50 protein-coding genes (1 of these 50 only partly in view) are annotated in these 49,471 nt (G+C 60.8%); 31 read left to right on the top strand and 19 right to left on the bottom strand.

From position 1 onward, the window contains the following. Positions 1 to 110: 110 nt before the first annotated feature. The 4 genes from trkA to def all read right to left on the bottom strand — a co-directional run bounded on the left by trkA (position 111) and on the right by def (position 4,343). On the bottom strand, positions 111 to 1,484 hold the full coding sequence (gene trkA, locus ACP7A2_RS10175) for a Trk system potassium transporter TrkA (protein WP_348054742.1): 1,374 nt from the start codon (positions 1,482 to 1,484) through the stop codon (positions 111 to 113). Positions 1,485 to 1,506: 22 nt separating this feature from the next. Beyond that, the gene (rsmB, locus tag ACP7A2_RS10170; protein ID WP_426134091.1) at positions 1,507 to 2,817 is read right to left on the bottom strand and encodes a 16S rRNA (cytosine(967)-C(5))-methyltransferase RsmB; all 1,311 of its coding nucleotides are present in this window, start codon (positions 2,815 to 2,817) and stop codon (positions 1,507 to 1,509) included. After that, on the bottom strand, positions 2,814 to 3,767 hold the full coding sequence (gene fmt / locus ACP7A2_RS10165; RefSeq protein WP_426134090.1) for a methionyl-tRNA formyltransferase: 954 nt from the start codon (positions 3,765 to 3,767) through the stop codon (positions 2,814 to 2,816). Before fmt ends, rsmB begins: the two co-directional genes overlap by 4 nt. Before the next feature lie 69 nt (positions 3,768 to 3,836). Beyond that, positions 3,837 to 4,343 carry a peptide deformylase gene (def, locus tag ACP7A2_RS10160; protein WP_122249636.1) on the bottom strand — a complete coding sequence of 169 codons (507 nt, stop codon included), beginning with the start codon at positions 4,341 to 4,343 and terminating at the stop codon, positions 3,837 to 3,839. Positions 4,344 to 4,478: 135 nt separating this feature from the next. Between def and ACP7A2_RS10155 the strand changes: the two genes are divergently transcribed. From ACP7A2_RS10155 to ACP7A2_RS10145, 3 genes are all read left to right on the top strand, one after another. Then, the gene (locus ACP7A2_RS10155; protein WP_426134089.1) at positions 4,479 to 5,249 is read left to right on the top strand and encodes a peptidoglycan-binding protein; all 771 of its coding nucleotides are present in this window, start codon (positions 4,479 to 4,481) and stop codon (positions 5,247 to 5,249) included. 63 nt (positions 5,250 to 5,312) lie between these two features. Further along, entirely contained in the window at positions 5,313 to 6,407 is a 1,095-nt protein-coding gene (dprA, locus tag ACP7A2_RS10150; RefSeq protein WP_426134088.1) for a DNA-processing protein DprA, read from the top strand. A 54-nt stretch (positions 6,408 to 6,461) separates the two neighbouring features. Beyond that, on the top strand, positions 6,462 to 7,019 hold the full coding sequence (locus ACP7A2_RS10145; RefSeq protein WP_426134087.1) for an L-threonylcarbamoyladenylate synthase: 558 nt from the start codon (positions 6,462 to 6,464) through the stop codon (positions 7,017 to 7,019). A 114-nt stretch (positions 7,020 to 7,133) separates the two neighbouring features. Here the strand turns inward: ACP7A2_RS10145 and ACP7A2_RS10140 are convergent, their stop codons facing one another. Continuing rightward, positions 7,134 to 8,111, bottom strand: a complete 978-nt coding sequence (locus ACP7A2_RS10140; RefSeq protein WP_426134086.1) for an NADPH:quinone reductase — start codon at positions 8,109 to 8,111, stop codon at positions 7,134 to 7,136. 159 nt (positions 8,112 to 8,270) lie between these two features. Between ACP7A2_RS10140 and hemF the strand changes: the two genes are divergently transcribed. Further along, positions 8,271 to 9,203: an oxygen-dependent coproporphyrinogen oxidase gene (gene hemF, locus ACP7A2_RS10135; protein ID WP_426134085.1), complete on the top strand. Its 933-nt coding sequence runs from the start codon at positions 8,271 to 8,273 to the stop codon at positions 9,201 to 9,203. Then, positions 9,203 to 10,027, top strand: coding sequence for a shikimate dehydrogenase (aroE, locus tag ACP7A2_RS10130; RefSeq protein WP_426134084.1), 825 nt, complete (start codon positions 9,203 to 9,205; stop codon positions 10,025 to 10,027). The genes hemF and aroE overlap by 1 nt, the downstream gene beginning before the upstream one ends. A 107-nt stretch (positions 10,028 to 10,134) precedes the next feature. On the opposite strand, the gene ACP7A2_RS10125 is transcribed toward aroE, so the two are convergent. From ACP7A2_RS10125 to betC, 3 genes are all read right to left on the bottom strand, one after another. Then, positions 10,135 to 11,703, bottom strand: a complete 1,569-nt coding sequence (locus tag ACP7A2_RS10125; RefSeq protein WP_426134083.1) for a SulP family inorganic anion transporter — start codon at positions 11,701 to 11,703, stop codon at positions 10,135 to 10,137. A 188-nt stretch (positions 11,704 to 11,891) separates the two neighbouring features. Next, complete coding sequence (gene choX, locus ACP7A2_RS10120; protein WP_348054732.1) at positions 11,892 to 12,806, bottom strand: choline ABC transporter substrate-binding protein; 915 nt, start codon at positions 12,804 to 12,806, stop codon at positions 11,892 to 11,894. A 19-nt stretch (positions 12,807 to 12,825) separates the two neighbouring features. After that, positions 12,826 to 14,337 carry a choline-sulfatase gene (betC, locus tag ACP7A2_RS10115; RefSeq protein WP_426134082.1) on the bottom strand — a complete coding sequence of 504 codons (1,512 nt, stop codon included), beginning with the start codon at positions 14,335 to 14,337 and terminating at the stop codon, positions 12,826 to 12,828. Between the two features lie 103 nt (positions 14,338 to 14,440). Here betC and ACP7A2_RS10110 point away from each other — a divergent pair, with 103 nt between their 5' ends. From ACP7A2_RS10110 to ACP7A2_RS10085, 6 genes are all read left to right on the top strand, one after another. Then, positions 14,441 to 15,391: a choline sulfate utilization transcriptional regulator gene (locus ACP7A2_RS10110; RefSeq protein ID WP_426134081.1), complete on the top strand. Its 951-nt coding sequence runs from the start codon at positions 14,441 to 14,443 to the stop codon at positions 15,389 to 15,391. A gap of 31 nt (positions 15,392 to 15,422) precedes the next feature. Then, positions 15,423 to 15,767 (top strand): DOPA 4,5-dioxygenase family protein, encoded by a 345-nt coding sequence (locus ACP7A2_RS10105; protein ID WP_426134080.1) that lies wholly within the window; start codon positions 15,423 to 15,425, stop codon positions 15,765 to 15,767. A gap of 239 nt (positions 15,768 to 16,006) precedes the next feature. Beyond that, positions 16,007 to 16,966, top strand: a complete 960-nt coding sequence (locus ACP7A2_RS10100; RefSeq protein WP_426134079.1) for a 2-dehydro-3-deoxygalactonokinase — start codon at positions 16,007 to 16,009, stop codon at positions 16,964 to 16,966. A gap of 1 nt (position 16,967) precedes the next feature. After that, complete coding sequence (locus ACP7A2_RS10095; RefSeq protein WP_426134078.1) at positions 16,968 to 17,588, top strand: 2-dehydro-3-deoxy-6-phosphogalactonate aldolase; 621 nt, start codon at positions 16,968 to 16,970, stop codon at positions 17,586 to 17,588. Between the two features lie 48 nt (positions 17,589 to 17,636). After that, positions 17,637 to 18,785 carry a galactonate dehydratase gene (dgoD, locus tag ACP7A2_RS10090; protein WP_348054726.1) on the top strand — a complete coding sequence of 383 codons (1,149 nt, stop codon included), beginning with the start codon at positions 17,637 to 17,639 and terminating at the stop codon, positions 18,783 to 18,785. A 178-nt stretch (positions 18,786 to 18,963) separates the two neighbouring features. Beyond that, the gene (locus ACP7A2_RS10085; protein ID WP_375065887.1) at positions 18,964 to 20,268 is read left to right on the top strand and encodes an MFS transporter; all 1,305 of its coding nucleotides are present in this window, start codon (positions 18,964 to 18,966) and stop codon (positions 20,266 to 20,268) included. A 282-nt stretch (positions 20,269 to 20,550) separates the two neighbouring features. Here the strand turns inward: ACP7A2_RS10085 and ACP7A2_RS10080 are convergent, their stop codons facing one another. From ACP7A2_RS10080 to trpB, 3 genes are all read right to left on the bottom strand, one after another. Beyond that, the gene (locus tag ACP7A2_RS10080; protein ID WP_348054724.1) at positions 20,551 to 20,997 is read right to left on the bottom strand and encodes an anti-virulence regulator CigR family protein; all 447 of its coding nucleotides are present in this window, start codon (positions 20,995 to 20,997) and stop codon (positions 20,551 to 20,553) included. A 138-nt stretch (positions 20,998 to 21,135) separates the two neighbouring features. Beyond that, positions 21,136 to 21,945 (bottom strand): tryptophan synthase subunit alpha, encoded by an 810-nt coding sequence (trpA, locus tag ACP7A2_RS10075; protein WP_426134077.1) that lies wholly within the window; start codon positions 21,943 to 21,945, stop codon positions 21,136 to 21,138. Beyond that, positions 21,945 to 23,186, bottom strand: a complete 1,242-nt coding sequence (gene trpB / locus ACP7A2_RS10070) for a tryptophan synthase subunit beta (RefSeq protein ID WP_426134076.1) — start codon at positions 23,184 to 23,186, stop codon at positions 21,945 to 21,947. Before trpB ends, trpA begins: the two co-directional genes overlap by 1 nt. 110 nt (positions 23,187 to 23,296) lie before the next feature. Between trpB and ACP7A2_RS10065 the strand changes: the two genes are divergently transcribed. After that, positions 23,297 to 24,193, top strand: coding sequence for a LysR family transcriptional regulator (locus ACP7A2_RS10065; protein WP_426134075.1), 897 nt, complete (start codon positions 23,297 to 23,299; stop codon positions 24,191 to 24,193). On the opposite strand, the gene ACP7A2_RS10060 is transcribed toward ACP7A2_RS10065, so the two are convergent. Further along, positions 24,190 to 24,516 (bottom strand): DUF883 family protein, encoded by a 327-nt coding sequence (locus tag ACP7A2_RS10060; protein WP_348054720.1) that lies wholly within the window; start codon positions 24,514 to 24,516, stop codon positions 24,190 to 24,192. The genes ACP7A2_RS10065 and ACP7A2_RS10060 overlap by 4 nt on opposite strands. A 154-nt stretch (positions 24,517 to 24,670) precedes the next feature. Here ACP7A2_RS10060 and ACP7A2_RS10055 point away from each other — a divergent pair, with 154 nt between their 5' ends. Together ACP7A2_RS10055 and ACP7A2_RS10050 are read left to right on the top strand one after the other, a co-directional pair. Next, entirely contained in the window at positions 24,671 to 24,883 is a 213-nt protein-coding gene (locus ACP7A2_RS10055; protein ID WP_348054719.1) for a dodecin, read from the top strand. A gap of 113 nt (positions 24,884 to 24,996) precedes the next feature. Next, positions 24,997 to 25,221: a DUF1161 domain-containing protein gene (locus tag ACP7A2_RS10050; RefSeq protein WP_426134074.1), complete on the top strand. Its 225-nt coding sequence runs from the start codon at positions 24,997 to 24,999 to the stop codon at positions 25,219 to 25,221. Positions 25,222 to 25,280: 59 nt separating this feature from the next. Here ACP7A2_RS10050 and ACP7A2_RS10045 read toward each other — a convergent pair whose 3' ends face one another. Next, complete coding sequence (locus ACP7A2_RS10045; RefSeq protein ID WP_426134073.1) at positions 25,281 to 26,282, bottom strand: LLM class flavin-dependent oxidoreductase; 1,002 nt, start codon at positions 26,280 to 26,282, stop codon at positions 25,281 to 25,283. Positions 26,283 to 26,499: 217 nt separating this feature from the next. On the opposite strand from ACP7A2_RS10045, the gene ACP7A2_RS10040 reads away from it, so the two are divergent. Together ACP7A2_RS10040 and ACP7A2_RS10035 are read left to right on the top strand one after the other, a co-directional pair. Then, the gene (locus ACP7A2_RS10040) at positions 26,500 to 26,931 is read left to right on the top strand and encodes an OsmC family protein (protein ID WP_348054716.1); all 432 of its coding nucleotides are present in this window, start codon (positions 26,500 to 26,502) and stop codon (positions 26,929 to 26,931) included. A gap of 171 nt (positions 26,932 to 27,102) precedes the next feature. Continuing rightward, entirely contained in the window at positions 27,103 to 27,342 is a 240-nt protein-coding gene (locus tag ACP7A2_RS10035) for a DUF1161 domain-containing protein (protein WP_348054715.1), read from the top strand. Here the strand turns inward: ACP7A2_RS10035 and ACP7A2_RS10030 are convergent, their stop codons facing one another. Then, entirely contained in the window at positions 27,343 to 27,765 is a 423-nt protein-coding gene (locus ACP7A2_RS10030; protein ID WP_426134072.1) for a hypothetical protein, read from the bottom strand. It lies immediately after the preceding gene. 142 nt (positions 27,766 to 27,907) lie between these two features. Here ACP7A2_RS10030 and ACP7A2_RS10025 point away from each other — a divergent pair, with 142 nt between their 5' ends. Further along, positions 27,908 to 28,951: an aminopeptidase gene (locus tag ACP7A2_RS10025; RefSeq protein WP_426134071.1), complete on the top strand. Its 1,044-nt coding sequence runs from the start codon at positions 27,908 to 27,910 to the stop codon at positions 28,949 to 28,951. 95 nt (positions 28,952 to 29,046) lie between these two features. Here the strand turns inward: ACP7A2_RS10025 and ACP7A2_RS10020 are convergent, their stop codons facing one another. Beyond that, positions 29,047 to 29,706 carry an HAD family hydrolase gene (locus tag ACP7A2_RS10020; RefSeq protein WP_426134070.1) on the bottom strand — a complete coding sequence of 220 codons (660 nt, stop codon included), beginning with the start codon at positions 29,704 to 29,706 and terminating at the stop codon, positions 29,047 to 29,049. Continuing rightward, complete coding sequence (locus ACP7A2_RS10015) at positions 29,703 to 30,245, bottom strand: gamma carbonic anhydrase family protein (protein WP_348054711.1); 543 nt, start codon at positions 30,243 to 30,245, stop codon at positions 29,703 to 29,705. The genes ACP7A2_RS10020 and ACP7A2_RS10015 overlap by 4 nt, the downstream gene beginning before the upstream one ends. Before the next feature lie 102 nt (positions 30,246 to 30,347). On the opposite strand from ACP7A2_RS10015, the gene prlC reads away from it, so the two are divergent. The 3 genes from prlC (at position 30,348) to ACP7A2_RS10000 (ending at position 34,790) form a co-directional block, all read left to right on the top strand. Continuing rightward, a complete protein-coding gene (prlC, locus tag ACP7A2_RS10010; protein ID WP_426134069.1) occupies positions 30,348 to 32,399 on the top strand; it encodes an oligopeptidase A in 2,052 nt (683 codons plus the stop codon). Beyond that, positions 32,396 to 32,668 carry a YheV family putative zinc ribbon protein gene (locus ACP7A2_RS10005; protein ID WP_348054709.1) on the top strand — a complete coding sequence of 91 codons (273 nt, stop codon included), beginning with the start codon at positions 32,396 to 32,398 and terminating at the stop codon, positions 32,666 to 32,668. Before prlC ends, ACP7A2_RS10005 begins: the two co-directional genes overlap by 4 nt. Positions 32,669 to 32,792: 124 nt before the next feature. Continuing rightward, the gene (locus ACP7A2_RS10000) at positions 32,793 to 34,790 is read left to right on the top strand and encodes a M3 family metallopeptidase (protein WP_426134068.1); all 1,998 of its coding nucleotides are present in this window, start codon (positions 32,793 to 32,795) and stop codon (positions 34,788 to 34,790) included. On the opposite strand, the gene ACP7A2_RS09995 is transcribed toward ACP7A2_RS10000, so the two are convergent. Next, entirely contained in the window at positions 34,777 to 35,445 is a 669-nt protein-coding gene (locus ACP7A2_RS09995; protein ID WP_426134067.1) for a dual specificity protein phosphatase family protein, read from the bottom strand. The genes ACP7A2_RS10000 and ACP7A2_RS09995 overlap by 14 nt on opposite strands. A 270-nt stretch (positions 35,446 to 35,715) precedes the next feature. On the opposite strand from ACP7A2_RS09995, the gene ACP7A2_RS09990 reads away from it, so the two are divergent. The 6 genes from ACP7A2_RS09990 (at position 35,716) to ACP7A2_RS09965 (ending at position 43,294) form a co-directional block, all read left to right on the top strand. After that, positions 35,716 to 36,468 (top strand): gluconate 2-dehydrogenase subunit 3 family protein, encoded by a 753-nt coding sequence (locus tag ACP7A2_RS09990; protein WP_426134066.1) that lies wholly within the window; start codon positions 35,716 to 35,718, stop codon positions 36,466 to 36,468. A 2-nt stretch (positions 36,469 to 36,470) separates the two neighbouring features. Beyond that, positions 36,471 to 38,255, top strand: a complete 1,785-nt coding sequence (locus tag ACP7A2_RS09985) for a GMC family oxidoreductase (RefSeq protein ID WP_348054705.1) — start codon at positions 36,471 to 36,473, stop codon at positions 38,253 to 38,255. Positions 38,256 to 38,267: 12 nt separating this feature from the next. Beyond that, the gene (locus ACP7A2_RS09980) at positions 38,268 to 39,566 is read left to right on the top strand and encodes a cytochrome c (RefSeq protein WP_348054704.1); all 1,299 of its coding nucleotides are present in this window, start codon (positions 38,268 to 38,270) and stop codon (positions 39,564 to 39,566) included. 81 nt (positions 39,567 to 39,647) lie between these two features. After that, positions 39,648 to 40,706, top strand: a complete 1,059-nt coding sequence (locus ACP7A2_RS09975) for a PA0069 family radical SAM protein (RefSeq protein ID WP_426134065.1) — start codon at positions 39,648 to 39,650, stop codon at positions 40,704 to 40,706. A 229-nt stretch (positions 40,707 to 40,935) separates the two neighbouring features. Further along, complete coding sequence (locus ACP7A2_RS09970; protein ID WP_426134063.1) at positions 40,936 to 41,667, top strand: carbonic anhydrase; 732 nt, start codon at positions 40,936 to 40,938, stop codon at positions 41,665 to 41,667. Between the two features lie 85 nt (positions 41,668 to 41,752). Then, complete coding sequence (locus ACP7A2_RS09965) at positions 41,753 to 43,294, top strand: SulP family inorganic anion transporter (protein ID WP_426134062.1); 1,542 nt, start codon at positions 41,753 to 41,755, stop codon at positions 43,292 to 43,294. A gap of 135 nt (positions 43,295 to 43,429) precedes the next feature. Here ACP7A2_RS09965 and ACP7A2_RS09960 read toward each other — a convergent pair whose 3' ends face one another. Continuing rightward, positions 43,430 to 44,077, bottom strand: coding sequence for a hypothetical protein (locus ACP7A2_RS09960; RefSeq protein WP_348054700.1), 648 nt, complete (start codon positions 44,075 to 44,077; stop codon positions 43,430 to 43,432). 369 nt (positions 44,078 to 44,446) lie between these two features. Here ACP7A2_RS09960 and coxB point away from each other — a divergent pair, with 369 nt between their 5' ends. The 4 genes from coxB (at position 44,447) to ACP7A2_RS09940 (ending at position 48,838) form a co-directional block, all read left to right on the top strand. After that, positions 44,447 to 45,574 carry a cytochrome c oxidase subunit II gene (coxB, locus tag ACP7A2_RS09955; RefSeq protein WP_426134061.1) on the top strand — a complete coding sequence of 376 codons (1,128 nt, stop codon included), beginning with the start codon at positions 44,447 to 44,449 and terminating at the stop codon, positions 45,572 to 45,574. Positions 45,575 to 45,632: 58 nt separating this feature from the next. Next, on the top strand, positions 45,633 to 47,219 hold the full coding sequence (gene ctaD, locus ACP7A2_RS09950) for a cytochrome c oxidase subunit I (RefSeq protein WP_348054698.1): 1,587 nt from the start codon (positions 45,633 to 45,635) through the stop codon (positions 47,217 to 47,219). A 144-nt stretch (positions 47,220 to 47,363) separates the two neighbouring features. Beyond that, positions 47,364 to 47,915 carry a cytochrome c oxidase assembly protein gene (locus ACP7A2_RS09945; protein WP_426134060.1) on the top strand — a complete coding sequence of 184 codons (552 nt, stop codon included), beginning with the start codon at positions 47,364 to 47,366 and terminating at the stop codon, positions 47,913 to 47,915. 35 nt (positions 47,916 to 47,950) lie between these two features. Further along, on the top strand, positions 47,951 to 48,838 hold the full coding sequence (locus ACP7A2_RS09940; RefSeq protein WP_426134059.1) for a cytochrome c oxidase subunit 3: 888 nt from the start codon (positions 47,951 to 47,953) through the stop codon (positions 48,836 to 48,838). Positions 48,839 to 48,844: 6 nt separating this feature from the next. On the opposite strand, the gene ACP7A2_RS09935 is transcribed toward ACP7A2_RS09940, so the two are convergent. Beyond that, positions 48,845 to 49,048, bottom strand: coding sequence for a twin transmembrane helix small protein (locus ACP7A2_RS09935; protein ID WP_016978774.1), 204 nt, complete (start codon positions 49,046 to 49,048; stop codon positions 48,845 to 48,847). Between the two features lie 44 nt (positions 49,049 to 49,092). On the opposite strand from ACP7A2_RS09935, the gene ACP7A2_RS09930 reads away from it, so the two are divergent. Next, a protein-coding gene (locus tag ACP7A2_RS09930) for an SURF1 family protein (RefSeq protein ID WP_426134058.1) crosses the window boundary here: on the top strand, positions 49,093 to 49,471 show its 5' portion. Its footprint extends 386 nt past the window's final position; the window shows 379 of its 765 coding nt (coding positions 1-379); the start codon lies at positions 49,093 to 49,095; its stop codon lies beyond the right edge, outside the window.

Below are 49,471 nucleotides of genomic sequence, written 5' to 3'. Positions count from 1 at the left end.
GTTATTTTTATTCGCTTCATCGGGGGAACCCCGGCCCCCCCATTAACTGGCGTACCAAGGGTGGGTGCGGGCTTGCCCGCGATGACGGCAGCAGGCTCACCGAATGTTCATCAGAAAAAACTCAGCCCCACGTGGAACAATTTCTCCACATCGCGAATGTGTTTTTTATCCACAAGAAACAGAATCACATGGTCACCCGTGGCGATCATCGTGTCGTCGTGGGCGATGATCACCTCTTCGTCACGAATGATCGCGCCGATGGTGGTGCCCGGCGGTAAGCCGATATCGCGGATGGCCTTGCCGATCACCTTGCTCGACTTCGAGTCACCGTGGGCAATCGCCTCGATGGCCTCCGCCGCGCCCCTGCGCAGGGAGTGCACGCTGACGATATCGCCGCGTCGCACGTGGGCGAGCAAGGTGCCGATGGTCGCCAGTTGCGGGCTGATGGCGATGTCGATATCGCCACCCTGAATCAGGTCCACATACGCCGGGTTGTTGATGATGGTCATCACCTTCTTCGCCCCCAGCCGCTTGGCCAGCAACGAGGACATGATGTTGGCTTCGTCATCGTTGGTCAGCGCCAGGAAGATGTCGGCGTCGGCGATGTTTTCTTCCATCAACAGGTCGCGGTCCGAGGCGCTGCCCTGGAGTACGACGGTGCTGTCGAGCGTGTCGGAAAGATGTCGGCAACGCGCCGGATTCATCTCGATGATCTTCACCTGGTAGCGGCTTTCGATAGCCTCGGCCAAGCGCTCGCCGATCTGCCCACCGCCGGCAATCACGATGCGTTTGTACGTTTCATCCAGCCGGCGCATTTCGCTCATGACGGCGCGAATATTCGCTTTGGCGGCGATGAAAAACACTTCGTCGTCGGCCTCGATCACCGTGTCGCCCTGGGGCAAAATCGGTCGGTCGCGACGGAAAATAGCGGCCACGCGGGTTTCCACATTCGGCATGTGCTCGCGCAGCTGGCGCAGTTGCTGGCCCACCAATGGGCCGCCGTAGTAAGCCTTCACCGCCACCAGTTGCGCCTTGCCTCCGGCAAAGTCGATTACCTGCAAGGCACCGGGAATTTCGATCAGGCGCTTGATGTAGTGAGTAACGACCTGCTCCGGGCTGATCAGCACGTCCACCGGAATCGCATCGTTGTTGAAAAGTCCTGCACGGGTCAGGTAAGCCGCCTCACGGACTCGGGCGATTTTGGTCGGCGTGTGGAACAGGGTATGGGCGACCTGGCACGCGACCATGTTGGTCTCGTCGCTGTTGGTCACCGCCACCAGCATGTCGGCATCGTCGGCGCCAGCCTGGCGCAGCACCGTCGGAAACGACGCGCGGCCCTGCACCGTGCGGATGTCCAGGCGGTCGCCCAGGTTGCGCAGGCGCTCGCTATCGGTGTCGACCACGGTGATGTCGTTGGCTTCGCTGGCCAAATGTTCGGCCAGCGTGCCGCCGACCTGCCCTGCCCCAAGGATGATAATTTTCATCCGCTCACTCCCTTAAAACCGTTCAGCCGCGCGCGGCGGCGATTTTGATCAGTTTGGCGTAGTAGAAGCCATCGTGGCCGCCTTGCTGTGCAAGCAATTGGCGACCGTGGGGCTGCTTGATGCCGGCCGCTGTGGCCAGGTCCAGTTCGCGCGCGCCGCTGGTGCGGGCGAGGAACGCTTGAATGACCTCGGTGTTCTCGGTCGGCAACGTGGAGCAGGTCGCGTAGAGCAGGATGCCGCCCACTGCCAGGGTTGGCCACAGGGCGTCGAGCAGCTCACCCTGCAGCACGGCGAGCGCGGCGATGTCGTCGGGTTGGCGAGTCAGCTTGATGTCCGGGTGACGGCGGATCACGCCGGTGGCCGAACACGGCGCATCCAGCAGAATGCGCTGGAACGGTTTGCCGTCCCACCAGGTGGCAGTGTCGCGACCATCGGCAGCGATCAGCTCGGCGCTCAGGCCCAAGCGTGCGAGGTTTTCCCGAACGCGCACCAGGCGCTTGGCTTCCAGGTCGACCGCGACTACACCCGCCAGGTCTTTTTCCACCTCAAGGAGGTGACACGTCTTACCGCCCGGCGCACAGCAGGCGTCGAGCACGCGCTGGCCGGGAGCCAGGTCGAGCAGGTCGGCGGCCAGTTGCGCGGCTTCGTCCTGCACGCTGATCCAGCCTTCGGCAAAGCCCGGCAAGCTGCGCACATCGCTCGCGGCTTCCAGCACGATACCGTCGATGCTGTACACGCAGGGCGTGGCGTTGATGCCCGCATCGGCCAGCAATTGCAGGTAGGCGTCACGGCTGTGATGGCGACGGTTCACCCGCAGGATCATCGGCGGGTGCGCATTGTTCGCCGCGCAAATCGCTTCCCATTGCTCAGGCCAGAAGGCTTTCAAGGATTTTTGCAGCCAGCGTGGGTGGGCGGTGCGCACCACCGGGTCATGTTCCAGCTCGGCCAGCAGCGCTTCACTTTCACGTTGCGCGCGGCGCAGCACGGCGTTGAGCAAGGCCTTGGCCCAGGGCTTTTTCAGCTTTTCAGCGCAGCCGACCGTCTCGCCGATGGCGGCGTGAGCCGGCACGCGGGTGTAGAGCAACTGATAGAGCCCGACCAGCAGCAACGCTTCAACATCGGCATCCGCCGCCTTGAACGGCTTTTGCAGCAGCTTGGCCGCCAGCGCCGACAGACGCGGCTGCCAGCGGGCGGTGCCGAAGGCCAGGTCTTGAGTGAAACCACGGTCGCGGTCTTCAACCTTATCCAGTTGCGTCGGCAGCGAGCTGTTCAGCGAAGCCTTGCCGTTAAGTACAGCAGCGAGAGCCTTGGCGGCGGCCAAGCGCGGGTTCATTGAGCGACCGCCCCGAGAACCGTACCCAAGGCAAATTTCTCACGACGGCTGTTGAAAAAATCGCTGAAATTAAGCGCTTTGCCCCCGGGCAATTGCAGGCGCGTCAGACACAGTGCCTGCTCACCGCAGGCGACCAACAGGCCGTCTTTGCTGGCGCCGATAATTTCACCGGGCGCGCCTTTGCCGTCAGCCAGGGTCGCGGCCAATACTTTCAAGGCTTCGCCGTTGAGCGTGCTATGGCAGATCGGCCACGGGTTGAACGCGCGCACCAGGCGCTCAAGCTCTACGGCCGGGCGGTTCCAGTCGATACGTGCTTCATCTTTATTCAGCTTGTGAGCGTAGGTGGCGAGGCTGTCATCTTGCACTTCGCCTTCCAGAGTGCCCGCAGCGAGGCCGGCAATGGCCTGGATCACAGCAGGCGGGCCGAGTTCGGCGAGGCGGTCGTGCAGGCTGCCGCCGGTGTCTTGGGCAGTGATCGGCGTGGTGACTTTCAGCAACATCGGGCCGGTGTCCAGACCCGCCTCCATGCGCATTACGGTCACGCCACTTTCGCTGTCGCCCGCTTCCACGGCGCGCTGGATCGGCGCCGCACCGCGCCAGCGCGGCAGCAGCGAGGCGTGGCTGTTGATGCACCCGAGGCGCGGAATATCCAGCACCACTTGCGGCAGGATCAAGCCGTACGCGACCACAACCAGCAAGTCCGGCTTGAGCGCGGCCAGTTCGGCCTGAGCGTCGGCATTGCGCAGGGTCGGCGGTTGCAGCACGGGAAGGTTGTGCTCCAGCGCCAACTGCTTGACCGCGCTCGGCATCAGTTTTTGCCCGCGACCGGCCGGGCGATCCGGCTGGGTGTACACCGCAACGATGTCATAAGGGCTTAAGAGCAGCGCCTTAAGGTGTTCGGCGGCAAATTCGGGGGTGCCGGCAAAAACAATGCGCAGTGGCTCGGTCATGGGAGGTCTCGGTTAAAAACAGTCACAAAAGAAAAAGGCTTGCCGCAGCAAGCCTTTGGAAGGAGGGCATCAAGCTTGCTGGCGATGCTTTTTTTCCAGCTTCTTCTTGATCCGGTCGCGTTTAAGCGTGGACAGGTAATCAACAAACAGCTTGCCGTTGAGGTGGTCGCATTCGTGCTGGATGCACACCGCCAGCAGGCCTTCGGCGACCAGTTCGTATGGCTTGCCGTCACGGTCAAGCGCCTTGATCTTAACGCGTACCGGGCGTTCGACGTTCTCGTAGAACTCCGGCACCGACAGGCAGCCTTCCTGGTATTCGCCCATCTCTTCGGTCAGCGGTTCGAACTCGGGGTTGATAAACACCCGGGGTTCGCTGCGATCTTCCGACAGGTCCATGACCACGACGCGCTGATGCACGTTGACCTGGGTCGCGGCGAGGCCGATGCCCGGGGCTTCATACATTGTTTCAAACATGTCATCGACCAACTGACGAACCTTGTCGTCCACTACGGCCACCGGTTTGGCGATCGTGCGCAGGCGCGAGTCGGGGAATTCGAGGATGTTCAAAATAGCCATAAGCGTAATTGCTGCACATGTGAGGTAGAGGCAAATCGGCGTTGGGATGGACCCACACAGCCGGTGTGAAACAAGCGAAAGCCGCGAAGGCTCTGGCATTTCACGCGAACGCACATAATAAAGGAGATTCACCCCATGAGGAAATCGCTACTCGTCTTGCTGTTATGGCCCACGTTCGCCATGGCCCTGCTGCCCCAGGCCGGGGAGCGTCTGAATCAACCCACACAGCAGGCTATCCAACGTTTTTTACTGCACAACCGCATTCTTGATAATCCACAGGATCTGGACCGTGCGCCCTACATTGTTGCGGCCGAGATGGGGCGAGTGCTGGCGGCCCATGGCGACCGCGTGCATGCGCGGGGCAATCTCGACCCGTCCCAGCCCAGTTACGGCATATTTCGCCGAGGCAAGGCCTACACCGACCCTCAAACCCAGGAATTGCTGGGCATCAACGCCGATGACATTGGTACTGCGCGCTTTGTCATGGCCGGTGACCTCACCACCCTGGCGGTGCTGCGGGTAACCCAGGAGGTGCGCCCCGGCGATCGTCTGCTGCGCGCCGAAACGGCGGTCGAGCTTGCCAGCCCGCAAGCCCCGACGCGTCTTGTCGAGGGGCACATCATCGACATCCCCAAGGGTGTGGCCCACATCGGCGTGCTCGACGCCGTGACCCTGAATAAAGGCCGCCGCGATGGCCTGGTTGAAGGCCAGTTGCTCAACGTGATCAAAACCGGCGCCTCCGTTCGAGACCCGCTTACCAACGCCCCCACCAAACTCCCCGACGAACGCGCCGGCACCCTGATGGTGTTCCGCACCTATGAAAAGCTCAGTTACGCCGTGGTGCTCAGCGCCTCGCGCTCATTGGCAGTGATGGACCGTTTTGAGACTGCCAAAAAAACGCAATAAGTAGCCTGCTAAATAAGTTACCAACAGAGTTATCCACAGCTTGTTGCGGTCAAGGACGATCAAATGTATCCGATAAACAGCAGTGAAATTTCGCCGTCAGAACTGGAAGCTCGACTACGCTTGCACAGGCTGCCGGAACTGGGTCCCAAGCGCTTTCGTGTATTGATAGAGGCGTTCGGTTGCGCCTCAAAGGCTATCAGCGCCCCTGCAAGTGCCTGGCGCTCACTCGGGTTGCCCGCCATCAGTGCCGATGCCCGACGCAGCCCGCAAATCCGCGATGGCGCCAGCCAGGCTTTAGCGTGGTTGCAGCGTCCGGACCAGCATTTGCTGATGTGGGACTCGCCTGACTACCCGGCCTTGCTTGCCCAGATCGATGACGCCCCGCCGTTATTATTCGTCGCCGGCGACCCCAAAATTCTGGAAAAACCGCAGTTGGCCATGGTCGGCAGTCGCCGCGCTTCGCGCCCTGGCATGGACACCGCCGCGGCCTTTTCCCGTAGCCTGGCAAGCGCCGGTTTTGTCATCACCAGTGGCCTCGCATTGGGCATTGATGGCGCGGCGCATCAGGCGGCACTTGACGTGGGCGGGCACACAATTGGCGTGCTTGGCACCGGGCTCGAAAACTTTTATCCACAGCGCCACCGCAAGCTTGCAGCCGCGATGATTGCCCAGGGCAGCGCCGTGGTTTCCGAGTTCCCGCTGGACGCCGCCCCCCAGCCTAGCAACTTTCCTCGACGCAACCGAATCATCAGCGGCCTGTCCCTGGGCGTACTGGTGGTCGAGGCCGGCGTGGCCAGCGGCTCACTGATCACCGCCAAGCTTGCGGCAGAGCAAGGCCGCGAGGTGTATGCAATGCCCGGCTCGATTCATCATCCCGGCGCCAAGGGCTGTCACCAGTTGATCCGCGAGGGCGCGACGCTGGTGGAAACCATCGAACACATCCTCGAAGGTTTGCGCGGGTGGCAGGTGTTGTCGCGCCCGGCGCCGATGCCGGTCACCCACCCGCTGGTGGCGTTGCTGCACGCGGCGCCCCACTCCAGTGAGGCGCTGGCGATATCCAGTGGCCGGCCGTTGTCCCAGGTGCTGGCGACCTTGACCGAGTTGGAACTCGAGGGCCAGGTCATCTGCGAAAGCGGACGTTGGTTCGCACGCCTCTAGGTTTTGTAACGAAGATCGGTAAACTGCGCAGAGCTTTAGTCCGGAGAACAAGCAATGGTCAACAGGTGGCGTGTGCTGGAAGCCGCACGAGAAATTCGCGCAGGCGCGGTGATTGCCTATCCGACCGAGGCGGTCTGGGGCCTGGGCTGCGACCCGTGGAATGAAGACGCGGTGGACCGGCTGCTGGCGATCAAGAATCGCTCGGTGGATAAGGGCCTGATCCTGGTGGCGGACAACATCCGTCAGTTCGATTTCCTGTTCGAAGATTTACCGGACACCTGGATCGAACGCATGGCCAGCACCTGGCCAGGCCCCAACACCTGGCTGGTGCCACATCAGGGCTTGCTGCCGGAATGGGTGACGGGTGTGCACGACACGGTGGCGCTGCGCGTCAGCGATCATCCGCTGGTGCGGGATCTGTGCTCGCTGGTCGGGCCGTTGATTTCCACCTCGGCCAACCCGCAAGGTCGCCCGTCAGCGCGCACGCGGCTTCGCGTGGAGCAGTACTTCCGTGGCCAAGTGGACCTGGTGTTGGGTGGCGCCCTCGGTGGCCGCAAGAACCCGAGCCTGATTCGCGATTTGGCGACAGGTGAGGTCGTGCGGCCTTCGTGACACCTAGGCGCGGCCATCGCGGGCAAGCCCGGCTCCCACATTTGGAATGCATTTCCCTGTGGGAGCCGGGCTTGCCCGCGATGAGGCCTTTGGTATCTCTAAAGATCTACCGTCTTACGGCAACAGAATGGTTGAGCCCGTCGTCCGTCGCCCCGACAATTCCGTTTGCGCCTTCGCTGCATCCGCCAGCGAATACCGCTGGTTGATATCAATGCGCACCTTGCCGCTCTTGATCATCGAAAACAGGTCATCCGCCATGGTCTGCAAGTCTTTCGGGTTGCTGGCATAAGTCGCCAATGTCGGCCGGGTGACATACAGCGAGCCCTTGGCCGACAGAATCCCCAGGTTCACCCCATCAACTGCGCCCGACGCATTACCAAAACTCACCACCAGACCACGTGGCGCCACGCTGTCCAGCGAGGTCAGCCAAGTGTCCTTGCCTACGCCGTCGTAGACCACCGGGACTTTTTTGCCGTCGGTCAATTCCAGCACGCGCTGTGCGACGTTTTCCTTGCTGTAGTCGATGGTTTCCCACGCGCCGAGGGATTTGGCCAGGGCGGCTTTTTCCGGCGAACTCACGGTACCGATCAGCTTTACGCCCAACGCCTTGGCCCACTGGCAGGCCAGAGAGCCCACGCCACCGGCGGCCGCATGAAACAGAATGGTTTCGCCACCTTTCAATTCATAGGTCTGGCGCAGCAGGTATTGCACAGTCAGGCCCTTGAGCATGGCGCCGGCGGCTTGTTCGAAGCTGATGTCGTCTGGCAGGTGCACCAGGTTGGCGGCGGGCAGCACATGCAGCTCGCTGTAGGCGCCGAGCGGGCCGCTGCCGTAGGCCACGCGGTCGCCGACCTTAAATTGAGTGACTTCGCTGCCGACGGCGTCGACCACACCGGCGCCCTCGGCACCCAGCCCTGATGGCAAGGCCGGTGGCGCATACAGGCCGCTGCGGAAATAGGTGTCGATGAAGTTCAGGCCGATGGCCTCGTTGCGTACTCGAACCTGCTGCGGGCCAGGCTCCGCTGGCGTGTAGTCCACATACTCAAGTACTTCGGGGCCGCCATGGGCACTGAACTGGATACGTTTGGCCATCTGCACTTCTCCTGAGGTCGAATCGCGTAGCCCTCTATCGGACTCCTAAGCTTGATCTTCGTCAACTGCGGCGGCAGGGGGTGCAGTGTTATCCTGTGCGCCCATTTGCCGCCGACGCCTGATGGCCTCGCGTAGCTTTGCCCGATTCAAGGTGATGCCATGACTACCCGCACCGAGGCTGTAAAGGCCTACCTGCTCGACCTGCAAGACCGCATTTGCAGCGCCCTGGAAACCTTCGAGACGGACACTCGCTTTATCGAAGACGCCTGGAGCCGGCCTGCCGGCGGCGGCGGTCGCACCCGTGTGATTGAAAACGGTTCGGTGATCGAAAAAGGCGGCGTTAACTTTTCCCACGTGTTTGGCAGCAACCTCCCACCGTCCGCCAGTGCGCATCGCCCTGAGTTGGCCGGTCGTGGTTTTGAAGCCCTCGGCGTGTCGCTGGTGATTCACCCGCACAACCCGCATGTGCCGACGTCCCACGCCAATGTGCGATTTTTCATCGCTGAAAAAGAAGGCGAAGAGGCGGTGTGGTGGTTTGGCGGCGGCTTCGATCTCACGCCTTATTACGGCAACGAGGAAGACTGCATTCACTGGCACCGCGTGGCCGAGAGAGCCTGTGCGCCGTTCGGCCCGGACGTGTATTCACGCTACAAAGCCTGGTGCGACACCTACTTTCACATCAAGCACCGCAACGAACCGCGCGGTATTGGCGGCCTGTTTTTCGATGATTTGAACGAGTGGGGCTTCGACACCAGCTTCGCCTTCATCCGCGCCATCGGCGATGCCTACATCGACGCCTACCTGCCGATCCTGCAGCGCCGCAAAGCCATGGCTTACACCGAGCAGCAGCGCCAGTTCCAGGAATTCCGCCGTGGCCGCTACGTCGAGTTCAACCTCGTGTATGACCGTGGCACCCTGTTCGGCCTGCAATCGGGCGGGCGTACCGAGTCCATCCTGATGTCGCTGCCGCCACAGGTGCGCTGGAGCTACGACTGGAAGGCCGAGGCCGACAGTGAAGAAGCGCGCCTCACCGACTATTTCCTGCAAGACCGTGACTGGCTTGGCGTCGCCCCACCACAGGCGGCTGACTGATGGACCGTTATGTGGTGTTCGGCAACCCCATCGGCCACAGCAAGTCGCCGCTGATTCACCGTATGTTCGCCGAGCAGACCGGCGAGCAATTGGACTACAGCACCCTGCTTGCACCGCTGGAGGATTTCACCGGCTGTGCCCGTGAGTTTTTTCAGCAAGGCCGTGGCGCCAACGTCACCGTGCCGTTCAAGGAAGACGCCTACCGGTTGGCAGACACACTCACCGAGCGCGCCCAGCGCGCGGGCGCAGTGAACACCCTGAGCAAGCGGGCGGACGGCAGCCTGCTCGGCGATAACACCGACGGCGCGGGCTTGGTGCGCGACCTGACGGTAAACGCCGGGTTGAGCCTGCAAGGCAAACGCATCCTGTTGTTGGGCGCCGGTGGCGCCGTGCGTGGGGCGTTGGAGCCCTTGTTGGCGCAGAAGCCAGCCTCGCTGATCATCGCCAACCGCACCGTGGAAAAGGCCGAATTGCTCGCCGAGCTGTTCGACGACCTGGGCCCGGTGTCTGCCAGCGGTTTCGACTGGTTGCGTGAGCCGGTGGACGTGATCATCAACGCCACGTCCGCCAGCCTGTCAGGCGATGTACCGCCGATTGCGGGCAGTCTGATCGAACCAGGCAAGACGTTTTGCTACGACATGATGTACGCCAAGGCGCCGACAGCGTTTTGCCGCTGGGCATCCGAGCAGGGTGCAGCGGTGGCGATGGATGGCCTGGGCATGCTGGTTGAGCAGGCGGCGGAAGCGTTCTTCCTGTGGCGCGGTGTGCGCCCGGACTCAGCGCCGGTGTTGGCCGAACTGCGCCGCCAGTTGGCCGACAACTGATTTGAGCCCAGTGAAGATCCAATGTGGGAGCTGGCTTGCCTGCGATGGCGGTTTATTTGCCAGGCCGCTATCGCAGGCCAGCCCGCTCCCACAGTGTTCAACCGCAGTCAGTCTTCAAAATGGACAGGGCATTTTTCGGCGCCTTCCAGCTTTTTCAGCTCTTCAACAACGTGCGGCCGCGCCTGACGCAACGTCAGGCTTCGCCCCAACCCGCGCAACCGCCGCGCTTCCTGGTGCAGCATCTCCACCCCCGAATAGTCGATAAAGTTGATCTGCTGCGCCTCGATTACCACTCTCTCGCCCTGCAGGCTTTGCAGGCGCACTTGCAGGTAATGGCTGGCGCCAAAAAAGATCGAGCCGCCGACCCGCAACACATCCTCATCGCCGTCGCGCCATTGCTGAACCCGTGGCTGCGAGGTGCGCTTGAGGTAGAAAAACAGCGACGCCAACACCCCGGCATAAATTGCGGTTTGCAGCTCCAGCAGCAAGGTGGCGACGCAGGTCAGGCTCATCACCACAAACTCAGCGCGACTCACGCGCAACAGTGCGCGAATGCCGCGATGATCCACCAGCCCCCAGCAAATCAGCAGGATGCTCGCGGCCATGCTCGGGATCGGAATGTGCGCGATCAGCGCCGCGCCAAACAGCGCAAACAGCGCCACCCACACCGCGGAAAACACCCCCGCCAGTGGCGAGCAAGCGCCTGCCTCGTAACTCAGGCCAGAGCGCGTAAATGAACCCGCCGACAGGTACCCGGAGAAAAATCCGCCGACGATATTGGATAAGCCCTGCGCACGAACTTCCTGATTCGCGTCCAGCAACTGCTGCGAGCGGGCCGACAGCGAGCGCGCAATCGACAGGCTGGTCACTAGGCCCAACATGCCCACCGCCACGGCGCTGGGCAGCAGCCGCAGAATCATGTCCAAGTCCATCGGCAACGGGCTGAACGGCGGCAGCTTGCCCACGAACGAACTCACCAGCGCTACATGCCCGAACATCGCCGGCCACAGCCACGCCGCCAGGCTGCCCAACGCCAGGGCGATCAGCAGCGTCGGCCAGCGCGGCACCCAGTATTTGAGCAATGCGCCCACCAACAGCGTGCCCACGCCAAGGGCGAGCGAGGCGTGGTCCCACTCCCCTGCGTGTTCCACCAGTGCCAACAAGCTTTTGATCGCCGTGGCTTGGCTCGGCATATCCAGCCCCAGCAGGTTCGGCAGTTGCCCCAAGGCAATCACCACGGCAGCGCCCAGGGTGAAACCCAGCACCACCGAATGGGAGACAAAATTCACCAGCGCGCCGAAGCGCAGCATGCCCAGCAACCACTGGAACACCCCGGCGAGGAATGTCAGCAGCAGGATCAGCATGATGTAGTCCTGAGACCCTGGCACAGCCAGCGGGCTGATGCTGGCGTACAGCACGATGGAAATCGCCGCCGTGGGGCCGCAGATCAAATGCCAGGATGAACCCCAGAGGCAGGCGATCAGCACCGGGATGATGGCGGCATACAAGCCGTATTCGGGTGGGAGACCGGCAATCAGCGCGTAGGCAATCGACTGCGGCAAGGCGAGGACGGCGCCACTGAGGCCCACAATCGCATCTCGGCCGACACTGGTGCGGGTTTGGCGCGGGAGCCAGGCGAGAAAGGGGAAGAGTGTGTGGCGGTTGGGCCAGGGCATCGCAGACTCGGTTTAAAGGTTTGCATCAGGGTATCAGCACACACCGGCCCCTGTGAGAGCTGGCTTGTGTGGGAGCTGGCTTGCCTGCGATGCAGACGACGCGTTCTGCCAGTAAGACCGAGGTGGCCCTATCGCAGGCAAGCCAGCTCCCACACAAACCAGTTTCCACAGAACTTGGAGCTGAGGCTTTAAAGTTTGGCTTTTACCGCGGCCAACGCATCTTTGCCATCCACGGTTTTCACGCCATCCAGCCACTTGTCCAGCACTGCGGGATTGGCTTTTATCCACGCCTTCGCCGCGTCGGCATTGCTGACCTTGTTGTTGGCAACCTCAGCCATGATGCTGTTCTCCATCTCCTGGGTAAAACTCAAGTTGGTCAGCAGTTTCCCGACATTCGGGCACGACTGCGCATACCCTTTGCGGGTCAGGGTATACACGCTGCCGGTGTCACCAAAATACTTCTCGCCGCCTTTGAGGTAGTGCATTTTCAACTGCACGTTCATCGGGTGCGGCGTCCAGCCGAGGAAGGTCACGAATTTCTGCTTCTTAACGGCCCGCGACACTTCGGCGAGCATCGCCTGTTCGCTGGACTCCACCAGCTTCCACTGGCCAAGCTCGAAGTCATTCTTCTTGATGATCTCCTGCAACGAGATATTCGCCGGCGCGCCGGAGCCGATGCCGTAGATCTTCTTGTCGAACTTGTCGGCAAACTTGTTCAGGTCGGCGAAGTCATGCACCCCGGCGTCCCACACGTAGTCCGGCACGGCGAGGGTGAACTCGGTGCCGTCGAGGTTCTTCGCCAGTTGCACCACATCGCCATTGGCCACGAACTTGTCGTAGAAGCCCTGCTGCGCCGGCATCCAGTTACCCAGAAACACATCCACCTGGCCGTCCTTGAGCCCGCCAAACGTAATCGGCACCGCGAGGGTGTCGACCTTGGCCTTGTAGCCCATGCCGTTCAACAGAAACCCGGTGATGGCGTTGGTGGCAGCGATATCGCTCCAGCCTGGATCGGCCATTTTCACCGTGTCACAACTGGCGTCCGCGTACACATTGGCGCTAACAAGCGCCAACATTCCCAGCACCGCAGTCAACTTTTGCATGGCCTTCCCTCTGTATTTTTTAGTTTTGGCAGGGTTGTGGATAACGTGCCTTGCGCTCCAGGTCGTCGAGGTCGATATGGTTGCGCATGTATTGCTGACTGGCGTCCACCAGTGGCTGGTGATCCCAGCTCTTCAGCTCTCCCGTGGTCAATGCCTCAAACACCAGACGACGGCGGCGTTGGCTGGCGAGCACCTGCTGGTGGATCGCCGGGATATCCCATTTGGCCCGCGCCTCACTCAAAAACGCCTCGAACAGTGGCCGGTGTTCCGGTGACTCAGCGAGGTTTTCCCGCTCGTGCGGGTCGTTGTGCACATCAAACAGTAGACAAGGGTCGTCCTCGCTGTAGATGAATTTCCAGGCGCCACGGCGAATCATCATCAATGGGCTGATGGTGCCTTCGGCCATATATTCGCCAAACACTTCGTCGTGCCCGCCCTGCCCTTGCAAGTGCGGGACCAGCGAGCGCCCGTCCAGTGGCAAGCGTGGGTCCAGTTCGCCGCCGGCCAGTTCCACCAGGGTCGGCAACAGGTCAGCGGTGGACACCGCCTTGCTCACACGCCCCGCCGCAAACTGCCCCGGCGCGCTGACCAGCAGCGGCACGCGGGCGGCCATTTCAAACCAGTGCATTTTGTACCAGAGGCCACGCTCGCCGAGCATGTCGCCGTGGTCGCCGGAGAAGATGATGATCGTGTCGTCGGCCAGGCCGGTGTCTTCCAGGGTTTGCAGCAGCTTGCCGACATTGCTGTCGATGTAGCTGCATGCGCCGAAATAGGCGCGGCGCGCATCGCGGATCTTGTTCAGCGGCAGCGGTTTGTCCCACAGGTCATACACCTTGAGCAGGCGCTGGGAATGCGGGTCGAGATCACCTTGGGCCGGAGTTGTAGGCAAAGGGATGTCGCCGTCGTCGTACAGGTCCCAGAACGGCTTGGGAATGGTGTACGGGTCGTGTGGATGAGTCATCGACACGGTCAGGCAGAACGGCTTGTCGCTGTCTTCACGGATATGGTCGAACAAGTACTGCTGCGCCTTGAACACTACCTCTTCGTCAAAATCCAGCTGGTTGGTGCGCACGCACGGCCCGGCTTGCAGCACCGACGCCATGTTGTGATACCAGGAGGGCCGCACGTCCGGCTCGTCCCAGTTCACCGCCCAGCCATAGTCGGCGGGGTAGATGTCGCTGGTCAGGCGCTCTTCGTAGCCGTGCAGTTGGTCGGGGCCGCAGAAGTGCATTTTGCCGGACAGCGCCGTGCGGTAGCCGAGGCGGCGCAGGTAGTGGGCATAAGTCGGTACGTCGGCGGGGAAGTCGGCGGCGTTGTCGTAGGCGCCAATCTTGCTCGGCAATTGGCCGCTGACCAGGGTGAACCGCGACGGCGCGCACAGCGGGCTGTTGCAGTACGCGGCGTCAAACACCACGCCCTGCTCGGCGAGGCGGCTCAGGTTAGGCAGTTTGATAGGCGAAGAACCGTAGAACGGAAGCAACGGCGCGGCCATTTGATCGGCCATGATGAAAAGAATGTTCTTGCGCTTCATGGGTTCTCGGCATTCCATAGGCGGTGTTTATGCGAATGAGCATGCAGCCCATGGAAAATGGGGTAAAGCCCATGAAAAGCAATGTCTAGGATAAGCACAGCTTATGTATGAAGCCCTCGGTGATGTATCCCTCGACTTGCTGCGCGCGTTTGAAGCGGCGGCGCGTCACCGCAGCTTCACCGCTGCTGCCATGGAGTTGGGCACCACTCAGCCCGCCATCAGCCAGCAGATCAAGCGCCTCGAAGAGCAACTGACGATTCGTCTGTTTGATCGCATTTACCGAGGCATCGAGCTGACCGACGCGGGCGCCTTGCTGTTTGAACACGTACAGGGCGGCTTGCAGACCATCAACCATGGCCTCAGCGCCATCACCCAGCAAGACCAGCATGAAGTGCTGCAGGTGGCCACCGACTTTGCCTTCGCCGCCTACTGGCTGATGCCGCGCCTGCACCGCTTTCATGCGGCCAACCCGCAGGTGGACGTGAGCCTGGTGACCAGCGAACGCAACCACGCCACTTTGCGCAGCGATATCGACGTCGCGGTGCTGTTTGGCGACGGCCGTTTCAAGCAGGGCGACAGCCTGTGGCTGTTCAACGAAGAAGTGTTCCCGGTGTGCAGCCCGCTGTGGCTCAAGGAGCAGGCCACGGCGTTGACTGTGCAAAATTTGCACGATGTTCCCCTGCTGCACCTGCGCCAGGAAAACAACAGCCAGTGGTTCGACTGGAGCGGCGTGTTTCGTGAACTGGGTATCAACGTTGCGCCCACTCCCGGCCAGCTGCGTTTTGACAACTACACCCTGCTGATTCAAGCGGCGATTGCTGGCCAGGGCGTGGCCATCGGCTGGCGTCACCTGGTGGACAACTTGCTGGAGCAGAACTGGCTGTGCCGACCGATCCGCGAGACGGTGATCTCGCGGTTTGGCTATTACGTGGTGCAACCCCAGCGCAAACGCCGGGGGCAGTTGGTCGAACGCTTTGTCGACTGGCTGGTGGCCGAGCAAGCCAGCAGCGCGCAGTCGCTGACCGGGCTGGCCCTGCCGTCGATTGCGGTCTAGGATTTGGCGCTTAATGGATCCGGATTCCGCCATGCAACGTATCAAGGGCTATCACGCCCACATCTATTTCGACGCCAGCACCCTCGACCAGGCGCGCACGTTGTGTGAAGACGCTGCCAAGCTGTTCCCCCTGCGCATGGGCCGCGTACACCAACGGCCGGTCGGCCCGCATCCGGACTGGAGCTGCCAGTTGGCGTTTGAGCCGGAGTACATCGGTGTGGTGCTGCCCTGGCTGGCGCTGCATCGCGAGGGGTTGGTGGTGTTTCTGCATCCGGATACTGGCGATGACTTGAAGGATCACACTGACTACGCGATCTGGATGGGCGCGATGCGGGAACTGGATTTGTCTGGGTTTCGGGGTTCAGAGACGCTTTAGGGGAGTGATTGTGGTGAGTGGGGGGGGTGTCTGGGATACCGGGTTGGTCTTTTTTGGGGGCGCTTCGCACCCCAACGCGGGGCAAGCCCGCTCGCCACGACAAGCCCGCTCGGCACAGCAACTCGGTGTTGATTTGTCCCGATATATGGGACTGATATTTATATATTGAGATGTAACAGGTCATAGGTTTATATTCGCCCATCTGCTTTTTTCAGCACCCACTCATTTCAGGTGAAGCGATGCAGGCGCAATTGATCGCGCTCGACTGGGGCACCAGCTCCCTTCGTGCTTACAAACTCGGCCCGGCGGGCGTGGTGCTTGAACAGCGCGCGCTGGCGTTCGGGATCATGCACCTGCCCAGCGAACCCCGGGACATTGCCGGCGTACGCTGCAGCGATGGCTTCGAGTTGGCGTTCGACGCGGCCTGTGGCGACTGGCTTGATGCGCAGCCCGATTTGCCGGTGATTGCCTGCGGCATGGTCGGCAGCGCTCAGGGCTGGAGCGAGGCGGCTTATCGCAAAACTCCGGTGGATGTCGCCAGCCTGGGCCAGGCACTGCATGGGGTGCGCAGCCTGCGCGGGGTGACGGTGCACATTGTGCCCGGTGTGATCGAACAGGTCGGTTTGCCCAACGTGATGCGCGGCGAAGAAACCCAGGTGCTCGGCGTGCTGCAAAATATCGGTGCCGACGCGCTGATCGGCCTGCCCGGCAGTCATTCCAAATGGGTCGAAGTTGTTCAAGGCCGCATCACCCACTTCGACACCTTCATGACCGGCGAATTGTTTGCGGTGCTCAGCAAACACAGCATCCTGGGTCGCACCCAACAGCCATCCGAACACTTCCAGGCCGAGGCCTTTGAGCGTGGCGTGCATGTCGCGCGCTCAGCAGACGGCCAGCGCGGCGTGCTGTCCACCTTGTTCAGCGCCCGTACCCTCGGGCTGACCGCCGAACTCACGCCCGAGCAACAGCCCGATTACTTGTCCGGCCTGTTGATCGGCCATGAACTCGCAGGTCTGCCGGACAGCGCGAAACACATCCCGATCACCCTGGTCGGCACCGCGCCGCTCTGTGCCCTTTATCAACGTGCCCTCGCCCTCTGCGGTTTTGCCCACGTCAGCCTGGCGCAGGAAGCCACCGAGCGCGGCCTGTGGCAACTGGCCGTGGCGGCTGGGCTCATTCAACCTGCAACGGAGGCCTGACATGCTTAAAGATGCACTCTCCCACAACGGTTTGATCGCGATTCTGCGCGGCGTGCGCCCGGACGAAGCCCAGGCGATCGGCCAAGTGCTCTACACGGCGGGCTTTCGCGTGATCGAAGTCCCACTGAATTCACCGGACCCTTACACCAGCATCCGCACCCTGCGCGACAGTCTGCCCGCCGATTGCCTGATCGGCGCGGGCACGGTGTTGACGCCCGAACAGGTTGAGCAGGTCAAAGCGGCGGGCGGCCAGGTGATCGTCATGCCCCACAGCGATCCCAAGGTGCTGCGCGCTGCCAAGGCGGCGGGCCTGTTCCTGTCGCCGGGTGTGGCCACGCCGACTGAAGCTTTCGCCGCCCTGGCTGAAGGTGCTGACGTGTTGAAGCTGTTCCCGGCCGAGCAAATGGGCCCGGCGGTGATCAAGGCGTGGCTCGCGGTATTGCCGGCGGGCACGTTGCTGCTGCCGGTGGGCGGCGTAACGCCAGAGAACATGCAGGTGTACTTCGACGCCGGCGCCAGGGGTTTCGGGCTGGGTTCCGGGTTGTTCAAACCGGGCATGTCTGTGGAGCACGTGGCGAGTACCGCGAAGGCGTATGTCGCCGCCTGGAACGCCTTGAACTGAATGCAAGCTTTGCGCCCCGAGCGCAGCATCGACAAGAGAGATAAGAAGATGAAAATCACCAAACTGACCACCTTCATCGTCCCGCCGCGCTGGTGCTTTCTGAAGGTCGAAACCGACCAGGGCGTGACTGGCTGGGGCGAGCCCGTGGTCGAAGGCCGCGCTCACACCGTGGCCGCTGCGGTCGAGGAGTTGTCCGACTACCTGATCGGCAAAGACCCCCGCAATATCGAAGACATCTGGACTGTGCTCTATCGCGGCGGCTTCTACCGTGGCGGCGCCGTGCACATGAGCGCCCTCGCCGGTATCGACCAGGCGCTGTGGGACATCAAGGGCAAGGCCCTTGGCGTGTCCGTGAGTGATCTGCTCGGTGGCCAGGTGCGCGACAAGATCCGCGTGTATTCGTGGATAGGCGGCGACCGCCCTGCCGACACCGCTCGCGCCGCCAAAGATGCCGTGGCGCGTGGCTTTACTGCCGTGAAAATGAACGGCACCGAAGAATTGCAGTTCGTCGACAGCTTCGAAAAAGTCGACCTGGCCCTGGCCAACGTCGCCGCCGTGCGTGACGCGGTCGGCCCCAACGTTGGCATCGGCGTCGACTTCCATGGCCGGGTACACAAGCCCATGGCCAAGGTGCTGATGAAGGAACTCGACCCGTACAAACTGATGTTTATCGAAGAGCCGGTGCTCAGCGAGAACTACGAAGCGCTCAAAGAGCTGGCCCCGCTGACCAGCACGCCGATTGCCTTGGGCGAGCGCCTGTTCTCGCGCTGGGACTTCAAGCGCGTGCTCAGCGAAGGCTATGTCGACATCATCCAGCCGGACGCTTCCCACGCCGGCGGCATCACCGAAACCCGCAAGATCGCCAACATGGCCGAAGCCTACGACGTGGCTTTGGCGCTGCACTGCCCGCTCGGGCCGATTGCCCTGGCGGCGTGCCTGCAACTGGATGCGGTCTGCTACAACGCGTTCATCCAGGAGCAAAGCCTGGGCATTCACTACAACGAAAGCAACGACCTGCTCGACTACGTGAAAGACCCGGGCGTGTTCGACTATGACAAAGGCTTCGTGAAGATCCCTAACGGGCCAGGCCTGGGCATTGAGATCAACGAGGAATACGTGATCGAACGCGCCGCCATCGGCCACCGCTGGCGCAACCCGATCTGGCGCCATGCCGACGGCAGCTTCGCCGAGTGGTGATTTCTGACTGACGGAACGGGATCAAAAATGTGGGAGCTGGCTTGCCTGCGATAGCGGTGTGTCAGTTCCAGAGATGCAAGCTGGACCACCGCTATCGCAGGCAAGCCAGCTCCCACATTGATTGTGTTTCAGCCAGTAAAGATCAGTCCTCAATAAACATAAAAAGAGGCAACCCCCCATGCACCCTGAATCCTTCACCGGGCAGGCTTCTTTAGTCACGCCCAGCAGAAAGCGTTTCTTCATCATGGTGCTGCTGTTCATCACCGTGGTGATCAACTACCTCGACCGCAGCAACCTGTCGATTGCGGCCCCCGCGCTGACCAGTGAGCTGGGTATCGACCCGGTGCATGTCGGGCTGATCTTCTCCGCATTCGGCTGGACTTACGCGGCCATGCAGATTCCCGGCGGCTGGCTGGTCGACCGTGTGCCGCCGCGCATTCTCTACACCGTGGCCCTGCTGCTGTGGTCCATCGCCACTGTGATGCTGGGGTTTGCTGCCAGCTTTATCGCGTTGTTCGTGCTGCGCATGGCGGTCGGTGCGCTGGAAGCGCCTGCTTATCCGATCAACAGCCGCGTGGTCACGACCTGGTTTCCCGAGCGTGAGCGCGCCACCGCGATTGGCGTCTACACCTCCGGGCAATTTGTCGGGCTGGCCTTTCTCACGCCGGTACTGGCGTGGCTGCAGCACGCATTCGGCTGGCACATGGTCTTTGTCGCCACCGGCGGCGTGGGCATTCTGTGGGCGCTGATCTGGTACGCGGTGTACCGCGAGCCCAAGGATTTCAAAGGCGCGAATGCGGCTGAAATCGAGCTGATTCGCGAGGGTGGCGGCCTGGTGGATATCCAGGAAAAAACCGCCAAGGCGCCGTTCAGTTGGGTGGACCTGGGCATCGTGCTGAGCCAGCGCAAGCTCTGGGGCATCTACCTGGGGCAGTTCTGCCTGAACTCTACGTTGTGGTTTTTCCTGACGTGGTTTCCGACGTACCTGGTGAAATACCGCGGCATGGACTTCATCAAGTCTGGCCTGTTGGCGTCGTTACCCTTCCTCGCGGCCTTCGTGGGTGTGCTGTGTTCGGGGATATTTTCCGACTGGCTGATTCGCCGGGGTTCATCGGTGGGTTTCGCGCGCAAGTTGCCGATCATTGGCGGGCTGCTGATTTCCACGGCGATCATTGGCGCCAACTATGTGGATTCGACGGCGTGGGTCATCGCGTTTCTGGCGCTGGCGTTTTTCGGCAATGGCCTGGCGTCGATTACCTGGTCGCTGGTGTCCACATTGGCGCCCGCGCGGTTGCTGGGGCTGACGGGTGGAGTGTTCAACTTCATCGGTAACTTGTCGGCGATCACCACGCCAATTGTGATTGGCTTTTTGGCGAGTGGGGATTCGTTTGCACCGGCGATCACATACATCGCAGTGCTGGCGTTGCTGGGGGCGCTTTCCTACGTGTTATTGGTAGGCAAAGTCGAACGGATTGAGCTGTAGCGGGTGACAAGTAACTCATGGCAGGCGGGCTTGTTGTGGCGAGCCGGCTTGTTGGGGCGAGCGGGCTTGCCCCGCGTTGGGCTGCGCAGCGGCCCCAGAGAGAAGAACGCGGTGATTCAGGTGCTCCTTGGTGTCTGGTTTTGGGGCCGCTGCGCAGCCCAACGCGGGGCTAGCCCGCTCGCCACAACAAGCCCGTTCGCCACAACAGGCCCACTTACCAATGTTCACCAAAGCAGGCCCATTCACCACGGCGACTGGGCCTGCCGTTTCAAACTGCGCGGTTTAGTTAAGCACGCCGTCGAGGATTTCGTAGACGATGCCTGTGCCCACGGCGATCAACACCACGTCCGGGCCGGAACGGCGCCATTCATAACCCTGGTACACCGGCAGGCGCGACAGGGCTCGGTTGTCCAGGCGTTCGCCGTAATAGCCACGTGGCAGCGGCTGGCCGCGCACCAGGCGTACGTTTGGCGGTGGTGGTGCGCCACGGGAGAACTGGCCGTGGTTGTCATGGATGATCTGCCGTACCGGGCCGAAGTCCTGCGGCGGGCCGCGACGGTTGTCCTGCGGGCCGCGATGGTCGTCACCACGCTGGTCGTGCTGACCTTGTGGGCCCTGCGGGCCGCCACGGTCTGGGCCGCCTTGATCGTACGGCGCGGCCTGCGCCAGGGCACTCGCGCCGAGCATCAGCACGCCGAGACCAGCGATCAAGCGTTTAGGCATTTTCATGGGGTGTTTCCTCAGTCCTGCACGAACAAAAAAGGGACCTCGAACGAGGTTCGAAATCCCTTGGTCTTGTCACTTTAGGTACTGTTGCAGCGGATTGATTCCTCTGTATCAGGAACTTTACCTACTGCTACATGGCGCTTACGTACGGGCGTTGCGCACACCTTCCGACAGCGCCGCGCACAGGGTCAACACCCCATCGATGGCTTGCTGATCATTTTTCGCATTGGCGATGTGATCGATCAACGCCGAACCTACCACCACACCGTCTGCCAGGCGCGCGATCGCGGCGGCTTGTTCCGGCGTGCGGATACCAAAGCCGATGCTGATGGGCAGGTCGGTATGGCGACGCAGGCGGGTCACGGCCTCTTCGACGTGTTCCAGGGTGGCGGCGCCGGCGCCGGTCACACCGGCCACCGACACGTAGTACACAAAGCCGGAGCTGCCGTTGAGCACGGTGGGCAGGCGCACGTCATCGGTGGTCGGCGTGGTCAGACGGATAAAGTCGATGCCGGCGGCTTGGGCCGGGTCGCACAGTTCGCCGTTATGCTCGGGCGGCATGTCGACCACGATCAGGCCGTCCACACCAGCTTCCTTGGCGTCAGTGATGAACTGTGGCACGCCGTATTTGTGGATCGGGTTGAAGTAGCCCATCAACACCAGCGGGGTGTCGCTGTTGTCTTTGCGGAACTCGCGGACCATCTGCAGGGTTTTCGTCAGGTTCTGCTTGGCGGTCAGCGCACGGATGTTGGCCAGTTGAATCGCCGGGCCGTCGGCCATCGGGTCGGTGAAGGGCATGCCCAGCTCGATCACGTCGGCACCGGCGGCAGGCAAGCCTTTGAGGATCGCCAGCGAGGTGTCATAGCCCGGGTCGCCAGCAGTGACGAAGGTCACCAAGGCGGCGCGGTTTTGTTGTTTGAGTTGCGCAAAACGCGCTTGCAGGCGGCTCATTAGTGTTTCTCCTGCGAGGACTGCTCTTGTTGAGACTGTTCCATGTGGAACATCACGGTTTGCATGTCTTTGTCGCCACGGCCCGAGAGGTTGACCACCATCAGGTGATCTTTCGGCAAGTTGGGCGCGCGTTTGAATACTTCGGCCAAGGCGTGGGCGGTTTCCAGGGCAGGAATGATCCCTTCCAGGCGGCAGCATTTATGGAAGGCTTCGAGGGCTTCGTTGTCAGTCACCGAGGTGTACTGCACACGGCCGATGTCGTGCAACCAGGCGTGTTCAGGGCCAATGCCGGGGTAGTCGAGGCCGGCGGAAATCGAGTGGGCGTCGATGATCTGGCCGTCGTCGTCCTGCAACAGGAAGGTGCGGTTGCCATGCAGTACGCCGGGTACGCCGCCGTTGAGGCTGGCCGCGTGTTTGCCGGTTTCGATGCCGTGGCCGGCCGCTTCAACGCCGATGATTTCCACACCTGTGTCATCCAGGAACGGGTGGAACAGGCCCATGGCGTTGGAGCCACCGCCGATGCAGGCCACCAGGCTGTCCGGCAGGCGGCCTTCCTGGGCTTGCATCTGGTCACGGGTTTCCTTGCCGATCACGGCCTGGAAGTCGCGCACCATCGCAGGGTACGGGTGCGGGCCGGCCACGGTGCCAATCAGGTAGAAGGTGTCTTCAACGTTGGTCACCCAGTCACGCAAGGCTTCGTTCATCGCGTCTTTGAGGGTGCCGGTGCCCGCAACCACCGGGATCACTTCAGCGCCCAACAGCTTCATGCGAAACACGTTGGCCTGTTGGCGCTCGATGTCGGTGGTGCCCATGTAGATCACGCATTGCAGGCCAAAGCGCGCGGCGACGGTGGCCGTGGCCACACCGTGCATGCCGGCGCCGGTCTCGGCGATGATGCGTTTTTTGCCCATGCGCCGCGCCAGCAGGATCTGGCCGATGCAGTTGTTGATCTTGTGCGCGCCGGTGTGGTTGAGCTCTTCGCGCTTGAGGTAGATCTTGGCGCCGCCGCAGAACTCGGTCAGGCGTTCAGCGAAATACAGCGGGCTTGGGCGTCCGACGTAGTCGCGCTGGAAGTAAGCCAATTCTTCGTTGAAAGCCGGATCGATCTTGGCCGCTTCGTATTCGCGGGCCAGGTCGAGGATCAACGGCATCAGGGTTTCAGCGACGTAGCGGCCGCCGAATGCGCCGAACAGGCCGCTGGCGTCTGGGCCGTTGCGTAGATCGGTCTGGGACTGAGTCATGGGTGGCTCCAGGAAAGAAGGGTTGTGATAAACAATGAGGGCCACTCTACCCCTCACGCTCTTGGCTGAAAACCGATAAGATCGCCGCAACCTGTCAGGAAAACTCACAGATGAGCCGAGACCTTCCTCCCCTTAACGCCCTGCGCGCGTTTGAAGCCACTGCCCGCCTCAACAGCGTGAGTCAGGCTGCCGAGCAGTTGCACGTCACTCATGGCGCGGTCAGCCGTCAGTTGAAGGTGCTGGAAGAGCACTTGGGTGTCAGCCTGTTCGTTAAGGATGGGCGTGGCCTTAAACTCACAGATGCGGGCGTACGGCTGCGCGATGCAAGCAGCGATGCCTTTGAGCGTTTGAGGGATGTGTGCGCCGAACTTACCCAAAGCAGTGCCGACGCACCCTTCGTGCTCGGCTGCTCGGGCAGTTTGCTCGCGCGCTGGTTGATTCCGCGTCTGGGCCGTTTGAATGCCGACCTGCCGGATCTGCGCTTGCACCTGTCGGCGGGTGACGGCGACCTTGACCCCAGGCGGCCCGGCCTCGACGCCCTGCTGGTTTTCGCTGAACCGCCGTGGCCGGCGGATATGCAGGTGTACGAGCTGGCCAGCGAACGCATCGGCCCGGTCATGAGCCCGCGTTTTGCCGGTTACGAGCGCCTGCGCCAAGCCCCCGCCTCGGCCCTGTGTGGCGAAGCGCTGTTGCACACCACCTCACGCCCGCAAGCCTGGCCCAGTTGGGCACAGCACTACGGCATCGAGCCCGGCGCGTTGAAACATGGCCAGGGGTTTGAGCATTTGTATTATTTGCTGGAAGCGGCGGTCGCTGGACTGGGCGTGGCGATTGCGCCCGAACCGCTGGTGGCAGAGGACCTGCGAGCGGGTCGCCTGGTGGCGCCGTGGGGTTTTTGTGAAACCCCGGCGCACCTGGCGTTGTGGCTACCCAAGCGCGCCGCAGACGGGCGCGCTCGGCAGCTGGCGCAGTGGCTCAAGACTGAGCTGTTGCGCCAACCTGTTTAGTCACCACGTTTGCACATCAAATAAGCCGCCAGCAGACCCAGCGCGCCAACGGCGACGCCGGCAGTGGTCCATGGGTGCTCTTGTGCGTAGTCACGGGTTGCAACACCGGTTTCGCGGATTTTGACTTTGCTTTCTTCGTAGGCATCGCTGATCAGATGACGGGAATGCTTGAGTGCATTCTCGGCATTGCTTTTCAGGGCCTTCAACGTTTTGCGCGACTCGTCAGACGCATCGTCCTTGAGGCTTTCAAGGGATTTGAGCAGGCTCGAAATCTCGGCTTCCATGCTTTCCAGTGACGCTTTGCGTAAAGAAGTGTTGGCCATGTGGGCTCTCCTGAAGTGATTGAGTGGCGTGTGTAGATACCGACTGCGGCCGATTCAAAAAGTGCAGTAAATCTGAACTTTCGAGTAGCAATTGTCGCCAGAAGCATTAGGAACATTGACTGCTACGCTCACTAGAGACCTCAGGAGAAACGCTATGTCCAATCACACCTATAAGAAAGTCGAACTGGTAGGTTCGTCCACCACCAGCATCGAAGATGCCATTCAGAATGCACTGGCGGAGGCCAGTAAAAGCCTCAAACACCTGGAGTGGTTCGAAGTGACTGAAACCCGCGGTCATATCGAGGACGGCAAAGTCGCGCACTATCAGGTCACGCTCAAGGTAGGGTTCCGAATTGCCACCAGTTGATCCTGTGAGTTGAACTTGCGGACTGGCCGATTGCCATAACCTGCGCTACAACGGTGGGGTGCCGATGCGATAGCATTGGCACGTTCTATTCGATCAGCGTAAGGAAGTAACGGATGAAGAAGTTCCTGTTAGCAGTCGGTTTGTTGAGCATTGCGGGTACAGCCCTGGCGGCGGGCAAGCCTTGCGAAGAGCTGAAAGGCGAACTCGCGGCAAAGCTTGATGCCAAAGGCGTTCAGCATTATTCGCTGGATGTTGTGGAGAAAGGCGCTGCAGCCGATGCCAAAGTGATTGGCAGCTGCGAAGGCGGCACCAAGGAAATCGTCTACAAACGCGGTTAATCCCGTGTTGCAGACATAAAAAACCGACGCGAGTGCGTCGGTTTTTTTTCGCCTGGGGTTTAGCCCTTCATCACCTGCGCCAGCAGTTCGTAGGAATGAATGCGGTCGGCGTGTTCGTACAGATCGCTGGTGAAAATCAGCTCATCAGCACCGGTTTGCTCGATCAACACTTCCAGCTTGGCGCGGATTTTCGCCGGGCCGCCGACCATGGCCAGGCCCAGGAAACTGCCGACGGCCTCTTTTTCATGGGGCAGCCACAGGCCGTCCATGGTTTTCACTGGCGGGCGCTGGACCAGGCTTTGCCCGCGCATCAACGCAAGAATGCGCTGGTACACCGAGGTGGCCAGGTAATCGGCTTGTTCGTCGGTGTCGGCGGCAACCAGCGGAATGCCGAGCATCACGTAAGGTTTATCCAGCACGGCCGAAGGCTTGAAGTGATTGCGGTACACGCGAATCGCCTCATGCATCAAACGCGGAGCGAAATGTGAGGCAAAGGCGTAAGGCAAACCGCGTTCACCGGCCAGCTGTGCGCTGAACAGGCTGGAACCGAGCAACCAGACCGGCACGTTGGTGCCGGTGCCCGGTACGGCGATGATCCGTTGGTCGGGCGTGCGTGGGCCAAGGTAGGCCACCAGCTCGGCCACATCTTCCGGAAACTCGTCAGCACTGCCGGAGCGCTCACGGCGCAGGGCGCGGGCGGTCATTTGGTCAGAACCCGGCGCACGGCCCAGGCCCAGGTCGATACGGCCGGGGTAGAGGCTTTCCAGGGTGCCGAACTGCTCGGCGATCACCAGTGGTGCGTGGTTGGGCAGCATGATGCCGCCGGAACCGACGCGAATGGTCGACGTGCCTCCCGCCAGGTAGCCCAGCAACACCGAGGTAGCTGAACTGGCTATGCCGTCCATGTTGTGGTGCTCAGCCACCCAGAAGCGGTTGTAGCCGAACTTTTCCACGTGCTGGGCCAGGTCCAGGGAGTTGCGCAGCGACTGCGCGATGGTTCCGTTGGCGCGCACGGGCACGAGGTCGAGGGTTGAAAATTTTACGTCGGACAGCGATTTCATAAGCCTGCTTCTCCATTAGGTGCGCAGGCTTATTAAATGAATCAAAACCTGCCGCTTCATGTGCATGCTTTATGAGATGTGGGCATATACCCGAGATTCAATAGCAGACCAGGAAATTTCCTACTAATTTGCTGGGTTTCTCCGACAAGATGAACTTTGCCAACGCTTCTATCCTCAGAACCTTACTGAAGCAAAACCACCGTTCGAGGAGACCGCTATGAGTATCGTTAAAAAAGCATCCGCGCATTGGGAAGGTGATCTGAAGACAGGCCTGGGTTCCATTTCCACGGAAACCGGCGTGCTGCGCGAAGCGCCCTACGGCTTCAAAGCGCGTTTCGAAGGCGGCAAAGGCACTAACCCTGAAGAACTGATCGGCGCGGCCCACGCTGGCTGCTTCTCCATGGCGTTTTCGATGATCCTGGGCGATGCGGGCCTCAAGGCTGACAGCATCGACACCACGGCTGAAGTGACCCTGGACCAGGTTGAAGGGGGTTTTGCGATTACCGCCGTGCACCTGGTCCTCAAGGCCAAGATTCCGGGGGCAAGCCAGGCGCAGTTCGACGAACTGAGCAAAAAGGCCAAGGAAGGGTGCCCAGTGTCCAAGGTACTGAATGCTGAAATCAGCCTGGATGCCACGCTGGTCAGCTGATACAGCAAGATCCAATGTGGGAGCTGGCTTGTGTTGGAGCTGGCTCCTACCCTTGTCTGCTCCCGCATTTAGTTATGCGTTAAATCAGAACTCGTGTTTCCCCGATGTGGTCCTATACCCTATGCAGCCTTAGCCGCACACTCGTGCGCATGCATTCAGGGAGCTACACACATGAAACGTTTTGCCTTGGCGATCATCTGCGGTGTATTGGCCACCTCGGCCGTGGCCGCTCCGAAAGATTGTGAAGAGCTCAGGAAGGAAATCGAAGTGAATATCCAGGCCAAGGCGATCCCGTCCTACACCCTGGAAATCATCACTGCCGAAGAAGCCAAGAATCATGACAGTGCGATGCTCGTAGGTACCTGCGAAAACGGCACCAAGCGCATCATTTATCAAAAAAACAACGACTGATCAGATGCAATTCACGCTGTGTTCTTCGGCCAGTAACTGCCGCGCCGAGTTATACAGCCGGATGTTGGGCGTGAAGGCCAGCGAGCGCCCCTCCAGCACATAATGCTGGCCCGCCTGGAAGTTGTTGTACTGCAGGCTCATGAAACAGGTGCGGTCACGCGTCTGGTCCAGCCCGCCAATCCCCGTTCCGGTGTTCACCTCGAAATCGAAACGCACCATCAGCTCATGGCTGCCGGGTGGCACCTGGAAGAAACGCCCGTCGTTAAGGTTTTTTCCGTCCAGGCGCTGCGCCATCACCAGCTTGGCGCCGGGTGTGGGCGTGGTGAAGTCGACCCAGGCTTGCTGCGGGTCGGCGGGGGGAATGGGCGTCGATGCACAGGCGCTGAGGAACAGGGCAGCAACAGGTAGCAAAAGCTGGCGCATGGCAGGCACTCAGGCAGAAGGAAAGGATGAGCCCGGCGCCGATGGCAGCAGACTCCCTATGAGTATAAACACGCTAAACCATGGAAAAATTCCGTGAGGGCAGGATAGTCTGGCGAGCACATTATTCAGAGGTGGTCGCGGCATGCTCAGGCGTTTTCTTCCAGTCGTGTGGGTGCTGCTGCTCAGCGGCTGCTCCAGCGTCAGTTATTACAGCCAGTTGGCGAGCGGCCAGTGGCAGTTGCTGCGGGCTCGCGAACCGGTTTCCGAAGTCATCGCCGACCCTTCCCGGCCACAGTTGTTGCGTGACCACTTGGTGCAATCGCAGAAGGCGCGCGCCTTTGCCAGCGAACACCTGCACCTTCCGGATAACCAGAGTTACCGGCTGTACGTCGACATTGGCCGGCCATATGTAGTCTGGAATGTCTTCGCCACGCAGGAATTTTCCCTCTCGCCTGTCACCCATTGCTTCCCGATTGCCGGTTGCGTCGCTTATCGCGGCTACTACAACCAGGGCGCGGCGCGTGGCGAGGCGGCGCTGTTGAAGCAACGCGGTATGGATGTGTCGATTGGCGGCGTGGAGGCCTATTCCACGCTGGGTTGGTTCAACGACCCGATCATGAGTTCAATGATGAGCTGGGGCGATGAGCGCCTGGCCACGCTGATTTTCCATGAGCTGGCGCACCAGCGTTTTTATGTGAAGGACGACACGGAGTTCAACGAATCGTATGCCAATTTCGTCGAGCAGGAAGGCACGCGCCAATGGCGTGCGGCCCGTGGTCTGCCGCCGATCAGCGGTGCAGCGTTGCAGCAGCGCGACCAGTTCATCCGGTTGGTTCTCGATACTCGAAAACGCTTGGAAGCGTTGTACGCGCAGCCGTTGGCGGCGCAGGCGATGCGACAGGCCAAGGCAGCCGAATTTGAGCGCTTGCGCAGCGAGTATCGCCGGATTCGCGACAGCCAATGGGGCGGGGACAAGCGCTATGACGTGTGGATTAATCAGCCGATGAACAACGCGCGGTTGTTGCCGTTTGGGCTGTATGACCAGTGGGTGCCGGCGTTTGCGGCGTTGTTTCGGCAGGTGAACGGAGATTGGGTGAGGTTTTTTGCGGCGGTGGAGAAGATGGGTGGGTTGCCGGTGGAGCAGCGCAAGGCGGCGTTGAAGCGGTTGGAAAGTGGAGGTCTTTAGGGCCTCATCGCAGGCAAGCCAGCTCCCACAGTTGACCCTGTTTCAACTGTAGAACGCGGTCCAATGTGGGAGCTGGCTTGCCTGCGATAGCGGTCTCAAACCCGCTGCAAAAACATCTGATGCATCTCATCCAGCGTCTCAAAATGCCAGGTCGGCGCCTCAGCACTCAACTCCTCAAAACTGCCAAACCCATACCCCACCGCCGCCGAATCCAGCCCGTTGCTGCGCGCCCCGATCAGGTCATGCTTGCGATCACCAATCATCAAGGTCGTCGCCGGGTCCAGGCCCTCCTCGCTCATCAAGTGCGCGATCAGCTCAACCTTGTTTGTGCGCGTACCGTCCAACTCACTGCCGTAAATCACCTTGAAGTGCCTGGCGAAATCGAAATGCCGAGCAATCTCGCGAGCGAATACCCAAGGCTTGGAGGTGGCCACATACAACTCACGGCCCTGGCCATTCAGCGCTTCGAGCAGCGGCATCACGCCGTCGAATACGCGATTTTCATACAGCCCGGTGACCTTGAAACGCTCCCGATAAAAATTCACCGCTTCCCAGGCTTTGGCCTCGTCGAAGCCGTAGAACTGCATAAACGCTTGCAACAGCGGCGGGCCGATAAAGTGTTCGAGCTGTGTGAGGTCCGGCTCATCAATGCCGAGTTTGCCAAGGGCGTACTGGATCGAACGGGTGATGCCCTCACGCGGATCCGTCAGGGTGCCGTCCAGGTCGAACAGCACGGTTGAGTATTTCAGGGTCATTGATCGAATCCTTCGGCCAGGTGCAGGTCTTTGAGCTTCACGTAGTTGGCGGCGCTGTAGGTGAAAAACGCGCGCTCCTTGTCAGTCAGGGCGCGGACTTGTTTAACCGGGCTGCCCACGTACAAAAAGCCGCTCTCAAGTGTCTTGCCCGGCGGCACCAGGCTGCCGGCGCCGATGATCACGTCGTCTTCGACCACGGCACCGTCCATCACGATGCTGCCCATGCCGATCAGGATGCGGTTGCCCACCTTGCAACCGTGCAGCATGACTTTGTGCGCGATGGTCACGTCATCGCCGATCAGCAGCGGGAAGCCGTCCGGGTTGAACGGCCCGGCGTGGGTAATGTGCAGCACGCAGCCGTCTTGCACGCTGGTGCGTGCGCCGATGCGGATGCGGTGCATGTCGCCACGAATCACGGTCAGCGGCCATACGGAGCTGTCGGTGCCTATTTCGACATCGCCGATCACCACCGCCGAACTGTCGACAAAAGCCCCGGCGCCCAGGGTTGGCGTGTGGTTCTGATAGGTGCGAAGGGTCACGATAGCGTCTCTCTCTTGTGCTGATAGCTGCGGTGGGAGTTGATTGTAATTAAGATGGCCCCATCTTTGTTCTTACATGTTTCTTCAGCCAAGGTGCCCACCGTGAGCGCGAACAACCCGCTTCTGCAGTCCTACGACCTGCCGCCGTTCTCGGCGATCCGTGCCGAGCACGTGCAACCGGCCATCGAACAGATCCTCGCCGACAACCGCGTTGCCATCGAAGGCATCCTGCAAAGCCAGGGTAAAAACCCTACGTGGGCCGGTCTGGTCCTGGCCATGGACGAGTTGAATGACCGCCTGGGCGCCGCCTGGAGCCCGGTCAGCCACCTCAACGCCGTGTGCAACAGCGCCGAATTGCGCGAAGCCTACGAAAGTTGCTTGCCTGCGTTGAGCGCCTACTCCACCGAGATGGGCCAGAACCGTGAACTGTTCCAGGCCTTTGAAGCCCTGGCCAACAGCCCGGAAGCCGCCGGTTTCGATGTGGCGCAAAAAACTATTCTGGAACACTCGCTGCGCGACTTCCGCCTGTCGGGTATCGATTTGCCGCCAGAGCAGCAAAAACGTTATGCCGAAGTGCAAAGCAAACTCTCCGAGCTGGGCAGCAAATTCTCCAACCAATTGCTCGATGCCACCCAGGCCTGGACCAAACACGTTACCGACGAAGCCACCCTCGCCGGCCTGACCGACTCGGCCAAGGCGCAAATGGCTGCCGCCGCTCAGGCCAAAGGCCTCGACGGCTGGCTGATCACCCTGGAATTCCCAAGCTACTACGCGGTGATGACCTACGCCCAGGACCGTGCCCTGCGTGAAGAAATCTACGCCGCCTACTGCACCCGTGCGTCGGACCAAGGCCCGAATGCTGGCCAGAACGATAACGGCCCGGTGATGGAACAGATCCTCGACCTGCGTCAGGAACTCGCCACATTGTTGGGCTATGCGTCGTTCTCCGAGTTGAGCCTGGCCACCAAAATGGCCGAGTCCAGCGACCAGGTGCTGAGCTTCCTGCGTGACCTGGCCAAGCGCAGCAAACCGTTTGCCGCCCAGGACTTGCAACAGCTCAAGGCCTACGCCGCCGAACAAGGCTGCGCCGACCTGCAAAGCTGGGACAGCGGTTTCTACGGCGAAAAACTGCGCGAGCAGCGCTACAGCGTGTCTCAGGAAGCCCTGCGCGCGTACTTCCCGATCGACAAAGTGCTGGGCGGCCTGTTCGCCATTGTGCAGCGCCTGTACGGCATCGAAATCGCCGAGCAAAAAGGCTTCGACACCTGGCACCCGGATGTTCGCCTGTTCGAAATCAAGGAAAACGGCCAGCACGTCGGCCGCTTCTTCTTCGACCTGTACGCCCGCGCCAACAAGCGTGGCGGTGCCTGGATGGACGGCGCGCGCGACCGTCGCCGCACGGTGGACGGCGTGCTGCAAAGCCCGGTCGCCAACCTGGTGTGCAACTTCACCCCGGCCGACAGCGGCAAGCCTGCCCTGTTGACCCACGATGAAGTGACCACCCTGTTCCACGAATTCGGCCACGGCCTGCATCACCTGCTCACCCGCGTTGAACACGCGGGCGTGTCCGGCATCAACGGCGTGGCCTGGGATGCGGTGGAATTGCCGAGCCAGTTCATGGAGAACTGGTGCTGGGAGCCGGAAGGCCTGGCGCTGATCTCCGGTCACTACGAAACCGGCGAGCCATTGCCTCAGGACCTGCTGGAAAAAATGCTCGCAGCCAAGAACTTCCAGTCCGGCCTGATGATGGTGCGCCAGCTGGAATTCTCGCTGTTCGACTTCGAACTGCACGCCACCCATGGCGATGGCCGCAGCGTGGCGCAGGTGCTTGAAGGCGTGCGCGATGAAGTCTCGGTGATGCGTCCACCGGCCTACAACCGCTTCCCCAACAGCTTCGCGCACATCTTTGCCGGCGGTTACGCAGCCGGTTACTACAGCTACAAATGGGCTGAAGTGTTGTCGGCCGATGCCTTCTCCAAGTTTGAAGAAGACGGCGTGCTGAATGCCCAGACCGGCCGCGCGTTCCGCGAGGCGATTCTGGCGCGTGGCGGTTCCCAGGCGCCGATGGTGCTGTTCGTCGACTTCCGCGGGCGTGCACCGTCGATTGACGCACTCTTGCGCCACAGCGGCCTGAGTGAGGACGCGGCAGCATGAGTGAAGGGCCTGTGGTGACCAAGAAGCAATTTATCGCCGGGGCGGTTTGCCCGGCGTGCAGCGAGCCGGACAAGTTGAAAATGTGGACCGAAGACAACGTGCCGCACCGCGAGTGCGTGGCCTGCGGCTACACCGACACGCTCAATGACCAAGGCTTGTCGGTGCCCAAGGAATTGGGCACGCGGGTGAATACATCGGCGTTGAAAGCGCCGGACCCGAAAGTGCAGGCGGTGCAGTTTTTTCCTAATCCGAAGCTGAAAAAAGACTGACGGTTTGATGCCCCGCGCTTCGGAACACGGTTTCCGGGCGCGGGGCATTAAGCATCTACAGCTTCCTTCCCCGCGACGTCTTCCAGGATGACAACTTCCCCCTGTTGTCTTCAAGGAAGCGACCATGCCCGACCCCAACCCACTGTTGCAGGACGACCACCTGCCAGCTTTCTCGGCTATTCGTGCCGAACACCTCGTGCCTGCCGTCGAGGCCATCGTGCTGCGCAGTCGCGCCGAGGTTGCCCGCATCACCGGCAGCCAGCAACACGGCCCGAACTGGGATGATTTGGTGCTGGCAATCGAAGCCGTCACCTCGCGAATCGACGAGGTGTTAACGGTGATCTACATCCTCGACAGCGTAAATACCGATCAAAACTGGACGCAAGCCAGCGCGCAAGCCACTTCTCGGGCCGTCGAGTTCGTGCGCGATTTAACTGCTAACCGCGCCCTATTCGATTGCTATAAAGCATTGGCCGCCAGCTCGCCGGCTGCGCTGTTCGACGCCTCCCGTCAACGTCTGCTAAGGCGTACGTTGAAGAAATTCACGCTGGCCGGTATCGAACTGGCGCCTGCTGAGCAGCAGAGGCTGGTCACGCTTAACCAGGAAATGGCCGGGCTCCAGCAGTTGTTTCTGACCCAGCTGGAACAGGCCAATCACGCGTGGCGCAAACACATCACCGACGAATCAGAGCTGCTGGGGCTTGCGCCGACATTCAAGGCGCGCCTGGCGCAAAAGGCCCGTGACGCCAACCTGCAAGGCTGGCTGATTACGCTGAACGAAGAGACTTACCGAGAGCTCATGGCCTACGCGCAGGACCGGACGTTGCGCGAGCAGGTGTTTACCGCCTACAACACGCGTGCGTCCGATATCGGCCCGCATGCCGGGCAGTTCGACAATGGCCCGCTGCTGCAGATGCTCAGGGTCAGTCGCAGCCAAAAAGCCACGCTGCTGGGCTACACAAGCTTTGTTCAATTGGCCCTTGAGCTTCAGTCGCTGGACACCGAGGAGCAGGTGCTGGGGTTTATTCGTGAGCAAATCAGGTCGGAACGAACGGCCTTTGAACACGACAAGCGCCAACTCATCACGCTGGCCCGTGAGCATGGTTTGGCGCAGGTGCAACCGTGGGATTACGCCTATTTGGCGCAGATAATCCGGCAACAGGCCAGTGGCGTCTCTGAAGAAGCGTTGCGCGCCTACTTCCCGCTGGAGTCCACCCTGTCTCGGCTGTTTGCCCTGGTAAAGCGCCTCTTCGACGTCGAAATCAGCGAGGTGGAAGGCTTCGATGCCTGGGCGCCCGGGGTTCGACTCTTGCAGGTACAGGCCGATGGCGAGGTGCTGGGGCACATTTATTTCGTGCCGTATCTGCAAAAAAGCGGTGATTTTGCCAATGCGTTTTCGTTGAGGAACCGCTGGACCACCGCTGAAGGCCGCCGAATACAGCCGGTGGTCGTGCTCTGCAGCCAATTTGAAGTCGCCCCCAATGAGCCCTGTTTGCTCGGGCATCGACAGCTCAAGATTTTGTTTCATGAGTTTGGCCATTGCTTGCAGCAAATGCTGATGGGCCTGGGCTATCGCACCAAAATGGGCATTGACGACTTGGGCATGGACAGTGCGGAGTTCTGCGGCCAATTCTTCGAGCGCTGGTGCGATTCCCCTGAGTGTCTTGTGTGGTTGTCCAGCCATATCGAAACGGGCGCGCAGTTGCCTGAGGCCCTGGCCCGGCAACACAGGGTGTATGCCAACACCCAAATGTCGTGGGAACGCGCAGAGTCACTGACGCTGGCGTTATTTGATATCGAAGTGCATCGCACCCCTGACGACGGACGCAGCATTGAGCAGGTATTCGCCAGCGCCAACCGTGAAGTCGGGCACTTGCCGGCGCTGGACGCGGTGCGCTACGTCAATGGCTTCAGCCATATGGTGTTGGGGTATGAAGGCGGCTTTTACGCCTACCAGTGGTCTGAGGTGCTGGCGCGGGAAGCCTTTAAACGGTTTGAACGCGAGGGGGTTTTCAATGCCGCGACCGGGCGGGCATTCCGCGAGTGCGTGCTTGCGCCCGGTTATTCGCGGTCGCTGCTTGAGTCGGTGCAGCTGTTTTCAGGCGCTCCTAGGGGCCGCTAACGTTGAGTTCGCTACCCGTGCCTGCCGTGTTCACCCAGCTTTTCATCGAACACAGGGCAAAGGCGCTGGTGCTGCATTCTCCATTGAGCAGGGCGGTGCGTAACTTGCCGACATCCGCCTTCATCATGTAGCGAACGCCGTCCTTGAAGCCGTTGCTGCTGCCGAAGCCGCCCAGGGTCATCTCGTTCAGCGCATCTTCCTTGCTCCAGCCCTGAACCACCACGCGGTACATCGCGGCCATCAGGCCGGTGCGGTCGGAGCCGTGTTTGCAATGCATCAGCACCGGGCCATTCGCCTCTGCTTGCTGAATCGCCCTGAGCGCTGCGAGCACGTCGGAATCATCGACATGGTTGGTGCGATACGTCAGCTGTACCTGTTTGATATCAGATGCATCCAGCCATGGCGCATCGGATTCCGGCAAAAAGTTGATTACCGTGCCGATCTTCAATTGTTGCAAGACGGGCAGTGCCCTGCTGTCCGGCAACGCGCTGCGGTACAGGGTCGGCGTCATCTGATGCAGGTTGAATTGGTCTCCCACGGGCTGCGCCCACTCCGGCGAGCGCAGGGGCGTGGCGTCGTCGGCCTGGGCGCTGACGCTGGCGAAGAGTGCCAGCAGCGTCAGGCTCAAGGCAGGCATCAATCGAGGTGTGAACATGCGCGATGTGACCAGATGGAAAAAGTAATAGCCGCCAGAATGGTCATTACGGGGTGAATGAGGTGTGAGACGGCCGTCAAAGAATCGTGAATCGACGCAGGTGACCTGCGTTTTTACGACTGAATCGATTCTTCAAATGCTTAGCCTGCTATCATTTGTAACTATTGGTTGCCACAGTGTTCTATCCCTTTGGATCCCATTTCCTGGCAAGCCTTCACGCTGCTCTCAGAAGCGGCGGATAAACCCGTGACCACATGATGAGGTGCACCCATGTCTGATCAAGATCAAGACAACCCCCGGCGTGATTTTTTGCGCAAATCCTTGACCTTGATCCCGGTGGTCACGGTTGCCAGCACCGGCCTTGGCGGCTCGATATTGATGGCCGCCCCGGAGCCGGCCCACGCCGCGCCCGCCACGCCGCCGGTGAGCGACAAGGCCTATGAGCCGAGCTACTTCACTGCTGAAGAATGGGCATTCATCAACGCCGCGGTGGCGCAATTGATTCCCGCCGATGCCCAAGGCCCGGGCGCGCTGGAAGCCGGTGCGCCGGAATACATCGACCGCCAGATGAACACGCCGTACGCCAGCGGCGCGCTGTGGTTCATGCAAGGCCCGTTCAACGCTGATGCGGCGCCGGAGATGGGCTGGCAGAGCAAGTTGGTGCCAAAAGAGATCTACCGCCTGGGTATTGCTGCGACGGATGCATGGTCGAAGGCGTTCAACGGGAAAGCTTTTGCCGCTCAAGACAGCGCTACCCGAGACGATATGTTGCGACGCCTGGAAGCGGGCGGCAGTGAACTGAGCGCGCATTTCGCGGCGGTGCCACCGAAGATGTTTTTCAATTTGCTGCTGCAAAACACCAAGGAAGGGTTCTTCTGCGACCCGATTCACGGCGGCAACAAAGGCATGGTCGGCTGGACCATGATCGGCTTCCCCGGCGCCCGCGCCGATTTCATGGACTGGGTTGAACGCAACGAGCAATACCCCTTTCCGGCTGTTTCCATTCGCGGCGAGAGGGCATAAACGTGGCGACCATCATGAAGAAAGTCGATGCAGTGATCGTAGGCTTCGGCTGGACCGGCGCGATCATGGCCAAGGAGCTGACGGAAGCGGGCCTTAACGTGGTAGCGCTGGAGCGCGGCCCGATGCAGGACACCTACCCCGACGGCAACTATCCCCAGGTCATCGACGAATTGACCTACAGCGTGCGTAAAAAACTCTTCCAGGACATTTCCAAGGAGACGGTGACCATTCGCCACAGCGTGAATGACGTCGCCCTGCCTAACCGCCAGTTGGGCGCTTTTCTGCCGGGCAATGGCGTGGGCGGCGCGGGCCTGCACTGGTCGGGCGTGCATTTTCGGGTCGACCCGATTGAGCTGCGCATGCGCAGCCATTACGAAGAGCGCTACGGCAAGAACTTCATTCCCAAAGACATGACCATCCAGGACTTCGGCGTCAGCTATGAAGAGCTGGAACCGTTTTTTGACTACGCGGAAAAAGTCTTCGGCACCTCAGGCCAGGCCTGGACCGTTAAAGGCCAGTTGGTCGGCGAGGGCCGTGGCGGCAACCCTTACGCGCCGGATCGCTCCAACCCGTTCCCGCTGCAAGCGCAGAAAAACACCGTCTCCGCACAGCTGTTTCAGAAAGCGGCTGCGGATGTAGGTTACAAACCCTACAACCTGCCGTCGGCCAATACGTCGGGGCCGTACACCAACCCCTACGGCGCGCAGATGGGCCCGTGCAATTTCTGCGGCTTTTGCAGTGGCTACGTTTGCTACATGTATTCCAAGGCGTCGCCGAACGTGAACATTCTGCCGGCGCTGCGTCAGGTGCCGAATTTTGAGCTGCGGCCCAACTCCCACGTGCTCAAGGTCAACCTCGACAGCACCAAGAGCAAGGCCACCGGCGTGACCTACATCGACGGCCAGGGCCGCGAGTGCGAGCAGCCGGCAGACCTGGTGATCATCGGCTCGTTCCAGTTCAACAATGTGCGGCTGATGTTGCTGTCGGGTATCGGCAAACCTTACGACCCGATTACCAACGAGGGCGTGATCGGCCGCAACTTCGCCTACCAGAACATGGCGACCATCAAAGCGTTCTTCGACAAGGACACCCACACCAACAACTTTATTGGTGCGGGCGGCAATGGCGTGGCCATGGATGACTTCAACGCCGACAACTTCGACCACGGCCCCCACGGCTTTGTGGGCGGTTCGCCGATGTGGGTCAACCAGGCGGGCAGCCGGCCGATTGCCGGTACGTCCAACCCGCCGGGCACCCCGGCCTGGGGCAGTGCCTGGAAGCGCGCCACCGCCGATTACTACACCCACCAGGTTTCGATGGACTCCCACGGCGCCCATCAATCCTACCGGGCTAACTACCTGGATCTGGACCCGGTGTACCGCGATGCCTACGGCCTGCCATTGCTGCGGATGACGTTCGACTGGCAGGAAAACGACATCAAGATGAACCGCTTCATGGTCGACAAAATGAGCAAGGTCGCCGAGGCGATGAACCCCAAGGCGATTGCCCTGCTCGGCAAACAGGTGGGTGAGCATTTCAACACCGCGTCGTACCAGACCACCCACCTCAACGGTGGCGCGATCATGGGCACCGACCCGAAAACCAGTGCGTTGAACCGTTACCTGCAAAGCTGGGATGTGCACAACGTGTTCGTCCCCGGCGCGTCGGCTTTCCCACAAGGCTTGGGCTACAACCCTACCGGCCTGGTGGCGGCGTTGACCTATTGGTCGGCACGGGCGATTCGCGAGCAGTACCTGAAAAACCCCGGCCCACTGGTTCAGGCATAAGGAGCGATGACCATGAAAGCACTTGTTATCGCAAGTTTTGCGCTGTTCAGCAGTTGCTCTGTCAGCGCCGCTGAAACCGACCTGATCAAGCAGGGCGAATACCTGGCCCGCGCCGGGGACTGCGTGGCCTGCCACACTGCCAAGGGTGGCAAACCCTTTGCCGGCGGCCTGCCGATGGAAACCCCGATCGGCGTGATCTACTCCACCAATATCACCCCGGACAAAACCGGCCTGGGCGACTACAGCTTTGAAGACTTCGACAAAGCCGTACGCCATGGCGTCGCCAAAAACGGTAGTACGCTTTACCCGGCGATGCCCTACCCGTCCTACGCGCGTGTCAGTGACAACGACATGCAGGCGTTGTATGCGTACTTCATGAAGGGTGTTGAACCGGTCGCCCAAGAGAATAAAGACAGTGATATTCCCTGGCCCTTGAGCATGCGCTGGCCGTTGGCGGCGTGGCGTTGGATGTTTGCGCCGGCTGTCGAGGCGCATCAGGCTCAAGCCGCTGCCGACCCGGTAATCAACCGTGGCGCTTACCTGGTGGAAGGCCTCGGCCACTGCGGCGCGTGTCATACGCCGCGTGCCCTGACCATGCAGGAAAAAGCCCTGAGTGCCACCGACGGCGACGCGTTTCTGTCGGGCAGCGCACCGCTGGAAGGCTGGATCGCGAAAAACCTGCGCGGCGACCACAAGGACGGCCTTGGCAGCTGGAGCGAAGAGCAACTGGTGCAATTCCTCAAGACCGGCCGCAGTGATCGCAGCGCAGTGTTTGGCGGCATGAGCGATGTGATCGTCCACAGCATGCAATACATGTCGCAGGACGACCTGACCGCCATCGCGCGTTACCTCAAGAGCTTGCCGGCGGTGGATCCCAAGGACCAACCGCACCAGTACGACAAGCAGGTGGCTGACGCACTGTGGAAGGGCGATGACAGCAAGCCGGGCGCGTCGGTGTACATCGACAACTGCGCGGCGTGCCACCGTACCGACGGCCATGGCTACACGCGGGTGTTCCCGGCGCTGGCGGGCAACCCGGTGTTGCAGACGGCGGATCCTGCGTCGCTGATCAACATCGTGTTGAACGGCAGCACGTTGCCGGCCACTCACACGGCGCCGTCGACCTTCACCATGCCGGCGTATGCATGGCGTCTGTCAGACCAGGAAGTCGCGGATGTGGTCAGTTTCGTGCGTGGCAGCTGGGGCAATAAGGGCGCGCCAGTGACTGCCAGCGACGTGGCGGACCTGCGCAAGAGTGACATGCGCACCACCTCGGGCGATGACCTTGGCCAGGTGACGCAAAAGCACTGATCCTCTGCTGACCGCCAGACGGCACTGGTCAGACACCTTGCGCCTCGATACTGTATATAAAAACAGTATCGAGGCGTTTTCATGTCTACTGCGTTGCCGCCCCGCGGCCGGGGCACGGCCACCAACCTGCACAACCGCTTTGCGCCGACCGTCAGCATGGCCGAGGACGACGGCTGGTTTCAGGAAGTGCCGCCGACCCAAGGCACCGAAGTGCGTATCGAAACGGCCAAGACCATCATCACCCGTAATAACTCGCCGGACTTGCCGTTTGATCGCTCGATCAACCCGTATCGGGGCTGTGAGCATGGCTGCATCTACTGCTACGCGCGGCCCAGCCATGCTTATTGGGATATGTCACCGGGGCTGGATTTCGAAACCAGGTTGATCGCCAAGACCAATGCCGCCGATGTGCTGGAACAGCAACTGTCGAAGCCGGGCTATGTGTGCGCGCCGATCAATTTGGGCTCCAATACCGACCCCTATCAGCCTATCGAGCGCGAGTACCGGATCACCCGGCAAACCCTCGAAGTGCTGCTGCGTTACCGGCACCCGGTGACCATCATTACCAAGGGCTCGCTGATTCTGCGCGACCTTGACCTGTTGACCGCGCTGGCCCGGCAGCGGCTGGTGGCGGTGATGATCAGCCTCACCAGCCTGGATGACGAACTTAAACGCATCCTGGAACCGCGTGCGGCAGCGCCCAAGGCGCGGTTGCGGGCGATTCGGGTGATGCGTGAGGCGGGCATTCCGGTGGGCGTGCTGTGCTCGCCGATGATCCCGATGATCAACGACAGCGAGCTGGAAAGTTTGCTGACCGAAGCGCATGCGGCGGGTGCGCAAAGTGCGGCGTACATGATGCTGCGCCTGCCGTTGGAGGTGGCCCCGCTGTTCGAGGAGTGGCTGGCGGCGCATTATCCGCAACGTGCCGCCCATGTGATGAGCCTGGTGCGCCAGGTGCGTGGCGGTGAGGTATACGACAGCCGGTTTGGTGTACGCATGCGCGGTGAAGGGCCGTTTGCCGATTTGCTGGCGCAGCGCTTTCGCAAAGCGATCAAGCGCCTGGGGCTGGACCGGCGTGAGGGATATGACCTCGATTGCACGGCATTTTGCCCGCCGGGCAGGCAGATGGCATTGTTGTAAACTGAAGAGGACGAGTGCGCTGCTCGTGTAGGAATAGTCGCGCTTTGACATCACTGAAACCCGCGTTCTAGAGCGTTTCATTCAGTTTGAATTAAGTTTCGCCGGTTAACTTGATCGGCGAGTGACAGGTGAGTCGCCGCGGTGTAACGGTGAGGGTTTACAACTATTTCACTGGCCTGGCGTCGAACTGACCTGGAACCTTCCCTGCATCTAATCAAGAGGATGAATCATGAGTGATAAGGATAAACAGCCGTTGGCTGCGTCGGCTTCAGCCTCTCCCGAGGCGGAAAGCGCCGATGCAGCGCTAAAGCATATCGTTGACGGCTTTTTGCATTTCCATCACGACGTTTTTCCGCAGCAGGAAGAATTGTTCAAGAAACTCGCCACGGCTCAAAGCCCACGGGCGATGTTTATCACCTGCGCCGACTCACGCATCGTGCCCGAGCTGATCACCCAAAGCTCGCCGGGTGATTTGTTCGTGACGCGCAACGTCGGCAACGTGGTGCCGCCTTACGGGCAGATGAACGGGGGTGTTTCCACCGCCATCGAGTACGCAGTCCTCGCCCTGGGCGTACAGCACATCATTGTGTGCGGGCACTCCGACTGCGGCGCCATGCGCGCGGTACTCAACCCCGACAGCCTGGAAAAGATGCCGACAGTACGCGCCTGGCTGCGCCACGCTGAAGTGGCCAAGTCGATGGTTGAAGACAACTGCGACTGCGCCAATGAAGGCGAAAGCATGAAGGTGCTGACCGAAGAAAACGTCATCGCCCAGTTACAACATTTGCGCACCCACCCTTCCGTGGCGTCGCGCATGGCCAATGGTCAATTGTTTATCCACGGTTGGATCTACAACATCGAGACCAGTGAAATTCGGGCCTACGATGCGGACCAGGCTGCATTCCGATCGCTGAACGGCGACGGGCCGATCCCATCGGCGACGCCTAAAGCGCGCTTCTAAAAAACTTCCCTGCCGGGTAAAGCGGTGGCTGTCATGGATGCAGCCAGGCTTTGCCGCGCCCGGCGAATGCCTCGGGAGAGTCATCATGCGTGCTGCTCAATTAAAAGCTGTACTGCCACGGGAGCTGCTCGCCTCCGTGGTTGTGTTTCTGGTCGCTCTGCCCTTGTGCATGGGCATTGCGATTGCGTCCGGCATGCCACCGGCCAAGGGGCTGATCACCGGCATCATCGGCGGTCTGGTGGTGGGTTGGCTGGCGGGCTCGCCGCTGCAAGTCAGCGGCCCCGCTGCAGGTTTGGCGGTGCTGGTGTTCGAGCTGGTGCGCCAGCACGGCATGGTGATGCTCGGGCCGATCCTGTTGCTGGCGGGTTTCCTGCAATTGGTGGCCGGCCGTTTGCGCCTGGGCTGCTGGTTCCGCGTCACCGCGCCCGCCGTGGTGTACGGCATGTTGGCGGGGATTGGCGTGTTGATTGTGCTGTCGCAGGTGCATGTGATGCTCGACGGCGCACCGAAACCCTCGGGGCTGGATAACCTGGCGGGCTTCCCGGCGGCGCTGGTCGAGGCCATTCCGAGCCTGGGTGGCGGCCTCGGCTGGCAGGCGGGTTTGCTCGGTGTGTCGACAATGCTGGTGATGTACCTGTGGGATAAATTCCGCCCGCAAACGCTGCGCTTCGTTCCGGGTGCCTTGCTCGGCGTGGGTTTGGCGACGGTGACCAGCCTGGTGCTGGCGTTGCAGGTCAAGCGTGTGGAAGTCCCGGAAAACCTGGCCGACGCTATCGACTGGCTGCGCCCCAGCGATTTGCTGAACCTGGCAGATCCCCAATTGCTGATCGCCGCGTTTGCCGTGGCGTTTATCGCCAGTGCCGAAACCCTGCTGTCCGCCGCGGCGGTAGACCGTATGCACAACGGCCAACGTTCCGACTTCGATAAGGAATTGTCCGCTCAAGGCGTAGGCAACATGCTCTGCGGCCTGGTCGGTGCCCTGCCGATGACCGGCGTGATCGTGCGCAGTTCGGCCAACGTGCAGGCCGGCGCCACCACGCGCTTGTCGGCGATTTTCCATGGTGTCTGGTTGCTGGCATTTGTGCTGTTGCTGTCGAGCGTGCTGCAAAGCATTCCAGTGGCGAGCCTGGCGGGCGTGCTGGTGTACACCGGGATCAAGCTGGTGGATATCAAGGCGTTTAAAAAGTTGGGGCGCTATGGGCGGATGCCGATGTTTACCTACTCGGCGACGGCGCTGGCGATCGTCTTTACCGACTTGCTGACGGGTGTGCTGATCGGCTTCGGTCTGACGCTGGTCACCCTGGCCCTGAAGGCTTCGCGATTGAAAGTCAGCCTGGTCGACCTGCCTCAGGAGGGCGAGATGGAGCTGCGATTGGTCGGCGCCGGGACCTTTTTGAAAGTGCCGGCACTGACTCAGGTGCTGTCGACGGTGCCTGCGGGAACTACCGTGCATGTGCCATTGAATAACCTGAGCTACATCGACCATTCCTGCCTGGAGTTGCTGGAGGAATGGGGCCGGGCGAATGCGGCGAAAGGCTCGAAGCTGGTGATCGAAGCGCGCGGGTTGAAGCGCCGGCTGGAAGGCCGCGAGCGCACGACGACGGGTCTGGGGTCGGCGGCTACCTGACCCAGAACACCAAAAAACAGTGTGGGAGCCGGGCTTGCCCGCGATGGCGGTGGTTCAGTCAATTCAATACTGACTGACCCACCGCCATCGCGGGCAAGCCCGGCTCCCACAGGTGTTTTTTATCAGGCTGAAAGTTTAAGCAGGCTGGTCCAGCGCCAACTCAACCCCCAACTGCCGCGACAGGCACGGCCAGCGCTTCCACGCGGCTTGCGTGCCCGCGCTTTTCAGCGTCTCGCGGTACGCCTCAACCGACTCCAGCGCAAAGCTCTCTTCGTTCAGCATCTCATCCACCGCCAAATGCACTGCTTCATCCAGCTGATTGGCAAACTGCTCGCCGATCAATTGGTGGGCAATCAGGTTGGCCACGGTCGTGTCCGCCGGAATCAATGGCTGGCCGAAATGCTTGATGTACAGGTCATTCACTTCTTCGACCAGACGATGGGCAAGGTAGGCCTCGTCCAGCAGCCCGTTGAGCCCTTCATGGCCGGCCAGAATGGCGGGCGGTTGCAGGAAGAAGTGTTCAGCGATTTTCAAAACTGGCTTGATCTGGCTTTCGATCCCGGCTTCGCGGGCGACGTCATTGGCGGCGTCCAGCAGGTCCGGCACTTGATCGATGTAGGCCGTGACAAAGCGGGTCATTACTTGGGTGCGATCACCGTCAGCCAAAGAGATGGCCGAATGCAGGTGCGGCAATTGGTTTTCCAGTTGCTGGGCAAGCTGGCCCGTGGTGGCTTCGTGTTGATGGGCACGGGAAATCTGCTCGCGCAATGCGGCGGTGTTCATGAGGGCTCCAGTGAAACAGGCGTAGGAAAAGAGAGGGGATAAGGTAGCTCGTTTATACGAGCCCCTAAGACGCATTTGTCATAATTATTTCATGGTTATGCACCGGCGTTATATCGAATTGCCATCGTTCGTCGAATAAACGTTTCTGCACCCGGTTTTATTAGGCCCTCTGGTCTGTTTTGGCTCATTTGCCCCTACACATTGCGGGGTTGCAGGCGCTGTCTATACTCGGGTTTGTACACAATTAGCTGATGACGCCCAACTGCATGACGCAGGCAAGGCTTGGCGGTTGTAAGCAGTATGGAAGCCGCTCCCTTCGCCGCAGGTGCAAACCGGCGGGATAACAAGAAACATAAAGGGGAACTCGCAATGACGCGACATCCACACGTTTGGATGGGCCTCCTGTTGTGGTCGGTATTCGGCCAGGCGCACGCCGCCTGGACAACGAATATGGCGCCAGGGGCGACTGAAGTCAGTCACGCCGTGTTTGACCTGCACATGACCATTTTCTGGATTTGTGTTGTGATCGGCATTGTCGTGTTTGGCGCGATGTTCTGGTCGATGATCCTGCACCGCCGGTCCACGGGCCAGGTGGCCGCCAAGTTCCACGAGAGCACCACCGTGGAAATCCTCTGGACCGTGGTGCCCCTACTGATCCTGGTGGCCATGGCGATTCCGGCCACCAAAACCCTGATCAACATCTACGACAGCAGTGAGTCGGATATCGATATCCAGGTCACCGGCTACCAGTGGAAGTGGCATTACAAATACCTGGGCCAGGACGTGGAGTTCTTCAGCAACCTGGCCACGCCCGCCGAGCAGATCCATAACCAGGCCGTTAAAGGCGAGCATTACCTGCTGGAAGTCGACCAACCGCTGGTGCTGCCGGTGGGCGCCAAGGTGCGCTTCCTGGTGACCGCCGCCGACGTGATCCATTCCTGGTGGGTGCCGGCCTTTGCGGTCAAGCGTGACGCCATTCCCGGGTTCGTCAACGAGGCCTGGACCCGCGTCGAGAAGCCGGGCATCTACCGTGGCCAGTGCGCCGAGCTGTGCGGCAAGGACCACGGGTTCATGCCGATTGTGGTCGAGGTCAAATCCAGGGCCGATTACGACACTTGGCTTGGCGAGCGCAAGGCAGACGCCGCCAAGCTCAAGGAACTGACCTCCAAAGAGTGGACGCTGGAAGAACTGGTGGCCCGTGGCGACAAGGTTTACCACACCGCCTGCGTGGCCTGTCACCAGGCTGAGGGCCAGGGCCTGCCGCCGATGTTCCCGGCGCTCAAGGGTTCGAAAATCGCGACCGGACCCAAAGAAGGCCACCTGAGCATCGTCTTCCACGGCAAGCCCGGCACCGCCATGGCGGCGTTCGGCAAACAGCTCTCGGAAGTGGATATCGCCGCCGTGGTGACCTACGAACGCAACGCCTGGGGCAACAACAAAGGCGACATGGTCACGCCCAAAGACGTGCTGGCTCTGAAACAGGCGGAAAGCAAATGATGACCTGCATTGCGTATGCCCTGAATCGCCCCGCCCACTCGCGTGCAGGAGAACGGCCATGAGCACTGTGATCGATGACCATGGTCACGCCGACCATGCCCACGGCCCCGCCAAGGGCCTGATGCGCTGGGTGCTGACCACCAACCACAAAGACATCGGCACGATGTACCTGTGGTTCGCTTTCACCATGTTCCTGCTTGGCGGCTCGTTCGCCATGGTGATTCGCGCCGAGCTGTTCCAGCCCGGCCTGCAAATCGTCGAGCCGGCGTTCTTCAACCAGATGACCACCATGCACGGCCTGATCATGGTGTTTGGTGCGGTGATGCCGGCGTTTGTCGGGCTGGCCAACTGGATGATCCCGCTGATGATCGGCGCGCCGGACATGGCCCTGCCGCGCATGAACAACTTCAGCTTCTGGCTGCTGCCGGCAGCGTTCCTGCTATTGGTTTCCACCCTGTTCAGCCCCGGCGGCGGGCCGAACTTTGGCTGGACGTTCTACGCCCCGCTCTCCACCACTTATGCGCCGGAAAGCGTGACGTTCTTTATCTTCGCGATTCACTTGATGGGCATCAGTTCGATCATGGGCGCGATCAACGTGGTCGCCACCATCCTCAACCTGCGCGCGCCGGGCATGACCTTAATGAAAATGCCGCTGTTCGTGTGGACCTGGCTGATCACCGCCTTCCTGTTGATCGCGGTGATGCCGGTGCTGGCGGGTTGCGTGACCATGATGCTGATGGACATCCACTTCGGCACCAGCTTTTTCAGTGCAGCCGGCGGCGGTGACCCGGTGTTGTTCCAGCATGTGTTCTGGTTCTTCGGCCATCCCGAGGTGTACATCATGATCCTGCCGGCCTTCGGCGCCGTCAGCGCGATTATTCCGACCTTCTCGCGCAAACCGCTGTTCGGCTACACCTCCATGGTCTACGCCACGGCGAGCATCGCGTTTCTGTCGTTCATCGTGTGGGCGCACCACATGTTCGTGGTCGGCATTCCGCTGGTGGGCGAGTTGTTCTTCATGTACGCCACGCTGCTGATCGCCGTGCCGACAGGGGTGAAGGTGTTCAACTGGGTCAGCACCATGTGGCAAGGCTCGCTGACCTTCGAGACGCCGATGCTGTTTGCCGTGGCCTTCGTGATTCTGTTCACCATCGGCGGTTTTTCCGGGCTGATGCTGGCGATTGCCCCGGCGGACTTCCAGTACCACGACACCTACTTTGTGGTGGCGCATTTCCATTACGTACTGGTGCCCGGCGCGATCTTCGGCATCTTCGCCTCGGCCTACTACTGGCTGCCGAAATGGACCGGCCACATGTACGACGAAACCCTCGGCAAGCTGCACTTCTGGCTGTCTTTCGTGGGCATGAACATGGCGTTTTTCCCGATGCACTTCGTGGGGCTGGCCGGCATGCCGCGCCGGGTGCCGGACTACAACCTGCAGTTCGCCGACTTCAACATGGTCTCATCGATTGGCGCGTTCATGTTTGGCGCCACGCAGATCTTCTTCCTGTTCATCGTGATCAAGTGCATCCGAGGCGGCCCGCCTGCGCCAGCCAAGCCGTGGGATGGCGCAGAAGGTCTGGAATGGAGCGTGCCTTCGCCGGCGCCGTATCACACGTTTACTACGCCGCCGGAGGTCAAGTGAACACTCTGATGCAGGCCAACTCGGTCTCCTGTGGGAGCTGGCTTGCCTGCGATGAGGGCCTGACAGTGGGTGGATTCGGTGCCTGGCACACCGCTATCGCAGGCAAGCCAGCTCCCACAGAAAATCACAAGCGAGGTGGGCGTTATGGCTGATTCCGTGCCCCTCAAACGCCTCGTCACTCGCCTGCTGATCCTGGTAGTAGCCATGTTCGCCTTCGGCTTCGCCCTGGTGCCGATCTACGACGTGATGTGCAAAGCCTTCGGCATCAACGGCAAGACCGCCGGGCAATATGAGGGCTCACAGATCGTCGACCCTTCGCGCCAGGTGCGTGTGCAGTTCCTGTCGACCAATGCCATCGACATGGTGTGGGAGTTTCACGCCAAGGCCGACGAAGTGCTGGTCAACCCCGGCGCGGTCACCGAGATGCTGTTCGTGGCCTACAACCCGACCGACAAAGCCATGACGGCTCAGGCCGTACCGAGCATTTCCCCGGCCGAAGCGGCGATGTATTTCCACAAGACCGAATGCTTTTGCTTCACCCAGCAAGTGCTGCAGCCAGGTCAGCGCATCGAAATGCCGGTGCGTTTTATTGTCGACCGCGACATGCCAGAGGCCGTGAAGCATTTAACCCTGGCGTACACGCTGTTTGATATCACTGCGCGCCAACCGCCGGTGGCTGTTCGCACCGGGGGCTAGCTACTGTTTGCCCCCTCAATCAGGAGAGCGAATACATGTCGTCTCATGATACGTACTACGTACCAGCGCAAAGCAAATGGCCGATAATTGCCACGATTGGCATGCTGGTCACCGTGTATGGGCTGGCCGTGTGGTTCAACGACCTGAAGGCCGCACGCCCGGAATCCCACGGGCCGTGGATCTTTTTCGTCGGCGGGCTGCTGCTGGCCTACATGCTTTTCGGCTGGTTCGGCGCGGTAATCAAGGAAAGTCGCGCCGGTTTGTACAGTTCGCAAATGGACCGCTCCTTCCGCTGGGGCATGAGCTGGTTCATTTTTTCGGAAGTGATGTTCTTTATCGCGTTTTTCGGTGCGCTGTTTTACGTGCGGCACATGTCGGCGCCGTGGTTGGCGGGCGAAGGCTCCAAAGGCATCGCACACATGTTGTGGCCGAACTTCGAGTTTGCCTGGCCGCTGCTGAATAACCCCGATCCAAAACTGTACCCCGCGCCCGAAGGCACGATCAGCCCCTGGGGGCTGCCGCTGATCAACACGATTCTGCTGGTCAGCTCCAGCGTGACCATCACCATTGCCCACCATGCCCTGCGCAAGGGACATCGCGGCGCGTTGAAGATCTGGCTGGCGATTACCGTGCTGCTGGGCTGGGCATTCCTGGGCTTTCAGGCCGAAGAGTACATCCACGCTTACAAGGAGCTGGGCCTGACCCTCGGCTCCGGCGTGTATGGCGCGACGTTTTTCATGCTCACCGGTTTCCACGGCGCCCACGTAACCATCGGCACGATCATTTTGTTTGTGATGCTGATGCGCGTCCTCAAAGGGCACTTCAACAACGAGCACCAGTTCGGTTTCGAAGCGGCCAGTTGGTATTGGCACTTTGTGGACGTGGTGTGGATCGGGCTGTTTTTCTTCGTTTATGTGCTGTGAGGCTTTCTACCAGGGCGCATGAGATACCAACTGGCCGCTGAAAAAGCCCCAGGCAATCAAGGCCACGGTGATCACGGCCAGCACCACGCGCACGGTCAAGGCAGTGACGAGGCGGTTGGAGTTGCCCTCGTCCTTGACCAGGAAGAACAAGCCACTGAACAGGCTCACGACAGTCGCGATCAGCATCAGGGCAATGGCTGCTTTGAGCATGGTTCAGGTTCCCGGCTTTAGAAATGGAGAGGGATGGGCGGGCAATGAAAACAAGTATAGCCAGCGCCATGAAACGCTTTCGTCCAGGCATCGCACCGACAGTGGTGGTGATGATTCTGCTGCCGTTGATGGTCGGCCTGGGCTTTTGGCAACTGTCGCGCGGCCAGGAAAAACAACGGCTGGTGGACAGTTATGCCGAACGTCGCGTGGCGGCCCCCATCAGCAGTGCGCAGCTCAACGACATGACCGACCCGGCATTTCGCCGGGTTCGCCTGCGCGGCCAACTCGACGCCGAACACAGCGTATTACTCGACAACCGCCTGCGTGACGGCAAAGCCGGGGTAGAGCTGTTGCAACCCTTCCACGACCAGGCCAGCGGCCAGTGGCTGTTGCTCAATCGCGGCTGGTTGCCGTGGCCCGACC

This window comes from Pseudomonas sp. PWP3-1b2 (genome assembly GCF_049896045.1).
Classification (GTDB): Bacteria; Pseudomonadota; Gammaproteobacteria; order Pseudomonadales; family Pseudomonadaceae; genus Aquipseudomonas; species Aquipseudomonas antarctica_B.
Note: the sequence above shows the minus strand (reverse complement) of the source record. Positions and strands in the feature narration are given on the sequence as shown.

What these genes read in the sequence shown, in the direction of transcription:
- trkA (WP_348054742.1), bottom strand. Translation starts at nt 1,484, where the DNA reads ATGAAAATTATCATCCTTGGGGCAGGGCAGGTCGGCGGCACGCTGGCC.
- rsmB (WP_426134091.1), bottom strand. Translation starts at nt 2,817, where the DNA reads ATGAACCCGCGCTTGGCCGCCGCCAAGGCTCTCGCTGCTGTACTTAAC.
- fmt (WP_426134090.1), bottom strand. Translation starts at nt 3,767, where the DNA reads ATGACCGAGCCACTGCGCATTGTTTTTGCCGGCACCCCCGAATTTGCC.
- def (WP_122249636.1), bottom strand. Translation starts at nt 4,343, where the DNA reads ATGGCTATTTTGAACATCCTCGAATTCCCCGACTCGCGCCTGCGCACG.
- ACP7A2_RS10155 (WP_426134089.1), top strand. Translation starts at nt 4,479, where the DNA reads ATGAGGAAATCGCTACTCGTCTTGCTGTTATGGCCCACGTTCGCCATG.
- dprA (WP_426134088.1), top strand. Translation starts at nt 5,313, where the DNA reads ATGTATCCGATAAACAGCAGTGAAATTTCGCCGTCAGAACTGGAAGCT.
- ACP7A2_RS10145 (WP_426134087.1), top strand. Translation starts at nt 6,462, where the DNA reads ATGGTCAACAGGTGGCGTGTGCTGGAAGCCGCACGAGAAATTCGCGCA.
- ACP7A2_RS10140 (WP_426134086.1), bottom strand. Translation starts at nt 8,111, where the DNA reads ATGGCCAAACGTATCCAGTTCAGTGCCCATGGCGGCCCCGAAGTACTT.
- hemF (WP_426134085.1), top strand. Translation starts at nt 8,271, where the DNA reads ATGACTACCCGCACCGAGGCTGTAAAGGCCTACCTGCTCGACCTGCAA.
- aroE (WP_426134084.1), top strand. Translation starts at nt 9,203, where the DNA reads ATGGACCGTTATGTGGTGTTCGGCAACCCCATCGGCCACAGCAAGTCG.
- ACP7A2_RS10125 (WP_426134083.1), bottom strand. Translation starts at nt 11,703, where the DNA reads ATGCCCTGGCCCAACCGCCACACACTCTTCCCCTTTCTCGCCTGGCTC.
- choX (WP_348054732.1), bottom strand. Translation starts at nt 12,806, where the DNA reads ATGCAAAAGTTGACTGCGGTGCTGGGAATGTTGGCGCTTGTTAGCGCC.
- betC (WP_426134082.1), bottom strand. Translation starts at nt 14,337, where the DNA reads ATGAAGCGCAAGAACATTCTTTTCATCATGGCCGATCAAATGGCCGCG.
- ACP7A2_RS10110 (WP_426134081.1), top strand. Translation starts at nt 14,441, where the DNA reads ATGTATGAAGCCCTCGGTGATGTATCCCTCGACTTGCTGCGCGCGTTT.
- ACP7A2_RS10105 (WP_426134080.1), top strand. Translation starts at nt 15,423, where the DNA reads ATGCAACGTATCAAGGGCTATCACGCCCACATCTATTTCGACGCCAGC.
- ACP7A2_RS10100 (WP_426134079.1), top strand. Translation starts at nt 16,007, where the DNA reads ATGCAGGCGCAATTGATCGCGCTCGACTGGGGCACCAGCTCCCTTCGT.
- ACP7A2_RS10095 (WP_426134078.1), top strand. Translation starts at nt 16,968, where the DNA reads ATGCTTAAAGATGCACTCTCCCACAACGGTTTGATCGCGATTCTGCGC.
- dgoD (WP_348054726.1), top strand. Translation starts at nt 17,637, where the DNA reads ATGAAAATCACCAAACTGACCACCTTCATCGTCCCGCCGCGCTGGTGC.
- ACP7A2_RS10085 (WP_375065887.1), top strand. Translation starts at nt 18,964, where the DNA reads ATGCACCCTGAATCCTTCACCGGGCAGGCTTCTTTAGTCACGCCCAGC.
- ACP7A2_RS10080 (WP_348054724.1), bottom strand. Translation starts at nt 20,997, where the DNA reads ATGAAAATGCCTAAACGCTTGATCGCTGGTCTCGGCGTGCTGATGCTC.
- trpA (WP_426134077.1), bottom strand. Translation starts at nt 21,945, where the DNA reads ATGAGCCGCCTGCAAGCGCGTTTTGCGCAACTCAAACAACAAAACCGC.
- trpB (WP_426134076.1), bottom strand. Translation starts at nt 23,186, where the DNA reads ATGACTCAGTCCCAGACCGATCTACGCAACGGCCCAGACGCCAGCGGC.
- ACP7A2_RS10065 (WP_426134075.1), top strand. Translation starts at nt 23,297, where the DNA reads ATGAGCCGAGACCTTCCTCCCCTTAACGCCCTGCGCGCGTTTGAAGCC.
- ACP7A2_RS10060 (WP_348054720.1), bottom strand. Translation starts at nt 24,516, where the DNA reads ATGGCCAACACTTCTTTACGCAAAGCGTCACTGGAAAGCATGGAAGCC.
- ACP7A2_RS10055 (WP_348054719.1), top strand. Translation starts at nt 24,671, where the DNA reads ATGTCCAATCACACCTATAAGAAAGTCGAACTGGTAGGTTCGTCCACC.
- ACP7A2_RS10050 (WP_426134074.1), top strand. Translation starts at nt 24,997, where the DNA reads ATGAAGAAGTTCCTGTTAGCAGTCGGTTTGTTGAGCATTGCGGGTACA.
- ACP7A2_RS10045 (WP_426134073.1), bottom strand. Translation starts at nt 26,282, where the DNA reads ATGAAATCGCTGTCCGACGTAAAATTTTCAACCCTCGACCTCGTGCCC.
- ACP7A2_RS10040 (WP_348054716.1), top strand. Translation starts at nt 26,500, where the DNA reads ATGAGTATCGTTAAAAAAGCATCCGCGCATTGGGAAGGTGATCTGAAG.
- ACP7A2_RS10035 (WP_348054715.1), top strand. Translation starts at nt 27,103, where the DNA reads ATGAAACGTTTTGCCTTGGCGATCATCTGCGGTGTATTGGCCACCTCG.
- ACP7A2_RS10030 (WP_426134072.1), bottom strand. Translation starts at nt 27,765, where the DNA reads ATGCGCCAGCTTTTGCTACCTGTTGCTGCCCTGTTCCTCAGCGCCTGT.
- ACP7A2_RS10025 (WP_426134071.1), top strand. Translation starts at nt 27,908, where the DNA reads ATGCTCAGGCGTTTTCTTCCAGTCGTGTGGGTGCTGCTGCTCAGCGGC.
- ACP7A2_RS10020 (WP_426134070.1), bottom strand. Translation starts at nt 29,706, where the DNA reads ATGACCCTGAAATACTCAACCGTGCTGTTCGACCTGGACGGCACCCTG.
- ACP7A2_RS10005 (WP_348054709.1), top strand. Translation starts at nt 32,396, where the DNA reads ATGAGTGAAGGGCCTGTGGTGACCAAGAAGCAATTTATCGCCGGGGCG.
- ACP7A2_RS10000 (WP_426134068.1), top strand. Translation starts at nt 32,793, where the DNA reads ATGCCCGACCCCAACCCACTGTTGCAGGACGACCACCTGCCAGCTTTC.
- ACP7A2_RS09995 (WP_426134067.1), bottom strand. Translation starts at nt 35,445, where the DNA reads ATGTTCACACCTCGATTGATGCCTGCCTTGAGCCTGACGCTGCTGGCA.
- ACP7A2_RS09990 (WP_426134066.1), top strand. Translation starts at nt 35,716, where the DNA reads ATGTCTGATCAAGATCAAGACAACCCCCGGCGTGATTTTTTGCGCAAA.
- ACP7A2_RS09980 (WP_348054704.1), top strand. Translation starts at nt 38,268, where the DNA reads ATGAAAGCACTTGTTATCGCAAGTTTTGCGCTGTTCAGCAGTTGCTCT.
- ACP7A2_RS09975 (WP_426134065.1), top strand. Translation starts at nt 39,648, where the DNA reads ATGTCTACTGCGTTGCCGCCCCGCGGCCGGGGCACGGCCACCAACCTG.
- ACP7A2_RS09970 (WP_426134063.1), top strand. Translation starts at nt 40,936, where the DNA reads ATGAGTGATAAGGATAAACAGCCGTTGGCTGCGTCGGCTTCAGCCTCT.
- ACP7A2_RS09965 (WP_426134062.1), top strand. Translation starts at nt 41,753, where the DNA reads ATGCGTGCTGCTCAATTAAAAGCTGTACTGCCACGGGAGCTGCTCGCC.
- ACP7A2_RS09960 (WP_348054700.1), bottom strand. Translation starts at nt 44,077, where the DNA reads ATGAACACCGCCGCATTGCGCGAGCAGATTTCCCGTGCCCATCAACAC.
- coxB (WP_426134061.1), top strand. Translation starts at nt 44,447, where the DNA reads ATGACGCGACATCCACACGTTTGGATGGGCCTCCTGTTGTGGTCGGTA.
- ctaD (WP_348054698.1), top strand. Translation starts at nt 45,633, where the DNA reads ATGAGCACTGTGATCGATGACCATGGTCACGCCGACCATGCCCACGGC.
- ACP7A2_RS09945 (WP_426134060.1), top strand. Translation starts at nt 47,364, where the DNA reads ATGGCTGATTCCGTGCCCCTCAAACGCCTCGTCACTCGCCTGCTGATC.
- ACP7A2_RS09940 (WP_426134059.1), top strand. Translation starts at nt 47,951, where the DNA reads ATGTCGTCTCATGATACGTACTACGTACCAGCGCAAAGCAAATGGCCG.
- ACP7A2_RS09935 (WP_016978774.1), bottom strand. Translation starts at nt 49,048, where the DNA reads ATGCTCAAAGCAGCCATTGCCCTGATGCTGATCGCGACTGTCGTGAGC.